We start from the raw sequence: 57,671 nt of genomic DNA, 5'->3' as shown, positions 1-57,671 counted from the left end.
GCACGGGAGCTGGGGGTTAACGTCACCATAGTGATGCCGCACGACGCCCCAGCCGCCAAATTGGCGGCAACGCGCGGTTACGGTGCCAAGGTGGTGATTTATCAGCGCCACAGCGAAGATCGCGCAGCCATTACTCAACGGCTGGCGGCCGAACAGGGTCTGACGATGATCCCCCCTTACGATTACCCGCAGGTGATCGCCGGCCAGGGCACGGCCACCAAAGAACTGATTGAGGAAGTCGGCCCTTTGGATGTATTGCTGGTCTGCACCGGCGGCGGTGGCTTGCTGGCCGGCAGCGCGGTCGCCGCGCACCACTGGTCGCCGGGTTGTAGGGTGTTCGGCGTGGAGCCACAGGCGGGCAACGACGTGCAGCAGGCATTTCGCAGCGGCCTGCCGGTACAGATCCCACTGCCGGAAACCATCGCCGACGGCGCGCAAACTCAACAGGTGGGTGCGCTGACCTTCCCAATCATTCAGCAGTACGTCGAGGATATCCTGACGGTCAGCGACCCGCAGTTATGCCGGCAGATGCGCTTCTTTATGGAGCGGATGAAAATGGTGGTCGAGCCGACCGGTTGCCTGGCTGCCGCGGCGGCGATGAATTCGTTGCTCGATTTGCGCGGCAAAAAGGTCGGGGTGATCGTCAGCGGCGGCAACGTTGACGTCGATAAAATCGCCGGCTATCTCACCATGGCGGCGCAGGAATAACGCCATCAAGAGGTTAAACATACGCCAATAGACCGCCGCATCGCGCTTTTACCTGTGTCAGTTTACTGCCCAGTGGGCTAGTATTACCGGGTAAAGGCGCAGCGTGATTTGTGCCAGGGCGAAATTTAACACATTGATTAAAGATACCTTCATGAGCATCTCCGATAACCGTAACCGTTCTGCTTCTTCTTCATCCTCCCGTTATTCCCTGCCTGAGCGCGCGGGCGATTTGCGCCAGTTGGGGCAACTGACCGGCTCGGCCTGTGCCGTGGAATGCGCCGAGATTGTCGAACGTCACAACGGGCCGGTGATGCTGATCGCCCCGGACATGCAAAATGCCCTGCGTCTGCGCGACGAAATTCAGCAATTTACCGATCAAATGGTCACCACGCTGTCCGACTGGGAAACCCTGCCTTACGACAGCTTCTCGCCGCATCAGGAGATCATCTCCGCCCGGCTGTCGAGCCTGTACCATCTGCCGACCATGGTGCGCGGCGTGATCATTTTGCCGGTCAATACCCTGATGCAGCGCGTTTGCCCACACGAATTCCTGCACGGTCACGCGCTGGTGATGAAAAAAGGCCAGCGTCTGTCGCGCGACAAGCTGCGCGCCCAACTGGAGCAGGCCGGTTACCGCAGCGTCGATCAGGTAATGGAACACGGTGAGTTCGCCACCCGTGGTGCGCTGCTTGATCTGTTCCCGATGGGCAGCGAAGAACCTTACCGCATCGATTTCTTTGATGACGAGATAGACAGCCTGCGCACCTTTGATGTCGACAATCAGCGCACGCTCAGCGAAGTCGATGCCATCAACCTGCTGCCGGCCCATGAGTTTCCAACCGACAAAAATGCCATCGAGCTGTTCCGCAGCCAGTGGCGTGAGCAATTTGAGGTGCGCCGCGACGCCGAACATATTTATCAACAGGTCAGCAAAGGTACCTGGCCGGCCGGTATCGAATACTGGCAGCCGCTGTTTTTCAGCCAACCACTGCCTTCGTTGTTCAGTTATCTGCCGGACAACACGCTGATCGTCAATACCGGTAATCTGGAGAGCGCCGCCGAACGCTTCTGGCAGGACGTCAACCAGCGCTACGAGAGCCGCCGCGTCGATCCTATGCGTCCGCTGCTGGCACCGGACAGCCTGTGGTTACGGGTTGATGCGCTGTTTGGTGAACTGAAAGCCTGGCCGCGCATGGCGCTGAAAACCGAAGAACTGCCTGCCAAAGCCGGTAACACCAATCTGGATTACCGCGCGCTGCCGGATCTGGCGGTACAAGCCCAGCAGAAAGCGCCGCTGGACAATCTGCGCCACTTTATTGAAAGCTTTGACGGCAGCGTCATTTTCTCGGTCGAAAGCGAAGGCCGCCGCGAAACGCTGCAGGACTTGCTCGGCCGCATCAAACTCCGTCCTTCGCTGATCCAGCATCTCGATCAGGCCGAGGCGACGGGCCGCTACATGATGGTCGGTGCCTCCGAGCGCGGTTTCCTCGACGGTATGCGCAACCGGGCCTTGATCTGCGAAAGCGACCTGCTCGGCGAGCGCGTCAGTCGCCGTCGGCAAGATAACCGTCGCACCATCAATACCGATGTTCTGATCCGCAATCTGGCGGAGCTGCACCCCGGCCAGCCGGTGGTGCATCTGGAACACGGCGTTGGCCGTTACGTTGGCCTGACCACGCTGGAAGCCGGTGGCATCAAGGCCGAGTACCTGATCCTGTCCTACGCCGGTGAAGACAAGCTCTACGTGCCGGTCTCTTCGCTGCATCTGATCAGCCGTTATGCCGGTGGGGCGGACGAAAACGCGCCGCTGCACAAACTGGGCGGTGATGCCTGGTCGCGGGCCCGGCAAAAAGCCGCCGAGCGGGTGCGTGACGTGGCGGCGGAACTGCTGGATATCTACGCCCAGCGCGCCGCCAAAACCGGCTTTGCCTTTAAACATGACCGCGAACAGTATCAACTGTTCTGCCAGGCCTTCCCGTTTGAGACCACCCCGGACCAGGAGCAGGCGATTAACGCCGTGCTGAGCGACATGTGCCAGCCACTGGCCATGGACCGTCTGGTATGTGGCGACGTCGGCTTCGGCAAAACCGAAGTAGCGATGCGCGCCGCCTTCCTGGCGGTGGAGAACGGCAAACAGGTCGCGGTACTGGTGCCAACCACCCTGCTGGCACAGCAGCATTTCGACAATTTCCGTGATCGCTTCGCCACCTGGCCGATCCGCATTGAGATGATGTCGCGCTTCCGCAGTGCCAAGGAACAACAACAGGTGATGGACGATGCCGTCGACGGCAAAGTGGATATCATCATCGGCACCCACAAACTGCTGCAGAGCGATCTGCGCTGGAAAGATCTGGGGCTGCTGATCGTCGATGAAGAACACCGATTTGGCGTGCGCCACAAAGAACGCATCAAAGCGATGCGTGCCGATGTGGATATCCTGACGCTGACTGCGACGCCGATCCCGCGAACCCTGAATATGGCCATGAGCGGCATGCGCGACCTGTCGATTATTGCCACCCCACCGGCCCGCCGTCTGGCGGTAAAAACCTTTGTCCGCGAGTACGACAGCCTGGTGGTACGTGAGGCGATCCTGCGTGAAGTGCTGCGTGGCGGCCAGGTTTACTACCTGTACAACGACGTTGAAAACATCGAAAAAGCCGCAGCAAAACTGGCGGAGTTGGTGCCGGAAGCGCGTATTGCCATCGGCCACGGTCAAATGCGCGAACGCGATCTGGAACGGGTGATGAACGACTTCCACCACCAGCGCTTTAACGTACTGGTCTGCACCACCATTATCGAAACCGGCATCGACATTCCCAGCGCCAATACCATTATCATCGAGCGTGCCGATCGCTTCGGGCTGGCGCAGCTACACCAGTTACGTGGCCGCGTCGGACGTTCGCACCATCAGGCCTACGCCTATCTGCTGACGCCGCCCCCGAAAGCCATGAGCACCGACGCGCATAAACGCCTGGAAGCCATAGCATCACTGGAAGATCTGGGTGCCGGCTTTGCCCTGGCCACCCACGATCTGGAGATCCGTGGCGCAGGCGAACTGCTCGGTGAAGATCAGAGTGGCCAGATGACCACCGTCGGTTTCTCGCTGTATATGGAACTGCTGGAAAGCGCGGTGGATGCACTGAAAAACGGACGCGAGCCTTCGCTGGAAGATCTCACCAGCAACCAGACCGAAGTGGAGCTGCGCATGCCGGCCCTGCTGCCGGACGATTACATTCCAGACGTCAATACTCGCCTGTCGTTCTATAAACGCATCGCCAGCGCGAAAAACGACGGTGAACTGGAAGAGTTGAAGGTGGAGCTGATTGACCGCTTTGGCCTGCTGCCGGATCCGGCGCGCAACCTGTTGCAAAGCGCGGCGCTGCGTCAACATGCACAGTTACTTGGCATCAAGCGCATCGAAGGTAATGAACGTGGTGGGTTCATTGAGTTTGGCGAAAAAAACAAGGTCGACCCAGGCTATTTAATTGGGCTGTTGCAAAGCAATCCGCAGATCTATCGCCTGGACGGGCCGAGCAAGCTGAAATTTATGCTGGACCTGACCGATCGCCAGAAACGCCTGAAGTTTACCGAAGAACTGCTGACCGCATTCCGCGAGCATACGCTGGCAGCCTAAGCCAATAACCCCTTCTGAGTTCGTCAGGAGGGGTTATTGTTCCGAAAGCCGGCCCCCAGGGGCGAAAGGGGCATCAATCGGCTGCAAACCACCCGGTTTTTCCCCTCGCGTTTGGCTTGATATAGCGCTTCGTCCGTCATCTCTATCGCTTTATCTACCGCCATGCCCGGCAAATACAGTGAGGCACCGATAGAAACGGTGATCTGGGTCTCGTGTCCTTCATCAAGCAAAAATACCGTTGTCTCCACGCTGCGACGAATGCGTTCCGCCACCCCACCGATAATCTTCGGATCATAGCTGGCGGTAATCACCATAAACTCCTCACCGCCATAACGACCGACAAAATCTTCGCTGCGCACGCTGTTTTGCAACAGCTGTCCCATCTGGGTCAGCAACAGATCCCCGGCCAAATGACCATAGGTATCATTGATACGCTTGAAATTATCCAGATCGAGGATCATCAACCCGCAAGAACGTCGTTCGGCATGTTGCAACATCAGGCGGTAATCCACGCTGGCGCGGTTACTGATATGGGTAAGGCTGTCGGTGGTGGCCTTATCGCGCATCGAGAAATAGGCATGGATATGCCGCTCTTTGAAGTTCAGCGCATGGTAGCAAATCGCCAGGCACAGGGCGGAAATGGCCTGATACAGCAACACATCCAGCCACAAGGTACGCATATCGACCAAAAACCAGACCACGGCAATACGGTATAGCGCAATCAAGCCGATGGTCAGATAGAACACCCGGTTCGACTTTCTCAGCCAGACCCGCGACAGCAGCAACGGAAGGATGATCGAGCCGATAAACAGGTTATCGACGGTCAACCCGCCGCTCACTGCCAACAACATCAGATAACAGGCCATGCCACTGAGTGCGCCGCCAAAAAACACCACCAATATCATTGGGATCATGACGAAGCTGTAATGCACATTATCGATCAGTTCCAGCCGATCCTGATTCAGAAACAGTATCGCCAGCCCGGCCAACAAGCCGAACAGCAGGCGTTTCCATCCTTCGGACTGATAGGAAAAGGGGGCATTTTTGCTAAGAGCAAAATAGCTGACCGACAGTGTGGCGTAAGTAATGCAAGCGTCACCGTATAAGGTGGGAATTGACGCAACGTAAGTCATATATATTCGCTATGCTCCGCGGAAATACAGGGTGATTAAGCAATAAATTTTGAGCACCAATCCCTGTCTCATCCATTCCGGCATGGAACATATTACTCAGATTAATAATAGATTAGCAGTTCTATGATATTTCCAAGGTATCTATCCCACCTGCCCGGTTCAGGATAATCTGTGATTCACCTTGAGAGGAGCGACAACCATGAATATCGATGATGATTTGCAAGCGCTAACCAAACAGGAAGCGACGTTGACCTTCAGTCACTTTGACCATAATACCGCCTGGGAACTGGGATCGGCGCTGAAATCTGCCGCAGAACAAGGCCGCCTTTCCATCGCCATCGAGATCCAGCTTGCGGGACAGACACTGTTTTATTATGCCATGCCCGGCACCACGCCTGATATTGCGGACTGGGTGCGGCGTAAACGTAACGTGGTGAATCACTTCCACAAAAGTTCTTACGCTATCGGCCTGCGTCTGCAACAGCGCCAATCAACGCTGGAAGAACGCTATGGGTTGAGTGTACGTGATTACTCGGCGCACGGCGGTGCCTTTCCGATTCATTTAGCCGGACTGGGTTGCATCGGCACCATCAGCATTTCCGGCTCGCCACAGCTGGAGGATCACAATCTGCTGGTTAGCACCCTGGCCCACTTTCTCGGCTTATCCCTGCCGGCAGTGCATTAAGCGATAAAACCCACGCTATTCTCTTTAGGCTGGTCGCCAAAGTCGCGACCAGCCTGCCGTCTGATATTGATTGCCGTTTTGAAAGAGTCTACTTTCATTTTCCCGCAGCGCATTGATGTATATCTAGGAATCACCGCCACAACTGGCGTATGGTGTCTGTCAGCTATTCGAGACGGACCGCAACCGGCCCGCCATTCCGTTCTCTTTTATAGACTTGGTTTACACTCCAGATGAAAACGCATGAAATTAACGGCATTCGGCCGTTCAGCGCCCTGATTGATGCCTGTTGGCGAGATCCCTATTCCCTGCAACGCCTGCTAAAAGACGCCATCGCCGGCGTTACCGTTGGCATCATTGCCATCCCCCTGGCGATGGCGCTGGCCATTGCCAGCGGCGTTCCTCCTCAATATGGGTTGTACACGTCGGCGGTCGCCGGGATTGTGATCGCCATTAGCGGCGGTTCGCGCTACAGCGTTTCCGGGCCTACCGCCGCCTTCGTAGTGATCCTGTATCCGGTTTCACAGCAGTTTGGCCTCTCGGGCCTGTTGATCGCCACCCTGCTTTCCGGGCTGTTTTTGGTGCTCATGGGGTTGGCACGTTTCGGCCGGTTGATTGAATATATTCCCCTGTCGGTGACGCTGGGCTTTACCTCCGGTATTGCCATTACCATCGCCACCATGCAGGTGAAGGACTTCTTCGGTCTGCAACTGGCAGAGGTGCCGGAGCACTATGTGGGAAAGGTTTACGCCCTGCTGCAGGCGCTGCCAACGCTGGATATCGGCGATACGTTGATCGGCGCGGTGACCCTGTTGATCCTGATATTTTGGCCGAAGCTTGGCCTGCGGGTACCGGGCCATTTACCGGCGTTGCTGGCAGGCACGGCGGTGATGGGCATTCTGGCGCTGTTTGACCACCCGGTGGCCACCATAGGTTCCCGCTTCAGCTACCTGCTGGCCGACGGTACCCAGGGCCAGGGCATTCCTCCCATTTTGCCGCAGTTGATGCTGCCGTGGGATCTGCCGGCCGGTGACGGCAAGCCAATGGCGCTGAGCTGGCAGACAATTTCCGCCCTGCTACCGGCGGCATTCTCCATGGCCATGCTGGGTGCGATTGAATCCCTGCTGTGTGCCGTGGTGTTGGACGGCATGACCGGCAAGAAGCACAATTCCAATACCGAACTTATCGGCCAGGGGGCAGGCAATATCATCGCTCCGTTCTTTGGCGGCATTACCGCCACTGCCGCCATTGCGCGTTCCGCAGCTAACGTGCGTGCCGGTGCCACTTCGCCGGTATCTGCCATTATCCATGCGTTGCTGGTGCTGCTGGCGCTGCTGGTGCTGGCCCCCTGGCTGTCCTGGTTGCCGCTGGCGGCCATGGCGTCGCTGCTGCTGATGGTCGCCTGGAATATGAGTGAAGCCCATAAGGTGGTTTATCTGCTGCGGCGGGCACCGAAGGACGACATTCTGGTGATGCTGCTGTGCCTGTCGTTAACGGTGCTGTTTGATATGGTTATCGCCATTACCGTAGGCATAGTGCTGGCTTCGCTGCTGTTTATGCGCCGCATTGCGCGCATGACACGTTTGAGCGAACTGAGCGCCGAAAATGGCCGCCTGGTGCTGCGGGTGAACGGTCCATTATTCTTCGCCGCCGCCGAACGCATTTTTAACGAGTTGCTGGTGCGCAGTGAAAGTTATGATGTAATTATCTTGCAGTGGGATGCGGTGCCGGTGCTGGACGCCGGTGGCCTGGATGCCCTGCAGCGCTTTATCGAAGCCCTGCCGCCCGGCAAGCAATTGGCGATCACCGATATGCCGTTCCAGCCGTTGAAAACGCTGGCACGAGCGCGGGTGCAGCCGATTGAGGGGAAACTGCATTTCTATGCAACGCTACCCGAAGCCCTGGCCGCGCTAGACGCCTAAAAAACTAAAGCCCGACAAGTCGGGCTTTAGGTTGCTGACAAACCCGCATAAGGGTTGAATCGGTAGGGGTCGAACATGTTCGACCCGATTTAACTCGTTGATTATGCTATAGGGCGCAGCATGCAGCGCCCCTACCATTAAACAACAGAGCTCTTTATCAACCGTCTGCGAGTTTGCGTATCGCACTTAGTTGCTGGTATCTAGCTCTGGGAAGCTCTTCACCAGATCGTCGATGGCTTTCATCTGCACCAGGAACGGCTCCAGCTTGTCCAGCGGCAACGCGGACGGGCCATCACACTTGGCGCTGTTCGGCTCTGGGTGCGCTTCAATAAACAGCCCAGCCAGGCCAACCGCCATACCGGCACGTGCCAGTTCGGCAACCTGTGCACGACGGCCGCCGGATGCGGCACCAAACGGATCACGGGTCTGCAGGGCGTGGGTCACGTCGAAGATCACCGGATGACCACCAGTGGCATTTTTCATCACGTTGATACCCAGCATGTCGACCACCAGGTTATCGTAACCAAAGTTGCTGCCGCGATCGCACAAGATCACCTGATCGTTACCGCCTTCCTTGAACTTGTCGACGATATTGCCCATTTGGCCCGGGCTGACGAACTGGGGTTTCTTAACGTTGATTACCGCACCGGTTTTCGCCATCGCTTCTACCAGATCGGTTTGGCGAGCCAGGAATGCCGGCAGCTGGATCACGTCAACCACTTCGGAAACCGGCTGCGCCTGTGAGGCTTCATGTACGTCGGTGATGGTTTTCACGCCGAAGGTCTTTTTGATTTCTTCGAAGATCTTCATCCCTTCTTCCAGGCCCGGACCACGGTACGAGTGGATGGAAGAACGGTTGGCTTTATCAAAAGAGGCTTTAAAAACGTAAGGGATGCCCAGTTTTTGCGTCACGGTGACGTAGTGTTCGCAAATGCGCATCGCCAAATCGCGCGATTCCAGCACGTTCATACCGCCAAACAGCACAAACGGCAGATCGTTCGCTACGTTGATGTCACCAATGCTAACCACTTTCTGTTTCATGCTTTCGCCTTTGTTGATGTTAAATCAAATGAATTAATGCAGCGTGACCTGTTTCGGTTCAATCGAGTGGATCTGTACTTTGATCACTTCGCTGACCGGATCTTCAGGACACTGTTCGACAAAATAATTGAGATCGGAAATAGCAATATGGTTGCATTCCAATTGGGCGTAAATCAGCCCACGGTCACGGATTTCGTACGGGTCATCCGGATCGAAGCACAGCACCGTTTCGCTGGCGCGCAACGCCATTTCCATCTGTTTTTCTTCCATCAGGGCGGCTTTCAGCGTATCCAACATCTTACGCACCACCATGACGTTTTCTGACTCATCGAGATCGTCATCTTCCAACTCGGCGCCCAGACCCAGGTTGCCCTTGATCCACACCTCCAGTTGATGCTCGTTTAGCGTCTCACCGTTCAACGGGTTGATCAGCCACATCTCTTCATCCAGCCAGTCTGCCCGCAGGATCAACTGGGTGGGGAAAATTACCGGCAGCAGCGGTAAATCCAGATGCGCGGCAATGTGCAGGAAAATGGTGCCGAGTGAAACTGGCGTGCCCTGCCGCCCTTCCAGCACCTTGTCGAGCCAAATCGCGTCGGACAGACGATACACGCCGCCGGCACCGCCAAAACCCCAGGTTTTGAAAAACAGTTCAATGAGTGCGTCCAGTTGCTGTTCCTGGCTGAGATCCTTTGGCATCGCCGCACGTGCGTCGTCCACCAGTTGCTGCAGCTTACGTTCGACTTCGGCGGTAGGGAAATCACGCCGCACGGACTGCGATACCAGGATCACGCCCGCGCTCAGCAGCGCGGTGTTAAATTCAAAATCAGCAATGCTACTCATAAGTATCCCATCAGAAACGGTATTTTCGTCGTGGCAAGTTTAATTATCAGGTACAGACAGCCCAACGCCAGCACAAACGCCAGGGTGCGCAGGTTCTTACTTTTGGTCTTTTTGCCCAATGCGACGTAGCCAAGCAGGATATAGATAATAACGCCAAACAGCTTCTCGGTCAGCCACGAGTCCATACCCAGCAGCGGGTAAAACTTGAACATCACCACCAACGCGATACCACTGGCGAACAGTACCGTATCATTTATGTGCGGCGTTATCTTCACCCAGCGCTTGTTCATCATCGCCGAGTCTCGCCATTTCCAGAAAAATCGCAACACAAACAGGACAATACTGATGGTGACTGTCAACAGGTGCAAATGTTTTAACGCTGAGTAGACTGCCATATTGCTTCCTTTTGTTTATTCGCTGTGTGCTTTGTTTTTGTTAGTTCTCAGTTACTGCTGCGGCCATTGGCCAAAAGTCACGCGATCGTTATCACCGTAGTCACGGCGGGTAGCGATCGAAATAAAACCGGCGGCCTGCAGCAATGCGCGCACGCTCTCGCCCTGTTGCCAACCGTGCTCCAGCAACAGCCAGCCCTGTGGCAGCAGATACTGCGGTGCCTGCTGCACAATAGCGGACAAATCCGCTAACCCGTGCTGCTGCGCGACCAGTGCGCTGCTGGGTTCAAAACGGACGTCGCCCTGCGCCAGATGCGGGTCGGCGGCGTCGATGTACGGAGGATTGCTGGCGATCAGGGCGAAAGTTTGGCCGACCAGCGGCGCAAACCAACTGCCCTGAAGAAATTGAGCGTTGCCAATCGCCAGCTTCTGCGCATTATGCTGCGCCAGCGCTACGGCTTCAGGCTGTAAATCAACGCCGGTCACCGTGCAGTCCGGGCGTTCGCTGGCCAGCGCCAACGCAATGGCACCGGTGCCGGTGCCAAGATCGAGGATATTGCAAGCGGATGACGGCAGGCGCTCCAGAGCCAGTTCCACCAGGCATTCGGTGTCCGGACGCGGGATCAGCGTAGCTGGCGAGACCGACAGCGGCAGCGACCAAAACTCGCGTTCACCAATCAGATAAGCCACAGGTTCGCCACGTTCGCGGCGCACCAGCAGCCTTTCCAACTGTTCTTGCTGTTGCTGCGTCAGCAAAGTTTCGCCAAACGCCATCAGGAAGGTTCTGGCCCGGCCGGTCACGAAACCCAACAGGATTTCCGCGTCACGCCGGGCACTGTCACTCTGCGTCAACCGGGCAACTGCCGCCTTCAGCCAGGATTGATAATCCATTACTCTGGCTCAGCGGACAGCGCGGCGAGCTGGTCAGCCTGATATTCCTGCACAATCGGTTGGATAAGCATGTCCAACTTGCCTTCCATCACTTCATCCAGACGGTACAAAGTCAGGTTGATGCGGTGGTCGGTCACGCGCCCCTGTGGGAAGTTGTAGGTGCGGTTGCGATCGGAACGGTCACCGGTGCCCAACAGATTACGACGGGTTGATGCCTCGGCCTGCTGGCGTTTGGCCATTTCGGCAGCACGGATACGCGCCCCCAGCACCGACATCGCCTTGGCTTTGTTCTTGTGCTGTGAACGTTCGTCCTGACACTCCACCACGATGCCGGTTGGCAAGTGGGTGATACGGATCGCCGAGTCGGTGGTGTTAACGTGCTGGCCACCGGCACCGGAGGAACGGAAAGTATCGATTTTCAGATCGCCGGCATTGATCTCCGGCAGTTCGGCTTCCGGCACCGCCGGCATCACTGCCACGGTACAGGCAGAGGTATGAATACGCCCCTGCGACTCGGTTTCCGGTACGCGCTGCACGCGGTGGCCGCCAGACTCAAACTTCAGTTGGCCGAAAACGCCGTCGCCAGACACCTTGGCAATCACTTCTTTATAGCCGCCGTGTTCGCCTTCGTTGGCACTCATGATCTCGACGCGCCAGCGACGCGTTTCGGCATAGCGGCTGTACATACGGAACAGATCGCCGGCGAAAATCGCCGCTTCGTCACCGCCGGTACCGGCACGCACTTCCAGGAAGCAATCGCGCTCATCATCCGGATCTTTCGGCAACAGCAGCACTTGTAACTGCTGCTCCAGCTCTTCCGTTGCCGCCTTGGCGTCTTTCAACTCTTCCTGCGCCATTTCGCGCATTTCCGGGTCATCCAGCATCATTTCTGCGGTGGCCAGATCGTCTTGCACCTTACGCCATTCAAGGAAACAGCGGCTGACATCGGTCAACTGTGCATATTCGCGCGACAGCGCGCGGAACCGATCCTGCTCGGCAATAACGCCGGCATCACCGAGCAGCGCCTGCACTTCTTCATGGCGCTCTTGTAACGCTTCCAGTTTGGCAACAATAGAAGGCTTCATGCGTGGTATTAAACCCTGTTAATAAAGAGAAAACTAATGCTGATCCAGCCCGAGGCTGTCGCGTAATAATTGCAACCGCTCCACGTCGCCATCGCCGGCGGCCTGCTGGAGGGATTTGGTAGGGGCATGAATAAGGCGGTTGGTCAGCCGATGGGCCAGTTCGTGGATAACCTGCTCCACGTCCGCGCCCTGCGCAATGGCGGCCAGGGCTTTGGCTTCCATTTCCGCACGGATCTGATCGGCCTGCGAACGGTAGTCGCGGATGGTTTCCACTGCACCCTGCGAGCGCAACCAGGCCATAAAGTTGATGCTTTCCTGCTGAACGATCGACTCAGCCTGCACCGCCGCGGCCTTGCGCTGCGCCAGGTTGCTCTGAATGATGGCGTGCAGATCGTCCACGCTGTAGAGATAGGCGTTGGCCAGCTTGCCCACTTCCGGTTCGATATCGCGCGGTACGGCAATATCCACCAGCAGCATCGGCTGGTTGCGGCGCGCTTTCAGCGCTCGCTCCACCATCCCTTTACCGATGATCGGCAGCGGGCTGGCAGTAGAACTGATAATGATGTCGGCGTCCGCCAGGCGTTCGTCGATTTCCGGCAAGGTGATCACTTCTGCGCCGACTTCGTCCGCCAACAGTTGGGCACGCTCGCGGGTACGGTTGGCAATAATCATATGCCGTACTTTATGCTCGCGCAGATGACGCGCCACCAGTTCAATCGTTTCACCGGCCCCCACCAACAGGACATTCAGTTCGGCAAGGGATTCGAATATCTGGCGTGCCAGAGTACAGGCGGCAAAGGCCACCGATACCGCACTGGCACCGATTTCAGTTTCGGTACGTACGCGTTTGGCGACGGAGAAGGATTTTTGGAACAGACGCTCAAGCTCACCAGACAGTGACTGCCCGCGTTGGGATTCGGCAAAGGCTTTCTTCACCTGCCCGAGGATTTGCGGTTCACCCAGCACCAGTGAATCCAACCCGCTGGCCACGCGCATCAGGTGGCTGACGGCTTCGTTGCCGTGATGCCAGTACAGGCTTTTACTCACTTCTTCCGGGCGCAGTTGGTGGTACTCACACAGCCAGGAGACCAGCTGTTCGTGAATATGTTCCTGTTGCTCCACGCTAAGATACAGCTCGGTGCGGTTGCAGGTAGACAACACGACACCGCCCTGCACCAACGGTTGTTGGAGCAAGCTGGTTAGCGCCTGTTCGATAGACTCTGGGGAGAAGGTCACCCTTTCACGCAGAGAAACCGGAGCGGTTTTGTGATTAATACCTAACGCCAGCAGGGTCATTGCTTCGAGTAATACTTCTTTTGGTACGGGTTCTCGTTGAACGGCATTCTACTTGATGCGCGGGCTCAATAAAAGGCACAACCGCATCTTCCGTCCAATCGCTGAAATAGCCAGCATCAATGAGTGATCAGTAATAAATACAGCAAGATAAAGAATAATTTGACGACATAACATACTGAATTTTAGTGCAGTCTGCGATATTCCGCACAGTATTGAGTAAAAGGATAGCCCGAATAGTGCCGCCCAACCGCCAATTCGCTCCCCACCAATACGGCTGACCGGGAGATATTGTTGTGCCCAGAGCAGCACGCTGGAGCGAGTGTGTTAATCTTATCAACGAAGACCGCACCTGGCCCCGTGCCCGAGAGCGGCGATAAAGCCGGCAAGTTTCAACGCGATGCAGCAAAAAATTGACGAACCGGCGTTGCCCCGCTAGCGTAAATACCGCTACCCAGGTCTCGCTGTGCGTGCCCGTAAGGACAAAAGGACAAGAGAAAGTTATGCCAATCCGCAAAGTTAGTTTGCTCCGCCTGATCCCGCTGGCCAGCCTGGTGCTGGCTGCCTGTACTACCACCAAGCCGACCGGCCCGGCCACCAGCCCGACGTCGCCGCAGTGGCGTGCCCACGAACAAGCGGTGCAACAGCTGGACCAGTATCAGACCCGTGGCTCTTTCGCCTACCTGTCAGACCAGAAAAAAGTCTACGCCCGCTTCTTCTGGCAACAGTATTCGCCGGATCGTTATCGCCTGCTGCTGACCAACCCGCTTGGCAGTACCGAGCTTGACCTCAACGTACAGAAAAACGTAGTGCAGTTGACGGACAACCAGGGCAAACGCTATGTCAGCGACAATGCCGAAGAGATGATCCGCAAGCTGACCGGCATGGCTATTCCGCTGGACAACCTGCGTCAGTGGATGCTCGGCCTGCCGGGTGAGGCCAGCGACTTCAAGCTCGATGACCAATATCGCCTGAACTCGCTGACCTACCAACAAGGTGGTCAGACCTGGACCGTGGATTACCAGGACTACAACGACAGCCTCAAGCCACAGTTGCCGAGCCGCCTGGAGCTGAAACAGGGTGACCAGCGCATCAAACTGAAAATGGACAATTGGACGCTTAAATGATCCGTCAGTGGCCATCACCAGCTAAACTCAATTTGTTTTTGTACATTACCGGCCAACGCGAAGACGGTTACCACCTGCTGCAAACGCTGTTCCAGTTTCTGGATTACGGCGATACGCTGACTATCGACGTACGGCAGGATGACAGCATCCATCTGCTGACCCCGGTGGCTGGCGTACCGGACGAGCAAAACCTGATCGTCCGCGCCGCACGGCTGCTGCAACAGCATTGCGATCGTCACGGCTTGAATACCGCCCCGCGCGGTGCCGACATCAGCATCGATAAACGTCTGCCGATGGGCGGAGGACTGGGTGGTGGTTCTTCCAACGCCGCCACGGTATTGGTCGCACTCAATGAACTGTGGCGCTGCGGCCTGAGCGACGACCAATTGGCGGAACTGGGGCTGGCCCTCGGTGCCGATGTTCCGGTGTTCGTTCGTGGCCATGCTGCCTTTGCCGAGGGCATTGGTGAACGTTTGCAACCTGCCAGTCCGCAGGAAAAGTGGTATCTGGTGGCCCATCCGGGTGTCAACATCCCGACCCCGGTTATTTTTGGCGATGCCGATTTAAAAAGAGACACTCCGGTTCGCCCATTAAATGTGCTGTTGCAGGCAACTTACGCAAATGATTGCGAACCAATAGCAAGAAAACGTTTTCGCGAGGTTGAACAGCTTGTTTCTTGGCTGTTAGAATACGCGCCGTCACGCCTGACTGGCACAGGTGCTTGTGTGTTTGCTGAATTCGACACAGAAACCGCCGCCCGTCAGGTGTTAAATCAAGCCCCGGAGTGGATACGTGGTTTTGTAGCGCGTGGCGTTAACGTCTCTCCACTACATCGCATTCGTTCCGGGCAGATTGAACCGTAGTTCTCGTTTCGCTGCGCAGAGTCGCTCACACCTGGCCCTGTCATCCCTGCGCCGCTGCGGTTTCAAATTGTTTTTTTACACACCCGTATGATATTGCGCCGGCGTCGCTAACAGCCCCTTAGTGAGGCCGAATGACAATATCTTCTCTGGACGCATGCCTGAGGTTCTTCTCGTGCCTGATATGAAGCTTTTTGCTGGTAACGCCACCCCGGAACTAGCACAACGTATTGCCAACCGTTTGTACACCAGCCTTGGTGACGCCGCAGTAGGTCGTTTTAGCGACGGCGAAGTGAGCGTGCAAATCAACGAAAATGTACGCGGCGGTGATATTTTCATCATCCAGTCCACCTGTGCCCCTACCAACGATAACCTGATGGAACTGGTTGTTATGGTAGATGCCCTGCGTCGCGCCTCCGCAGGTCGTATTACTGCTGTTATCCCTTATTTCGGTTATGCCCGCCAGGATCGCCGCGTGCGTTCTGCTCGTGTGCCAATCACCGCCAAAGTTGTCGCCGACTTCCTCTCCAGTGTTGGGGTTGACCGCGTCTTGACGGTAGATCTGCACGCTGAACAGATCCAGGGCTTCTTTGATGTTCCGGTAGATAACGTGTTCGGTAGCCCGATCCTGCTCGAAGACATGCTGCAACAGAATCTGGAGAACCCAATCGTGGTTTCCCCGGACATCGGCGGCGTAGTGCGCGCCCGCGCTATCGCCAAACTGTTGAACGATACCGATATGGCTATCATCGATAAACGCCGCCCACGTGCGAACGTTTCCCAGGTGATGCATATCATTGGTGACGTGGCAGGCCGTGACTGCGTGCTGGTTGACGACATGATCGACACCGGCGGTACCTTGTGCAAAGCAGCTGAAGCGTTGAAAGAACGTGGTGCCAAGCGCGTATTTGCTTACGCGACACACCCAATCTTCTCCGGTAATGCTGTGGAAAACATCAGGAACTCGGTGATTGATGAAGTGATCGTGTGCGACACCATTCCGTTGTCTGCAGAGATCAAGGCACTGAAAAACGTGCGTACTCTGACGCTGTCCGGCATGCTGGCTGAAGCCATCCGTCGTATCAGCAATGAAGAGTCAATTTCTGCGATGTTCGAGCATTAATCAGCTTTCTTTTCGGTGCGGCGCCCTGCCGTACCGGATCGATTGATTGCCCGCTGGCAGAAAAAGAAAAACCCGTTGGTGCATCAGCAGCAACGGGTTTTCTACGGGTAGTCGAACATGACCTTAGACCTGAATACGCGGCAGATCTCCTTTGCCGTTACACCTGCTCCCTTTTGTTTTTTTAATCAATGTGACGAGCGATGATTATCGTTTCGGCACCGTTTATCAAAATGTTTTATCCACCAGTAACGATCCGCCACCTGTTCACGCCCGCCGATACGCGCACCGACCAGCCATAGCAACGCACCGACGAAGATACTCATGATGGCGCCATGAGCGAAAAACTGCGGTAAATTAAATTGCGATACTTCAGCAAGAATGTTGTATCCAACGCCGACGACCATCACCACCAGTCCTAGCCCCATAAAAAAGTTACCCATTTTGTGCACGTTTCTACGTTTCATATGCCACCTCCATAGTGCCATTAGCCAACCGGGATAACTCAGTAAATGGTTAACCCACTTTGATAAGTTAAGTATAGACCCTGTCCTGGCAAGGTGATTGCGTAGGCGATCACAAATGGTAAAGAAAGCATGACAAATCTTTACTTTAAGCAATTAATTAGTTAACAAATTGAATGATTCCGCTAATGAATTAGTCGCCGGGCTGATGATATCTGCCCACTAACGCCACACTCGGCATCAGGATTTTGTCATTCGCAGCGCAGGCAGGTAGACTAATGCCCTTTCCATTATCTCGATCATAGCGAATCTCCCAGTGAGCAGTATTAAATTGATAGTTGGCCTGGCGAATCCGGGTGCTGAATATGCCCAGACGCGACACAACGCCGGCGCCTGGTACGTCGATTTACTGGCCCAGCGCCATAACCAGCAGTTGAAAGAAGAGAGCAAATTCTACGGCTACACCGCCCGACTGAATTTGGCCGGTAATGACGTGCGCCTGCTGGTACCCACCACCTTTATGAACCTCAGTGGCAAAGCCGTGCTGGCGATGGCCAATTTCTACCGCATTGAGCCGGACGAAATTCTGGTCGCGCACGACGAGCTGGATATTCCGCCCGGTGTTGCAAAAATCAAACTGGGTGGCGGCAACGGTGGGCACAACGGGCTGAAGGATATTCAGAGCAAGTTCGGCAATAACCCGAACTTCTATCGCTTGCGTATTGGTATTGGTCATCCGGGCGATAAAAACAAGGTGGTGGGTTTCGTGCTCGGCAAGCCACCGGCCAGCGAGCAAAAAATGATTGATGAAGCGATCGATGAAGCCGCGCGTTGTACAGAGGTCTTGCTGACCGACGGTTTGGAAAAAACCGTTCGTCGCCTGCACAGCTTTAAGGCGCAGGCCTGATTGTGATTGCAGCGGGCATCACGCCCGCTGCCGAGTGGCTTAAGTTCGCAGCTTGAAGGTTTCCTCACCGACGTTGGCGTCATCAGTTTCATAGCCTTCTTCCGCCACGTAATATTGCGGATCGTCCAGTTCATGGCTGCAGAACGGGCCTGCCTGCTTTAACAGACGTACGCAGTCGCCGCTCAGGTGGCGCAACCGAATAGTTTTCCCTGCCGCCAGATAACGTGCCGTCAGCTTATCAATCGCTTCCACCCCGCTCGAATCCATCACCCGGGTACCGGCAAAATCCAGCACCACATTTTGCGGATCGTTTTTCGGTTCAAACAGTTCGGCAAAGGCCGCGGTAGAACCAAAGAACAACGGGCCGTCCAACTGATACACCGCAACATCCCCTTCCACCTGATGCTGACGCACCCGAATGCGCGCCTGCTGCCAGGCAAACACCAGCGCCGAGATAATCACCCCGCTGATCACCGCCATCGCCAAATCGGTAAAGATGGTGATCACCGTGACCAGCAGCATCACCAACGCATCCGCCTTCGGCATCCGTCGCAGCCGGCGCAGCGAACTCCATTCAAAGGTGTTGTAACACACCACCAGCATCACCCCGGCCAGCGCCGCTACCGGTAACAGACCGATGTAGCCTGACAGGCTGACCACAAACAGAATAAGCAATATCGCGCCGACGACGCCGGAAATACGCCCGCGCCCACCCGAGGTGAAGTTGATGATCGACTGACCAATCATCGCGCAGCCGGCAAAGCAGCCAAACAGGCCGCAAATGGCATTACCTGCCCCCTGCGCGATGCTCTCGCGGTTACCGTTGCCCTTCTTGCCGCCCATCTCGTCGAGCACCGTCATGGTCAGCAAAGATTCAATCAGTCCTACCAAAGCGATCACCACCGCATACGGCAGCACCACTTTGAGCATTTCCAGGTTGAACGGGGCCATCGGTAGGCTGAAATGCGGCAAGGCGCCGGAGATATCCGCCAAATCGCCAACCCGCAAGGTATGCAGGTTAAAGCCAATCGCCAGCGCGGAAACCACTATCAGCGCCGCTAACGAGGCCGGGATCACCCGGGTCAGACGTGGGAACAGCACCACCACCAGAATGGCCAGTGCCACCAACCCGTACATCAGCAGCCCCTGCCCGGCAATCATATGCAGCTGCGCCAGCATAATGACGATCGCCAGGCCGTTGACGAAACCGTGAATCGCCGGCAGTGGCACCAGACGAATAAATTTACCGAGTCGGAAAACACCGATCAGGATTTGGATAATCCCGGCGAAAATCGTTGCCCACAACACGTAAGCCATGCCGTGCTGCGCCGCCAGGCTCATCAACACCACCACTATCGAACCGGCCGCGCCCGACACCATGCCTGGCTTGCCACCAAACAGTGCCGTTACCAGACCGATAATAAAAGCCGTATGTAGCCCAACGATCGGAGAAAGCCCGGCGACCAAAGAAAAACCGACCGCTTCGGGGATCATCGAAACTGCCACCACAAAGCCTGCCAGCACCTCATTCTTGACGGTCGACAGCCTGAAATTGTTCAGGTTAAACATGGATTATTCACTTCTGACAGATAAAAACATTCCCCGCGAAGCAGGGATCAGAACCGCATGGCGCGGCAAACCTAAGGAGAGGGAATAACTCAGGGTGGACTGGGCAAGAAGTACATCCGACACGTTTCCTGTAGGTTAATCAGAAGTGTCAGTATGTGTAAATGTGATCCAAATCTCAATCAAAAACCGGCTTTGTGGCTGCATTTACCCGCAGCACACAGCCAGATCGAGAAAAACGGCCATTACGTGTATAATGGCGCCATTATTTCGTCCTTTATGCAGTGGGTTAAACCTAACCGGCTGATAGTTAAGATATTTAAGGTGATAACAACATGGGATTCAAATGCGGTATCGTCGGCCTGCCTAACGTAGGCAAATCCACCCTGTTCAACGCGTTGACCAAAGCGGGTATCGAAGCAGCCAACTTCCCGTTCTGCACCATTGAACCTAATACCGGTGTGGTGCCGATGCCCGATTCGCGTCTGGACCAGTTGGCCGAGATCGTTAAACCTCAGCGCATCCTGCCAACCACCATGGAATTCGTCGACATCGCCGGCCTGGTGAAAGGCGCGTCCAAAGGCGAAGGCCTGGGTAACCAGTTCCTGACCAACATCCGTGAAACCGAGGCTATCGGCCACGTGGTGCGCTGCTTCGAGAACGACAACATCATCCACGTGAACAACAAGGTTGACCCGGCTGATGACATCGAAGTGATCAACACCGAGCTGGCTCTGTCTGACCTGGACACCTGCGAACGCGCTATCCACCGCGTACAGAAGAAAGCCAAAGGCGGCGACAAAGACGCAAAAGCCGAACTGGCCGCACTGGAAAAATGCCTGCCACAGCTGGAAAACGCCGGCATGCTGCGTGCACTGGACCTGACCGATGAAGACCGTGCAGCGATCCGCTACCTGAGCTTCCTGACGCTGAAGCCAACCATGTACATCGCCAACGTCAACGAAGACGGCTATGAGAACAACCCGTACCTGGATAAAGTGCGCGAAATCGCTGCGGCCGAAGGCTCTGTCGTGGTTGCCGTGTGCGCTGCGGTTGAATCCGACATCGCCGAGCTGGAAGACGAAGACCGCGCCGAATTTATGGCCGAGCTGGGTCTGGAAGAACCAGGTCTGAACCGCGTGATCCGCGCCGGTTACGAACTGCTGAACCTGCAGACCTACTTCACCGCTGGTGTAAAAGAAGTTCGTGCCTGGACCATTCCGGTTGGCGCTACCGCACCGCAGGCCGCCGGCAAGATCCACACCGACTTCGAGAAAGGCTTTATCCGCGCGCAAACCATCGCTTTTGACGACTTCATCACCTACAAGGGTGAGCAAGGTGCCAAAGAAGCCGGCAAAATGCGTTCAGAAGGTAAAGACTACATCGTCAAAGACGGCGACGTGATGAACTTCTTGTTTAACGTCTAAATAAAATCTGCTGTCTCATGAGGTTTCGCTGAACCTCACAAGAGACTTAAAAAACTATAAAATCCACGCAATTGCGTGGATTTTTCATTTCATAGAGTCTCAACTCATCTCGTAACAACGCTGTCAAAAATGAGTACATGGATGAGTACAACGTTCTTCCATCTTCATTTTAAGTGAGTACAACAACGGTATAATAAATGAACAAGGCCCCGTTATGCTCACCGATACGCAATGCCACACTGCCAAGACGAAAGAAAAACTCTATCGACTTAATGATTTCAATGGTCTCTACCTCGAAGTGAAACCCAATGGCAAAAAGGCCTGGCGCTATCGGTTTAAACTCAACGGTAAATCCAGCATGTTTGCGCTAGGTGAGTACCCGACGGTCAAACTTGCCGAAGCTCGCGAGAAATGCGAGCAAGCGCGAAAGCAGGTCGCGGATGCCCTCTCAAGCTGTCAAAACTCTTAGAACGCTACAAGGATTAACCGGACATCGGCAGCACCTTTTCCCGGGCCGAGATAACCCACGTGGCCCGATGACATCGCACTCGCTGCACCAGCTAATTAAAAGCCTCGGCTGGAGTGGTATTTATAGCCCCCATGCTACCAGAACTACAGGAAGTACGCGTTTAAACGAAATGGGCTATCGACCTGATGCTATTGATGCCCAACTCGCGCACGCTGATACCAACAATATTCGTCACACATACAACCATGCAACTCACCTTGACGAGCGTAAAGTGATGATGCAGGAGTGGGCTGATATGCTGGACAAATGGGTAGCAGGATTCGAGTAGAACTTACTGCACTTAGTGAACCACGAGGATAGAACTCATTCCTCAAGGTCCACTTTGTGCCAAAAGTGGAAGTTCTAACACCGAACTATGGTAATTTTAAAAAAACTGGTTAACGTTTCTGATGCCTATCCTAAAAGGTCATTGGTTTTATAAGTTAAGTCATGAAAAGAACACCAATGCATTTTATAAATCAGTTAGATTTACTGCTTATTATCGGCCACTGATTTGATCGCATTGAATGCCTATGTAGCAAGGAAACTATCGTGCGCGCTGACTACACCAACGAAGAAAATCTTAAAAAGCTCCTCAACTCGATTGAACCCTGGAATGAAAGCCCGACATGGTTGAACAACCTTCATCCATTCCTCATCGAGGTCGGTCAGGCGGATTTAGAAACGCGTTCATCTTATGAGTTTCAGCAGCGGCTGTGGAGGCAGAATCCAATCAGTAATGCTGGGCAGGGAGCAATTGATGTCAGTAAAGCGATTGCGGACAATACCTTTCGCCTTTGGGTAGCAGAAAAATCAATGGAATCTCTGGATGACAAAAGTCCGGATGATTGCGCAACGTGGTTGGATGACTTTTATCACGAACTTCTAAAGAATATTCGCCCGTTCACTACGGCAACTCCTTATTTACTGGTTATGCGAACGCTGGCTGCATTCTGGCCTCGCAAACTAACGAGCGTGAGTAGCTTTACCCCAGCATATGAAATCGCCAGAATATGGTTTGGTAATGTGCAGTTAAACATTGTGAGATTGCAGCTGGAGATGACCAAGCACATGAATGACTTGCTTGGTGAGCCCGGGGAGGACTTAAGGGAAGTTGCAGCGCGAATGACGTTGCCCTGGCTATCGTTGGTAGCCGTTCGTCAGAATGAAGAGAGTGACCAGTCGGAAGCACTGAGTAAAGCCGGTGAGATTATCCTACAGCATCGACCCGCCGAACAACGTCGTAAAGGGCTGACCTCACTTAAAGGTGGCCTGAGCACCATCAAAACTGTGTTGTACTTTCTGGAGATACCTAAATCACGCAGTGATTTAATTGATTTTCTTCAGGAAGAATTCCCTGACTCAAAAAACAGTACCCTGAGTACCATTATCAGCATCCTCAGCAACGAATTCTTTGTGATTGAAAAAGAGGGAGACATATTTAGTCTCTCTTCCCGTGGAGTAGCATTTCTAAGAACGCAGGATCCTCAAGAACTAATCCCGGTAATGATCACGCATATTTTGGGTGTGGACCATGTACTGTGTGCGATGAAAGACGAGAGCCAAAGTTTTACACAGTTGTTGTTTTTACTCCGCAAAGTTCATACAGGTTGGACATCAGAAACAGTACCCCGCTCAATACTGAGCTGGCTTATTCAACTTGGCTTAGTTGAAAAGGACGAAAGGAAAACCTTCAGCCTGACAGATGAAGGCCTTAGGTGGGCTAATCGCATTACGTGGCAGCCCGAATTCTTGCCTCAAGTACCTGTCATCGAAACTGACCTGGACGTGGATGAGGTTTCATCTGAACTCAGTGTTCATTCCCTGAACATAAATGCGATAATCAGCGACGTAATTAAAGATAGTGCATTCCAGACACGACAGGTTGAACAACTTCATTTGGGACTATGGGCACACAAACAGCGGCACTTCGCAATATTGGCCGGCCTTTCGGGATCAGGTAAAACACAACTCGCACTGAGATACGCTCAGGCGCTAAGCACTCATCATCCTGCCCCCGCTTCCGATGAAGATAAAAAAACCTGGTTTGTTCAACCCGTGCTATCCGGTTGGTACGATCCCTCTGCGCTTCTGGGCTATATAAACCCCCTCAGACCAGAAAGTTATACCCGAACCCCGTTACTAAACTTTTTGCTGGAAGCAGCTAATTCACCAGAGATCCCGTTCGTCGTTATACTCGATGAAATGAATCTTTCTCACCCGGAGCATTATTTCGCGCCCTTCCTGTCTGCGATGGAATCTGGAACACAGCTGATGCTTCACAGTGAGGGCGATATGTTTGATGGAGTGCCAGCGCGCCTACGTTATCCTTCCAATGTCGCCTTTATCGGAACACTTAACATGGATGAAACCACGCTTAGCCTGTCTGATAAAGTGCTCGACCGGGCATGGACTATGGAGTTTTGGGAGATTGACCTGAAAAACTTTCCGGGCTGGAACAACTACGGACTCAGTGTTGGAGAACTGGGGCATGTTCGTGATGTTTTAACTTCACTTATGGAGTATTTAAAGCCTGAGCGCTTGCACTTTGGTTGGCGCACCATAGAAGATGTACTCAGCCACATCTCACTTGCGCGACAGCTGACTTCTTTTAACCTTGTAGATGCCCTTGATGACGTCATTTACGCCCGCGTTTTACCTAAGATTCGCGGTTCAGATAGCGCTCGTTTGCGAAAAATGCTTCAGGACTGTCATGCCCTCTGTCTGAAACTTAACCTACCACAGTGTGCTAACAAGTTAATATCCTTATCAAGTGACCTGGAGAATGCTGGCATGATGAGGTTCTGGCGCTGATATGAGACTCAGAGTCTGGGAAGAAGGAAATCGCAGCGCTACCCCCACCGCACTGCTGGATACCGCAAATCAGCCTATAAGGGGGTTTTCGGAACGTTGCAGGTACTTTATCGAATGCCCGAAAGATCTGCAGTCAGCACAGCTATATGTTGATGATGCCTGTCTGCAGAGAATACCGGACTACTGGGTCTGGCAGCCGGGTTTCTACGCAGGAGAAGTAGATCTGGAACTCGTTCTGAGCGATCAGGCCACCATTATAAGTTGGCGTGTCGATGTGAGTAATGACCCAGACAAAAGCGGTAAGCAAGCCTGGCAACAATTTATTCAGGACATTGTTCATTTTGACAGTGCAAGACTGGCAGGGAGTGAACCCGGGCAGCACCAGTTGGGTGGCATTTCGCGCTTTGCTGGGCTCTGGCTACGTTACGCTCGAATAAAGCAGTTCTTTCCGCTCTATGCTCAGGGATTAAAAGCCGTCCTTCTAACCCCGGTACAAGGCTATCAACAACAGACTCAACTGTACACGCTGGGAAGATTGAAAAAGCTCACGCCTTCCGTTGTGCAGCAACTCATCCAGCATGCAGATTTGCTGACCGGGACCAGAGCCAATACCAGCTCTGCCTTCAGAGACGTTCAAAATCTGCAGGTACAGGCGACTTTTATAGATAAGTCCTGGGATACGCCGGCAAATCGCCAGCTCAAATTCCAGTTAAATTTGATAGACCGACGAGTGACACAGATTCTTACTGACCTGAAACGCGATCTGACGACAACGGTTAACGAAGCCTCAGAGACTCGAACCAGCCTGAATGAGAGGCTAATTCGTAGAATTAATTATCTTACAGTAATTAAAAAACACTTGCGGCATGTCACCCAGCAACTGCCTTTTTCATCCACAGATGCCGAAAAATCCTATGGGATGGACTTCGAGTCTGTAGCCGGACATCCTCATTATCAGCTGACGTGGCGCATGGGAGTGAGATTACTTCGTGAGGGCATATCCGGACTATCCAGTGATGAAAGTCATTATCTGATACCTAGCTGGGCCATTTATGAAGTCTGGTGCTTCGTTGCCTTAACAAACGGCCTGAAGCGAAAGTTCCCACATATGAAATGGCAGCTGTCGCAGCATTCAGGCAGGCTCACATTTCGTGCAAAACACGAAGGTTTCAGTATAAGGCTGCACAGTCAGAAATCATTTCGTGCAATACTTCATAGGCCTTCAGCGAATCAAAACGTCCCTCACTCCATCAGTGGGATGCGTCGACCTGATTTGGTACTGGAGGTGGTAAATGCTGGAATGACACAATTTATTTGCCTGGACAGCAAATACACTTCGCGAAGCAAACGTATTCTTGAAGAGATGGCATCAGCTCATATTTATCACGACAGCCTGAGATGGGAGCGAAAACGTCCGGTGCTTTCGTTGCTGCTGGTCCCCTGTAATGACCATCTTGCCGAGCTTGAATCCGAATCGTGGTGGCAGGAACATCAGACTGGTTGCTTTACAATGCAAAATGCCGAGAGTTCCAGCCAATTGCTAGACAGACTATGGGCGCATCTAAAGACAAACTGAATATTTATTGTTGTGCAATCAACCCGAGATTGACCGGCTTACCGCTGTCATTACCGATAGCAAGCCCCTGCGCAAGCATGAGTTCGATATAGCCCGGCTGGGATAACTCGCGATCAAGTTCCAGCTCGAAATCCCAGGCCAGCTTCTGCTGCTGCAGCGCAGCATGTTCTGCTTCATCGCAAAGCAGCAACAGCAGCGGCATGAGATCCCCTTCGTTGTCCTTATAGGCGCTCAGTCTCCGCGATAACCTCTGCTGCTGTAGAACTTCAAGGATATTCCAGTCACGTTCAAATTCAGGTAATCGAATCCCGTGTCTGTCATCCTCCGGTTGTACAATCTGGTTAGCGGAAATGAGGATTAAGGGGGAGTTTCTGTTATCCAACCCATCGATCCACAGGGAGAAACGACGCCCGGTCAATCCGGCCGCCTTTGCCATTTCATATCCCCGAGGAGTTAATTCCATGCGCGCGGGTTCATACCAGCCCAAAGCGGCCAGTCGACTCAAAATTGGCGACAAATGTTCTTCCGTCAGGCCTGTAATACGCTCAATATCCTCCAGCCCGAATCCTTCCCTAGATAGTGCCTTAAGTACAAATTGTGACACTTTTCCCAGCCCCGAAAGCAGTTGATGCTTTAGGATGAATGTGTATTTTCTGAGGGGGAGAAAGACGATCAGATCCGCAGGTAATGCGTTGTTGTCAGGGCATACCGTTGACGCGGCTTCGGTTGTGAAGCATTCAGAGTGGGCATCGTCAGATGTGGTAATTTTGGTACAGGGCTTTATTGTATGGAGCTTTCGGCGGGCATTTCGCCAAAAGATATATTTCTAAAGAGATTGCCAAACATATTCCCTCTTATGCACTTCACAGTTGCATCAATAATTCACCATGACGCTTTTAGTCCATATGTGTCCGTACGCTCTTAATAAAAGAATAACCAAAAACAGGCATGACAGACAACCTAATAGTTAACGCTGATCGGACAACAAACAAATAACACCAGTGCCACGAACAAGGTGTGTATTGGTTTACTAAATTTGGCCAACTGCACTATGTTCAATGCTGATGAGTCTGTCGCGTAACACCATCGCTGTTGGAACATCAAATATTCCAAATACTCCCTCAAAATGCTCATCGGTGAATGGAGGCTGGGCCAGTCGTTCCGGACTCATCGTACCGTTTTCCGTCAACCATTCTATGATAGTGTTGACGAAATGAATCTGCTGACTATCAAAACGAGTCTCATCGAGATAATCGGCAAACGCGGCTTTGGCCGCATGGCGATCAAGCCCAACAAGTTCACGTATAAAAATGCCCAAAGGCTTATCGGGATGAATTGTTTGTTGGTAAGTCTCGGTATTCTCGATACCGCTCGCTTCAAACAGCTTGTGATCCAGTAGTTCAAGATCAAGTTTAGTAATATGTTGCCCACGACGCAGCCTCTGGATAGTGAGGTCATGCTGGTGTTCCCTCACCCAGGATTCAACACGTTTCCTGTACAGCGTTAACGCATCGCCATAGGTAAAGGTGTAGGGTGATTCACTCTCATGCACAGAGAGGAGCTCATCCTGAAAATTGGTGTAGACCACACCCGTGCTATCTTTATCGACAAACCGGAGCAACAAACGCAAACGCAGGCGAGTCTTCTCCAGATCTTCAAGGGAAAGTTCCTGCCAGAAGTGTTTACTCAGCACATACTCGAGCCATTCGATTTGCACTTCAACCAGAGGAATGCTGGCCTTACTTTTCAGCTTCTGGGCAATCTGTAGCAATTTGTCCTGCTGAGTATCGCTAACGCCTCTACGTTCAAGCAAAGCCAGCTGCATCGTCAAAATTAACTGATCGAAACGCAACGCCAACTCTTCTTCCCGCTCCTTTTCATCAAGCGGTTCCGCTGCACTTGGTAGCCGGGATATTTGACTAATCAATTCGCCAAGATGTTCATCCGTCAAATCCTGCCAAATCAAGGCTTTCTGGTACTTCTCAACCAGCTTACGGTTAGGACGGACAATAAAATTATCCAGGCTCATACCAGCAACACGATGGTGAAGCATTGTCAGCAAATATTGCCTGAGGGTCCCGCCATAGTTACCGCTTTCCTCGTGGCCTTTTAGCACCTGAGCCAGCATCAAGCGATTCTCAAATAACGACTGTGACAGCGACTTACCAGCAGAATCTGCGGCTCCCTGCGGATTCATTTCGAAATACTCAAAATTCTGGCAGATGTCGAATACTTTAAATTCTATTTTGTCATCATCCGGGGTCACGGGGCCGAATAATTTCTCGCACAGTCGGGTACCACGCCCCAGCATTTGCATGAACTTCACCTTAGACTTAACAACCTTAAAAAACATCAGATTGGAAACTTCAGGGACATCCACGCCGGTATCAAGCATATCGACAGAAATAGCCAGCGTCATAGGCGTATTGGGATCAACAGGGTCTCGTTCGCCTTTAAATTCTTCAATAAGGCTTTCGGCATATTTTTCTTTATAGGTTACCGTGCGAGCAAATTTCCCTTTAAATTTTGGGAAATTGTCATCGAACACCTCATTGATAAACTGTGCATGACGATTATTTGCTGCAAAAATAATCGTCTTCGCCAATCTGTCGCCGCCTGCAACTTTAATCCCTCTTTCCATTAGTGTTTTGAGGGCCGCAGTAACCGTGGGTTTATTAAATAAGAATTCGTTAATTTCAGAAGGCAGCACCTCATCCCGCTCGGCCAACTCTTCACTGCTTTCCCACTCTTCCTGCTCATCTTTGCTTAATTCACTGTATTTAATCCCCTGTCGTACAAAGCCCAGCTCAACACGGACGTCGCGCGGTGGAACGAGGTAACCATCATCGATGGCTTCCTGTAGTTCATAAGCAAAGGTCGGGTCATCGTCAGGTAACTGAAAGACGTCATAGGTATTTTTATCAAGATCGGCTTTCGGTGTTGCGGTCAGGCCCACTAACAGGGAATCAAAATAGTCGAAGATATAGCCGTATTTCTTATAAACCGAGCGATGAGCTTCATCGACAATCACCAGGTCAAAATGCCCGACGCCGAACAAGCGACTGTCCGCCGGTGCGCTAAGCAAGTTCATCATAGTGGGGTAAGTTGACAGATACAGTCGTCCTTTCAATGTACTGGTTGCCCCACTCAGAATCTCCGGTGAGCATTTCGGCAACAGCTTTGAGAACTCCTTTTTAGCCTGGGTCACCAGTGCATTACGATCAGCGAGAAATAATGCGTTCTTTACCCAACCTGCGCGCATCAAGAGGTCCAGCAGGCCGATAATCGTTCGGGTTTTCCCTGTCCCAGTAGCCATCACTAACAGCGCTTTGCGCCGACGCTGCTGGTCAAATTGTTCACACACAGCCCGAATAGCCTGCTGTTGATAGGGGCGTTTATGACCAGCAATACTCGTGTCGATCTCGACATTATTCAGATTTTGTGCCAACTCGCGACGATCGATCAGACGCTGCATTTCATCTCTGGATAAAAAACCCTGCACTTTACGCGGCACATAGTTCAGATCGTCCCAGAAGAAGATCTCATAGCCATTGGTGAAATAGATTAACGGGCGGCGGCCCTCAAACCGGGAGTCCTGCTGCAGGCAATCAGCATAAAGTTCAGCCTGACGCTTCCCCTGCTGAACGTCCACTGTAGTACGTTTAGCCTCAACAACCGCCAGCGGCTTGCCGTCTTCTCCCCAGAGAACATAATCAACAAAACCATTTCCCTGCGGATTTTGGCTGGAAAGAGGCATTCCTGCGACCGGATATTCGCGATCGCGACTGTCCTCCAGTAGCCACCCCATCTCTTTTAGGTATTGGTCGATAATAAAGTGACGGGTTTCAGCTTCGTTGTAATTATGACTGTCCTTAACTTCAACGTTTTGCAGCTTACGCTCAGCAACTCTCGCTTTAAGTTGTTCCAGCTCCTGGCGTAGGGTGGCATTTTCCCGCTCGCGTTTTTCCTCTTCACGCTCCTGCTGACTATCCCGTTCTTCAAGTTGCTGTTGTAACTCTTTGAGCTTTTGCGCGCTGCGGGTAATCAGTTCGGCATCAACATGAACCGTTTGCGGGACATTTTTAAGATCAAACACATGATTGCTGGCGGGCTGATGGGCGGTATAGGTACGATAGAGCCAGTAAAGAACGTGGTGCAACTCTTTCAGGGTTTGCGTGGCGACAGCGGCACTCACTTTCGCAGAACTGTGCACTGCATTATTACCTGATTTCTGGATCGCTTTAATCTTAGGGAAAACGCTGGTCCCCACCAAATCGCGAAAATCAGGCTGGTTTATTAACGTGTTAAGGCTGGTATCATACTTAGGTTTCAGTAATCCCCTGTCGAATTCATACATCCAGTGAACAGCTCGCTCCAGCGTGTAACGACTGTAAAAACAACAGGTACGGGGATCGCTGTTCAGCATTTTCTCCGCCTGCTGAGCATTTAGCTGAATTTCTGACCACTCACTTAAGAAAGCAAAATTCGACATCGGGTATCCTTACTTATCAGGCCACTTTTTTGAGGTCCAGTTTTCCGGAGAAGGCGCGTTGCATTAGGGCGTTGAACTGTAATTCAAGAGTCAAACTCAGTTCTTTTGTTTCTGCAATTCTGTCCTGAATAGCTTTCGCTTTTAGAACATATTCATCTTGTATTTCTTTTGGAGGAAGCACAACGGCCAGTGATTTTATTGTCCCCAGATTTAACCCATCCATGATAGCCCCCTTATTACTTCTCTTAATTTGCTCTATGACATGAGAATTCCATTTAAGAGTATCAGCTATAAAATGAGGATTAGCCTTATTTTTATCAAGTGTTAAAACCGCCAAGTGCTTGGTGGAAATTGCAAGAGGTATATCAGCAGGAATCACAGCAACCCGGCCAGTTGTCCCCATAATGGTAATGATTACATCATGAGGATGAACAGTATATCTTTTTAATTTCTCATATTTTTGCTTTGTTATGAAACGCCGCTCAACCCAACGAAATTCATTTGAAACTGCATTGTCAATACCGATTACGGCAACACCAGAAGAGACAAATTCTGAATGTTTTAAATCACTGCCAAATGGGCCTGTACGCATGCTGCTTTTGCTTGTATCGCAAAGATCTGAAATGGTGTAACTGCTCCAATTAGAATGTTCTTTTGCAGATATTCCCACATTAGATTCATAGACAGCTTGCGCCAGCGCGTTGAGTTCTGAGCTAATTTGAATAGATTGCTTACGTAAATCCCCGCACTGCATAAGTATTTCAGCTATTCGCTTTTGAATTGAAACGGGTGGTAACGGAATTTCCAGCTCAAGAAATCGTTTACGATCCAAATTTGAAATGTTGGTTGTTTGTTTTCCAAGCAATCGAATATCATGCTGAACCTGCTCTGAATTAATAAATAAATATAAATAATCTGGCAGCACTTTATCCAAAACAGGTCTCAATATAGAAATGAACCCTCCAGCAGTGGACTGGTAATCAAGTTTTGGTACCTGCACGACTTTACCTACTAAGTTCCAACTGTTGGCACTAGATATTAAGATATCACCATGTTTAAGAAAGAGTTCTTCTCTTTTAACAAGAGCCTTTGGAACAGCAATTAAATCTGATTCGTCCAGTTCATCCTGAATGTTTTTCGTCCTCATACAAATAACAGCATCAGGATGAGACGCATCTATCTTTTCTTCAGGCTTGAAAGTGATTCCTCTTATAAATGTAAGGACCTCACCCAACTTCACCATCGACCAATTCACAGCATTTTCTCCAAATCAGCAATCCCTTGTTCCATCGCCTTTTGCAGTTCTTTAATTCGCTGCAAAATCACCGCTGGAGATTCGTACTTAACTTCCTCATACAGCGTCTCTTTATAACGGTTGATGCTGAGATCGTACTCTTTCTCCACGATCTCACTTTTTGGGACAAAGAAGCTTTGATCGGTGCGCTTACGTCCGATCTCTTTATGCGCATTTTGCCAACGCCACAACACATCAGGGATATTGCTCAATTTGTGGTTAGGTAATTCTGAAGGAGCCTGAACACCTTCTGCAGCCTGTTCATCAACGGTATCTGCTTCAGTGGTTAGCGGCTGGTCTTTAATCAGCGGTGTACGTTTATCATCCAGCGAGAAACCGTCGGCTTGCATATCATAAAACCACACATCATCCGTCCCGCCGCTGTTGGTTTTGGTGAAGAACAGAATGGCTGTTGAAACACCTGCGTAAGGTTTAAACACGCCAGAAGGCAGGGAAACAACCGCATCCAGCTTATGCTTTTCCACCAAGGTCTTACGAATTTCACGGTGCGATTTTGTCGAACCAAACAATACACCGTCCGGCACAATTACGGCTGCGCGACCACCTGGCTGCAGCATGCGCAGGATCAGCGCCAGGAACAACAGCTCGGTTTTCTCGGTTGGGTCTTTTTTCTTCTTCTCTTCGCCGTCTTCTGTCTTAACGACTTTCTTTTCGGCTTTTTTCGGCGATTTGCCCAGTGCGGTCAGCAAATCTGGCGACAATTCATCGTAGGCCACGCTGCCCTTAAACGGCGGGTTAGCCAGGATCAGGGTGAATTTGTCTTTGATGTTGTCTTCGCCGTAATCCATCAGGCTATCGCGGTATTCAACTACAGGGTTATCCACGCCATGCTGCATCATGTTCATGGCGCCAATGCGCAGCATCGACTGATCAAAATCGTAAGCATTGAACATCACATTATGGAAATGAGCGCTGTTTTCTGGCTTCATTAACGCGGTTTTATGGTGTGTGCGCACATATTCTTCCGCGGCCATCAGGAAGCCACAGGTGCCGGAAGCCGGGTCACAAATCACATCGCTGCTGTCGCCACCAAGTTTTGGCTCGGTCATATTCACCATCATTTTGATGATATGACGCGGGGTACGGAACTGGCCGTTGGTCCCTGCTGATCCCAACTTGCTCAACATGTATTCGTAGAGATCGCCTTTTGTATCACGATCGTCCATTTCCAGCTTGTCGATCAAGTTAACCACTTTATCCAGCATTGGGGCGCTGGGGATCATGAAGATGGCGTCTTTCATGTGGCGAGCGAATGCGCTTTGCTGACCGTGGATAGTCTTGATAAACGGGAAAACTTTGTCCTTTACAAGCTCAAACATTTCCTCAGGGTCAATGTTCTTGAATTTGTTCCAGCGGTAGTGCTGTTTGTCAGGCGGAAAGAGCGCGTTTTGCAGACAGCTGCTACGCAACAACGCCTGATTCTCACGCTGCATCTCAAGCTCATCCAGACGGCGGATAAACAGCAGATAGGTGAATTGTTCGATAACCGAAGTGGGATTAGCGATTCCGCCGGTCCAGAAGGAGGTCCAGATCTCATCGACCTGGTTGCGTAGCTTACCTGTTAACATATGATTCCTGATAACTTTTACGTCTCTGATATGGCGATCAGAGATGACAAATGGAGTTTGGCCGAAGCCAGAGACAAGTTGTCCTATTGTACCAATGAAAAATGCCTCTTTGACGCTTTTTTCACGTTAGAGCATCAGGAAAGATGAAGAAGTGAGCTAATCACGTACTACAAGACTTCATTACACGTATTCGTAAAATAGTTCAGGGTACCAATGATGCATCACATCAAATGAGTACAGTCGTGAGTATATGGCTATATTAAATTAATATTAACTATATATATCATCGACTTAAACAAGTAAGTATGGTTTAACGTCTAAACCTCGTCTTCTGCAGCAAACTCTGAAATCCCCGCCCATTACTGGGGAATCCCCAGTAATGGGCGGGTGAAAAAAGACAGGCATAGAGTTTTGTGATCTACTGATTGTTCCAACAATTCAATGAGATCACCTCTATGCCTGCTCGCCAAGTATCTCAGAAGTTCTTCCGTGAAGCTTTAGCCCCGCTCCATAAATTCTGACATTAGCGGAGAATGTCCTTCGACATTCTCCGCTAATTTTATATCGAATGGCGCTGAGCACCATTCTGAAGCATCTCGCCAAAACCTACCGAAATATGGTGTTGGTTTATTAGCGCTGATTTATGGGGATCCCTCAGCGCCAAGGCGTGGATTTTTTGTTTTAACGCGTGTTGTTGATTTTGCTGCCCTCCAGGACAATAATTTTACAGCTTATAAATAAGGAACCTTCAATGGTCACGATACACGTTTTTATCGCTACCAGTCTGGATGGTTATATCGCGCGGCGAGATGGCGACATCGAGTGGCTATTGCAACGCGATGATCCAAGCGAAGACCATGGTTTCGACGCCTTTATCGCTGATAAAGACATGATCGTGATGGGCCGAGGGACTTATGAAAAAGTTCTCAGCTTTGACTCCTGGCCTTATGACCTGCCCGTCGTGGTACTGTCCAAACAGCTGGTCAATGAGCCAGTTCCCCTGCCCCTGAAGGGTAAAGTACAATTCTCCGACCTCACACCAAAGCACCTGATTGAACAATTGGATGAACAGAGCATCCGTCGGGTCTATCTCGATGGCGGGCAACTGATACAGTCTTTCCTGCGTGAAAACCTGGTCACCGATATGGTAATCACCACGGTGCCAGTGCTATTGGGTTCAGGAAGAACGTTGTTCGGTGCGATGCCTCAAGATGCCGATTTCAAATTACTGTCCAGCCGAAGCTTCCCTTCCGGCCTGGTACAGTCCCACTATCTGTTGACCCAATAAATCCCCCGTGCGGACGCCCGACCCTGATGCGCAAGTTTATCGGAGGAATGAGAGTGGCGCTTATCCGAGCCGCCATTTAAAACCCCTCAGCGGGCGCCGAGGGGCGAGCTTTATCGATAATGGATTACAAGGGGGTGCAACTCAGATCGCCAGCGAGATTCTTTTTGCCATCCTGCGCTTCCAGCTCGATTCTGGCTAACGGCGTGTCCTCGTCATAACGGGCCTGCGCATCCAGGGTCTTCGAGTATCGGTTGTACTTCCACCAGGCATAACCGAGGAAGATCACCAGGCCGCCAACGTTATAAAACACAATGGTCATAATGCTGGCACCGGTCGGAAAGGTTGAGGCGACAAAACCCACGGCAAAAATAACGATCAGCGTGCTGACAATCGCGATGCCCTGCAGCCGGGAGCCCATCTTGAAGTCACGCTGTACCCGGTCGTACTTCAAACGCAGGTTCAGGTAGGCCAGCATGATGAACAGCGGCGGCAGCATCGAGGCGGCGGCGGTCATATTAATCAGCGTATTCATCAAATCCTGCACGCTATCAGAGCCCAGCGTCGGGATCAGCATCAGTGGGATGACGATAAAGAACTGTAACCAGGCCGCGCGGGTGGGCACGCCGTGCTTGTTCAGGCGGATGGTTTTCTCGCCAAAGATGCCTTTGGGGATCTCGGTGAAGAAGATTTTTACTGGTGCGGCGGTCCACATCAGCAATGAGCCAAACATGGCGGTAAAGGAAATCAGGCCAACGAAACGGTTCATCAGCACCGCCGGTAGGCCAAAGTGCGCCGACAGCCCTTCAAACACCTGTACCGTCCCACCGGTAAAGTGCAAATCGGCGCGGCTTACGAACACGTTGAGCAGCAAAGAAGACACCGAATACAGCACGCCGATCACCAGCCCGGAAAGGATGATCACTTTCACAAACGAGCGGCTGCCGCCCTTCACGTCATTGACATACACTGCCACCGACTCGGCCCCGCCCGCCGCCTGGAAAATCCATGCGGTGATACCGAGGAAGGCCCAGTTAAAGTTGGGGGTGATGGCTTCCACCGTAATTGGGTTGGCCGGTTCGATACCGCCAATCACCGCCGCACCGGCCAGGATGATGTAGGAGAACGTCAGCAACAGCATCAACGAAGAAGTGACCGAGGTCATTGGGCCCAACAACTTGGCACCGCTGTTGGAGATATAGGTCGAGAAGGCGAACAGGAAGATACTGATGATCGCGGTGGTTAACGGTGTAAAGACGTAGTCATAGCCCAAAAACGCGTAGGAAGCGTAAGCGATGACCCTCGGCAACAGCGCGGTAAAGAAGAACAGGTTCACGAACCAATAGGTATAGGCGGTCATAAACGCCCAACGGCCGCCCAGGGCGCTTTTTACCCAGGCGTATACCCCGGCCTCGGAGTTTTTATTTAACGAAACGAACTCGGCAATGATCAGGCAAAACGGAATAAAATAGATAATGGTCGCCACCAGGAATACCGGGGCGGAGGCAATGCCAAGCTGAATATTATTGTTTATTACGTTGTTAAAACTGAACACTGCCGCGAACGTCATCGCCAGCAGGCCGAACTTGCCGATAGTATTTCTATTCGACACAGCCATAGACACTCTCCGAAATTTTGTAGGGTATACCCGTCATACTTGAAGCTGCACCGGTGTTGGTTGTGGTTGATCACCATAATCACCTTGTAGGGGGCGAATAAATTCGCCCCGATGAATGCGGGCGCAGCATGCAGCGCCCCTACGATGTTGCAACTCCAATTATTTAGGGGGTCTTTATATTGGAATTAAAAACTTCCGCTATTTATTAAGGAAATAGCTGTCTTCTACCGTCACTTTTAAAATGACTTTTTTTACCTGGTGACTTTCTTTAAAACGATACGCCTGGTGATTCTCAAAAATAACCACGTTGCCTTGCTCCACCCGGTGTGGCTCGCCCTGCCCGCTGAAAAACTCGCGGTCGGTTTCATCCTGATAGGCCACCACCGGGGTCAGGTCACGCTTGTCGGCAATCTCAATAGTTTCCTGGCCAGCAAGGTAATAGTGCAGATCAAAATAGCGGCGATTCCCCTCCAGCCAACCGTGCTGTTGGCCCGGGCCGGATGCCAGCCGATAAACCAGCGAGTCGCCAACCGAATAAAAAACATCGGGCTCGATGCGTTCAATATTATTGATGGCTTCCATACAGCGTTGCCATTTTTTCCCGGCGCGGTAAATAAGCTGAAACTCCGCTAATGACTCGACAATAATCATGAGTTCGCCTCTTCTGACTGAGCGTTATTATTGGCCGGTGCAAAACGATAGCCGGCGAGCCTGGCCCCCTCGGTTTCCTGCCGATTAAACGGCACCAGCGTAAAGCCGTAACTGAACGGCGACAGATAAACCCGATAGGAGTCCAATACTTCCGAACCCCAGGAGTTGGAACCCAGCCCCAAAATTTGATCGTCGAGGTTTAAGGTCAGGTAGTCGCTTTCTTGCAGCTCGTTAATATGCTGCGCCTGATGCAACATCTCGGCACTGTAAGGCCACAGGCTGAAGTTGATCGGGCGCCGCGGCTGGATAAAGAGCCCGTGGCCATTGGCGTCTTGCAGACTCAACCAACGCACCTCTTGCCGGTTACCGTTATCCTGCGGGAACGGATAGTGCTCAAACAGCTCGCCAACCCGCTGCCGATAGTGGCCGATAAGGTTGGCCTGGCAGCTATCCTGATAGTTTTCTCCCGGCCCGCGGCCGTAGTATTCCACCTGTTCAAAGCGGCGGCTGAGGCCGAAATCCAGGCCAATCTTCGGAATGACCTGCTGGAAATCGCCGTAAGGCGCGCCAGACAGATCCAGGCTGACGTGGCCCTGCGGCGATATTTGCCAGCGGTAACGGCAACGCATGCCAAAATCAAATACCGGCGGGGCAATCAGGGTGCAGACTTCAATCACCACGTCATCCCCCTGCCGTTCCCAGTGCAGGCTGCGGAAATGCTGCTGCATGATCTGCAGATGGTTCGGCAACCAAATGCCCTCATACTCCTGCTTATGGTTGTCGATCACCGGTTTGAAGAAGGTCAGGTGCGGTGCACGGCCCACCACCTCATCCCCAGCCACTTTCCACGACTGCAGTTCACCACTCAGGCGCGAGAAGGTCAGGCTGAAGTTATCGCCGCTGACAATCATTTGATGATTTTCATCAGCGCATTGCAGCGCAGATACACGCTCGCAGGCCGGTGGTGGAGTCAGTAACGCGGTGGCGGGCTGTAACAGATGTTGATACTGCCCCAGCAGATCTCCGCTTTCGCTGTAACGGGTGGCGCTGTCTTTATACACCTCGACATCGATAAAGGTTTCTTCCGCGCCCAACGCCAATGCCGGCAGATGAACCTCTTCAGACTCGCCCGGTTGCAGGTGCGGTAGCTTGATGTCATAAGCGGCCAGCTGCCGACCGGCAGCCTTAACACTGATCTTCAGCGTAATATCGGCCAGCGAGCTAAACCAATAGCGGTTTTTGACCAACAATACCGGCTGCTTCTCAGCCGCGCCGCTCACCTCGACCGGACACAGCACCTGTTTGTATTCACGCAGGCCAGGGCCAGGACGCTGATCCGGATAGATCAGGCCATCCATGCAGAAGTTATAGTTATTCGGGTAATCGCCGTAATCGCCGCCGTACTGATAACGTTCACGCCCCTGCGGGTCATGGCTGAGCAAACCGTGATCGCACCATTCCCAAATGTAATGTCCCTGCAGGCTGGCATGGCGGTTAAACACCGATTGATATTCGAACAGCCCGCCCGGCCCGTTCCCCATCGCATGAGCGTATTCACACAGAATGCGGGGTTTGGGGTGAGGATATTCACCGAACGCATTCATCATCGCCACGCGGGAATACATGGTGCTGATCACATCGACCACTTCCGCATCCCGGTCTTCTTCGTAATGCACCAGTCGGGTGGCATCGAGCGCCTTACAGCGTTTGGCCATGGCGCGAATGTTGCAGCCATAACCGGACTCGTTGCCCAGTGACCAGATGATGATTGAGGGGTGGTTTTTCTGCGCCTTCACGTGGCGCTCAATGCGTTCGACGTAGGCGTTTTCCCAGCGCGGATCATCGGTGATACGGCTGATATCCCCGACGTTGGCAAACCCGTGACTTTCCAGATCGGTTTCCGCCATCACAAACAGGCCGTAGATATCGCACAGCTCGTAAAAACGCGGATCGTTCGGGTAATGGGCAGTACGTACCGAGTTGATGTTGTGCTGTTTCATCAGCACGATGTCACGCTCAACCCGCGCCATGTCAACCGCCCGACCTTTGCGGTGGTCGTGGTCATGACGATTAACGCCGTGCAGTTTCAGGTAGCGCCCATTAACGTAGAATAAGCCGTCGCGCACGCTGATTTCACGGAACCCGACCCGTTGCGGCACTACCGACAACAGGTTGCCATCAGCGTCGTGCAGGCTGAGTAACAATTGATACAGATAGGGATTTTCCGCATTCCACTGCCTGGGCTGGCTGACCGGGATCTCAAACCGGCAGGTGGCACCCGCTCCAATGCTGAGTTCGTTCGCCCACTGCTCACCGACGCAGGCTTCACCGTCAAAGAGCTGCGCCTGCAGACGATAACCGCCAGCCACGCCTTGCCCCAGATGCTGTAACCCGACTTCTATCGCCAGCAACGCATCGCAATACTGCTCGTCGAAGGTGGTTATCACAGTGAGGTCATGAATATGCGTCCGCTGCTGCCCAATCAGATAAACATCGCGGAAAATACCGGCCATCCACCACATGTCCTGATCTTCGATATAGGTGGAATCGGCCCACTGCATCACGCGAACCGACAGCAGGTTATCCCCCACTTGCAGATAATCGCTGAGATCAAACTCGGCAGCCAGTCGGCTGCCTTTACTGAAGCCGACGTAATGGCCGTTGAGGTAAACCTCGAAATAGGTTTCCACGCCGTCGAACTTGATGATGACCTGTTGGCCTGCCCATTCATCACCGAGGGTGAAATGGCGTTGATAGGCTCCGGTAGGATTGTTGGTCGGCACATAAGGCACGTCAATCGGGAAGGGATAGCCTTCGTCGGTATATTGCAGTTGACCGTGCCCTTCCATCTGCCACATGCCCGGCACGGTGATTTCGCCCCATTCTGCCATCGGCTGGCTGTAGAAGGCCGAAGGGACCAGGTCCGGGTGTTCGAAGTAGCGAAATTGCCAGCGCCCGCTGAGCAACTGGAAGCCCAGGCTGGCGTTGCGATCAAAACTCAGCGCCTGCCTGGCATCCGCGTAGCTGAAGAAACTCGCCCGCGCCGGTAAGCGATTCTCCGACTGCTTTTCTATGTTTTCCCAATTATTCACGTCACGTCTCCCGACATCCTTCAATGGGAGAACGATAGTAAACTTTTAGTAAAAATTACAGATCATATTTACCCAATGCCGACGGGATCACAAAAAATATTAAATATCTCTTTTAATCATGACGTTAATTTTTACTCTGGCGGGCGTCCCTGTGCCGCAGCCATCGGCGTGCCGCACAGGGAAAATTAATCAGGCGAGCGTGGTGTCGCGCAACTGGAGCGAACTGGGGACGAAGATTGATAAAGGAATGGTTCGCTCGTCACGAATGCGTTCCATCAACAGGTTGACGGCCTGGGCACCCATGGTTTCGGAAGGAATGCGAATCGTTGATAAGGCAGGGAAAATAAAGCGTGCGGTGGGAATGTCGTTCACGCTGATCAGCGCAATCTGCCCAGGGACCTGGATGCCCTTTTCGTGCAAGGCACGCAATACGCCGATGGCAATAGAGTCGGTCGCCACCAACAGCGCCGGAGGATAATCGGCGGCACGCTCGAGCATTTGTCTGGCACACTGGTAACCCGCCTGGCTGCTGAAATCACCGGTGTAAATATCCTGGGGCTGTACCACGTTTTTCAGCCGACCATACTCGACAAAGGCCTGCTCGCGCTGGTCAGCAAAGGCTGGATCGTCACGCCCGCCGATAAACCCAATACGCGAATAACCCCGGCCAATGAAATAGTCGATCACCTTCTGGCTGATCTTGTACAAATCAACATTGACGCAGTCGAACTGCGGGTCTTCAACCACACCGTCAAGGAATACCACCGGCACTTTTTGTTGGCTCAGCTGCTGGTGCAACCCCGGCTGTGGTCGACCGATAACCAGCAGACCCTCCGCCGCAGGCAACGTTTTTTCACCGTTGAAGTCATAGCAGGCCACCAGCGAAATACCCAGCTTTTCACATTGGGTTTCAATGCCATAGCGCATCGCCAGATAGTAAGGATCGTTAATTTCGATGCCCTGCTTGTAGGTGAATAGCGCGGCAAACGTCAGCCGATGCCCGCTGTGACGTTTTGAAGGCTGGACTTTGTATTCGAGACGCTCCGCAGCTTCCAGAATTTTCTGCCGGGTTTGCGCCTTCACGCTCAGAGTGGGGTCGTCATTCAGCACTCGCGAAACGGTAGCGACAGACACGTTCGCAGCTTCTGCGATTTCCTTCAGTGTGGCCATAGAGTCTCAATGGATAGACAAAACACTAGCTTACCGGGACAGCTCAGCAAGGTATACGCCCAGATTCGCCATCCCCCCTTTTTACCCGTCAGAAACATCCTTATCGCGCCCTGCGCGGCGGTTTCAGACTCTTCGCACTGCATAGTGGCGAAGATACCGATTTCACCCTTTGTGATCAAGTTAACGATTTACTGATTTTGCGATATTTTTTACTAAATATTTTACTAATATAACTGCCGCTTTACCGTTCTACTTTAGACGGTTTTTTACCTCCTCCCAGGGAAACGGGGTCGACCCACTTGGTGTTAATGGATTGAATTGGCCGGTGTTATGCCGTGCTAATCATCCACTAGCCCAAAACAGATGCGTGTCCAAATGAAAATAATAGCAAATAATAAATTTTTACCCGCTTTACTGCTGATTTTACCGTTGAAACTGTCGGCACAGGAGTCCGTGGTGCCGGCGGAACATAACGTACTGCCGCCCCCCGAACTGACAACCTCCGCCGCTACCGCCCTGCGCTTTTACGGTGAGCTGGGCATAGGTGGCAGCGTCTATCTCAACGGTGAACACCAACACAAATACAGCGACGGTACCTACATCGAAGGCGGGCTGGAGATCAAACATGGCCACTGGTTCGGCCTGATCTACGGCGAAGGCTGGACGGTGCAGGCGGATAGCCAGGGCAATGCCTGGGTGCCAGACCACAGTTGGGGTGGATTTGAAGGTGGCATCAACCGTTTTTACGGCGGCTATCGCACCGATGACGGCACCGAAATGATGCTCAGCGTGCGTAATGACTCCTCGCTGGACGATCTGCAATGGTGGGCCGACTTTACCCCGGAATATGGCTATGTGATCCCCAACACCCGGGATCTCTCCTATGCCGCCAAGCTGCAGAATCTGACCGGGAAGTTCCGCTACAGCGTCACCGCCGCACCGGAAAGCCGCATCGACGAGAGCAAGGCGTTACTGCACTTCGGCAAATATGACCGCTACTCGGACAAGTACACTTACCGCGCCATGGTCAACGGCTATACCCAATACGATCTGCAACCCGAGCTGACGTTATTAAACGGCCTGGAAATCACCGACGGCATGGGTCAACTGTATCTGTTGGGGCTAAAAGGCAAAAATCTGGCCGGCCGCGTCTGGCACCACACCGGTAAAGGAGACGGCAGACACCCGGGCACCGAGTCGGGCCTGATGTTAAGCGCCATGGTTGAAGCCACCAAAGGGCTGTACTTCTCGACCGCCTACAGCTACGCCCGCCACCGGCTGGACAATGCGCCGGACACCGCCACGTCTTACGCGCAGGCCGGTATCTGGTACGAGTATGCCGGCGGCAAATTCGCCACCGCGCTGGACAGTAAATTCTATATGACCAACGACAGCACCGATGCCAGCAATTCGGTGTTTCTGATGCAGTATTTTTATTGGTAACGAATAAGGCAAACATAATGAATATGATGAATAAACTGCCGCCTCTGGCCGTGGCTATCACTCTGGCACTATCAGGCTGCGCTTCTCATCCGGCGAATGAGAACGCCCTGCGGGCCGACGCCTATAAAAACGTGATCGATCGCAGCGGCGCACCACACTACATGCTCGATTACGATTTTGATGAACACCAGCGTTTTAACCCGTTCTTTGATCTGGGTGCCTGGCATGGCCACTTGCTGCCGGACGGCCCGGAAGGTATCGGCGGCTTCCCCGGCCCGGCACTGCTCACCGAAGAATACATCAATTTTATGGCCGATAACTTTGACCGGCTGAGCCTGTATAAAAACGGCGAGAAAGTAAACTTCAGTATGACGGCCTACAGCATTCCGGGGGCGCTTATCCAGCAACTCAGCGCACCGGGGATCCAGGTCAAACTGACGCTGCGTTTCGCTAGCGCGCGCACCTCGCTGCTGGAAACCCAAATCGTCACCGATACCCCACTGGATCTGGTGTGGGATGGCGCATTGCTGGAGAAATACTACGCCAAAGAACAAAAGCCCCAGTCACCTCAGACCATCGAGCAGGCGTTCCCAGGTTATACGCGGCAGATTTTGCCGACCACGGACGGCCTGCGGGTCACCTTTGGTAAAGTGCGCGCGGCCTCGCAACTGATGACCTCCGGCCAGTCCGAATATCAAATTCATAAGTCGCTGCCGCAGCAAACTACAGTGAACGGCCATCAGTTCACCGCCAAAGCCCATGTTTCTGGCTCGACCACCTTCTACACCACCTACTCTCACCTGCTCACCGCTGCTGAAGTGCAGCAGGAACAGACCAAGATTGCCGCTATCCTTGCCAACCCGCAGCAGTATATGACCGCTTCCGAACAGCGTTGGGAAAACTACCTCAGCAAAGGACTTAGCAACCCACATGCCACCCAGGCACAGGAACGCGTGGCAATGAAGGCGATAGAAACCCTCAATGGCAACTGGCGCGGCGCGGCTGGGGCGATGAAGTTTGACTCGGTAACGCCTTCGGTGACCGGGCGCTGGTTCTCCGGCAACCAGACCTGGCCCTGGGATACCTGGAAACAGGCTTACGCCATGGCGCATTTTAATCCTGACGTCGCCAAGGATAATATCCGCGCGGTGTTCGCCTTCCAAATCCAGCCGGATGACCCCCTGCGCCCCTGGGATGCCGGCTTTATCCCCGATTTGATCGCCTACAACCCCAGCCCGGAGCGCGGCGGTGACGGCAGCAACTGGAATGAACGCAATACCAAACCCAGCCTGGCGGCCTGGGCGGTGATGGAGGTGTATAACACCACCGGCGATAAGCAGTGGCTGGCCGAAATGTACCCTAAATTGGTCGCTTATCACAACTGGTGGCTGCGTAACCGTGACCATAACGGCAACGGCGTACCGGAATATGGCGCGACACGGGATAAGGCGCACAATACGCCGGATGGCCGGATGTTATTCACCGTGAAGCGCGGGCAGCAGGAGAAAACGCTCGCCGGGCTAAACAACTATGATCGGGTGGTCGCTGCCGGGCGCTACGACAGCATCGAAATTCCAGCCCAGGTTGCCGCTTCGTGGGAGTCAGGCCGTGATGATGCCGCCGCCTTTGGTTTTATCGACCCGGATCAACTGGCTCGCTACCTGGCAAAGGGCGGCAAACGCCAGGACTGGCAGGTGAAGTTCGCTGAAAACCGCGCGCCGGACGGCACCTTGCTCGGCTATTCCCTGCTGCAAGAATCGGTGGACCAGGCCAGTTACATGTACAGCGACAATAAATATCTGGCCGAAATGGCCGATATTCTGGGGCACAACGCCGATGCCGCGGCGTTCCGTGACAAAGCCGGTAAACTGGCGGATTACATCAATACCTGCATGTTCGACCAAGCCAGTGGCTTCTTCTATGACATTCGCATTGAAGATAAACCGCTGCCCAACGGCTGTGCCGGCAAGCCTATCGTCGAGCGTGGCAAAGGGCCGGAAGGCTGGTCACCGCTGTTTAATGGTGCCGCCAGCCAGCAACATGCCGATGCAGTGGTGAAGGTGATGAAAGATACCCATGAGTTCAATACCTACGTCCCACTCGGCACGGCCGCGCTCACCAATCCGGCGTTTGGTGCGGATATTTACTGGCGCGGGCGGGTATGGGTAGATCAGTTGTATTTCGGGCTGAAAGGAATGGAAAGTTACGGCTATCGTGCCGATGCTGTCGCCATGGCACAGGCCTTCTTCAACCATGCCGACGGTCTGGTCACCGACGGGCCGATCCGCGAAAACTATAACCCGCTGACCGGTATGCAACAGGGCGCACCGAATTTCTCCTGGAGCGCGGCGCATCTCTACATGCTGTATAACGATTTCTTCACTCAGTAATCTCGCCGTTACCCTGCCAGGCCGTTCAACTGGCAGGGTTGCGCCCCCATCAGGATTTAATCGGGATCACCAGCACGTCAACATTCAACTGGTTAATCGCATGCTGGGTTGAAGAAAACAGCTTGTTCCACAGATCGTGGTGGTGGCCGAAGATCACCAGATCGATGCTTTTATCCACCACCGCATTTTGCAATTGCTCGGTGAAATCACCGCGCCCAATAATCACCTCGCTGATCGGATAATTCACGTTTTGGGTCAGCGGCTCCAGCTCTTTTTTGATCTTGTCTTCAAAAGAACCCCCATCGTAACTCTTCTCCGAGAAACCAATCGCGGCATGATAAGTATCGTAGTAAATATCCACGTAGATCAGGGAAAGTTTAGCCTGCAGCGCAGCGGCCAGGCGCGCGCCTTTTTCCACCAGCCGTTTACCGTCATCACTCAGGTCGGTGGCGATCACAATATGTTGGTAACACATAGCGCCTCCTGTCATCGATTCAGTAGAGACCCCTGCTTCCGCTATAACATTAGCGTTATATCGTTACCCTTAATTTTAGTTCAGAAACGAGGGGGCCGGACGGGGATATCAGGCTGGAATAGCCCCGTTACCGGGGCCAGATGAAAAGAGATTGTTCTTATTGTGCATTCTGCCGATACGGGGTATAGACTCCGTTCAGGCTTTCGAGGAAGGCGACAATATCATCGACATCCTGCTGTGGCAGTTCGTTACCCACCTGATAGCGCAGCATCAGTTTGACCGCCTGATCCAGCGTAGCGACATCACCACGATGAAAATAAGGCGCGGTTTGAGCCACATTGCGCAACCCTGGCACCTTCTGGCGCAGCCTGTCACGCCCTTCGCTGGTGACATTCATACGCCCTATATCTGCTGCGGTGATTTCGCCAAAATTAAAATCACGCTTCAGCCCCAAAGGCTCAAAGGAGCGCCCGCCCAAAATGATCCCGGCATGGCAAGTGGCGCACTTATTGTTCTTAAACAATTGATAGCCACGCTTTTGCTGCATCGTCATGGCATTATCATCACCGCGCAGCCAGTTATCGAATGGGGCATTTGGGGTGATTAAGGTTTTTTCAAATTCGGCAATGGCATCGGTAATATTTTCACCGCTAAACCCTTGTGGATAGACCGCAGCAAAATCGCGAGTCAACAGCGGATCTTTGTCGAGTTTATCGATAATGTCATCCCAGGATTTGGAAGCCATTTCGATCGAATTTAATGGCGGGCCACCCGCCTGGGCCTGTAGCGTCGGCGCTCGACCATCCCAGAATTGTTCGCTATTGAACACCGAGTTAAACACCGTTGGTGCGTTAATCGGCCCCACCGCGCCGCCAACTCCGATGGAGGTTTTTCTTCCATCTACCCCACCTGTATTCAACGAATGACAATGAGCACAGGAAATAGTGTTATCCCCGGAAAGGCGAGGATCGTGATAAAGCCGAAAACCCAATGCCACCTTTCGCCCATCAACCGGCAATGTTTTGGGGATCGGTTGAACGGGCTCATTACGATGTGGCTCTGCGGTATCGGCACTGGCGTAATAACGCGCACGTTGCTGCGCTATCCAGGCAAGTAGAATTTTCCTTTCATCGGGATTGATCTGCCCAGCCCAGTGCAAAGCCACATAGCGGGTGGGTGGCATGGTTTGGTGTTGCATTACCCACTCAATTTTATTCAGGTCGCTTTGCGCCTGCGGCCTATCTTTAATCAGGGCGCTGCGCACGGGTTCCAGATTGAAGGAGGAGTAACCCAGACGAATATCGTATTCCATCAACTGTTTGGCGATGGGAAAAGAGGCGTAGAACGGAAGCGAAGCCGACGGGGTATGGCAATAGTCGCAGCCCTTTTCCCTCAGCAACCCAAGCACCTGATTGTTCTGTTCCACGGTGGAACGCAGTACCGAGCCATTCTGAATACGCTGGGTATCGAGATGCCAGACATAGCCGGCCAAGCCGAAATAAACCAACGCAACAGCTGCAATGGAAATCGCCGCAATACGGGTGACCTTTTTCATTTCACTTTCCTTATGAGACATTGCCGACCGAATAACCGTCGTAAAATAATATTAAACAGGGGGTAGATAATATTTTTGACGGCAATCAATAATTCCCACAGCCATTGCCTATAGCTGTAATAGCATTGGTCTATCAATTAAAGCGTGCAAGCTTCCAGATAAATAACCGATTAGATTAAATCAGCAACAATTAAACCTTCAGACATTCACTGAATTAATGAGTATTTGAATTATTATTGAAAATTAAAACGAGCAGAAGAAAATAAAAATGTTATTTGCACGGCGAGATTACTGCAGGCAGCGCTCGCGTGCAATAGCGAGCGCCACCGGGATATCAACGCACGCGTTGCGCTTCAAACCAAACGTTACATACCGACAGGATCAGCGTGTTGGCGTCTTTGAGTAATACGTTGTCTCCCGGTACGCCGTCGGTGCCCTGATCGGTAATGTCTTTGATCTGCGTATCGGCATGCTGGATCATCACCCGTTCTACCGCTGGTGTGCTGATGCCCAGCATCGGGAAGTCGATATAAGAACTGCTGCCGGAGTTGTCCTCGACAAACTCCTGCGCTTCTACCGTACTGATCGTCGCGCCTTCATTTTTCAACTCGGTGCCATTCCAGCTGAAACCATCGGCCTTGTAACTGATTTTTCCGCCGATCAGGCCTTTGGCCTGTTGCTCGTCCCAGCAACCGACGGTTTGCGTCGGCAAGATCTTGCTGACATGCCAGTTACCCAGCAGCGTTTTAGGAATAGGCTCCACCACCGTATCCGCCGCCTGCACCTGAGTCGCAGCTACGCAAGTCAAAACCACCAATGGCAGCAGCGTCTTGCGCCAGATGTTAAATTGCATTTTCTTTTCCTTTGGCTGTTCGCGCCCCTGTCGGGCTTTGCGCCATCATAATAAGCAGGCGGATCCTGCGTCAAAACAAACTGAATACCAGGGCACAAACAGGGCAAATCCTGCCGTACCGACAACCCCATGCCTTCCCCCTCGTCTGCTCATAGCAAATCGCTATTAATCATAGTTAATCAGTATTTTATTTTATCCAGAGGATTATCTATAGTCACAGCCACTATTGAGCCTGCAATAACCAGCAGGCTATTTTGACAAGGACTCTGGGAAATGACATTTACACTGAAAAAACTCGCCGCCACGCTGGCCGTGACCGGCACCCTGCTGTTGACCGCCTGCGGCCCGACCGCGCAAGACAACCACCACATCAAAGTCGGTATCAGTGCCGGTATCGATCAGTCTTTGTGGGCGGTGGTGCAAAAAGTTGCCAAACAAAAATACGATTTGGATGTGGAAGTGGTGACATTCACTGATTACGTACTGCCCAACGAAGCGCTGAATAACGGCGATCTGGATATCAATGCCTTCCAGCACAAGCCTTATCTGGACAAGCAGATTCAGGAGCGTGGCTACAAACTGGTGGCGGTGGGCAACACCTTTGTTTACCCGATTGCCGGTTACTCGAAAAAGATCTCTTCCCTCAGCCAATTGCCCGACGGCGCACAGGTCGCGGTACCGAACGATCCAACCAACCTTGGCCGTTCACTGCTGCTGTTGCAAAAACAGGGACTGATCGGGCTGAAGGACGGCGTCGGGCTGCTGCCGACCTCATTGGATATCGTCAGCAACCCGAAGAAGTTGAAAATCGTTGAGATTGAGGCACCACAGTTACCGCGTGCGCTGGATGACAAACAAATCGCCCTGGCGATTATCAACACCAACTACTCCAGCCAAATTGGGCTGACACCAGGCAGAGACGGATTGTTTGTCGAAGACAAGCACTCGCCGTATGTCAATATTTTCGCCAGTCGGGTGGATAACCAAAACAACGCGAACGTGAAAAACCTGGTCAAGGCCTACCAGACCGATGAGGTCGCCGCCAGCGCCGCTGAAATCTACAAGGGCGACGCGGTTAAAGGCTGGTAATTCGTGCTTCACCCCGTGGCAACCGTCACGGGGTTCTTCCCTCCGCTCTTCATGCCCCCTCGATATTTTCGCTCGCTTTTCACCCACTCAGATCACAAATCAAGCAATGCACGCTAGGTGAAAAAAGCTGCAATGTTGTATACAAGTTTGCGTAAATGTTTTCTATTTGTTTCAAAAACCTTTGGTGAAAATAATGAAAAATAGAAAAATCAAACTGTTACTTGCTGTAGCTGCAATGGTTGCTGTCGTTGCATTAGCCATCGCCGGTAAGGTGGAAAATGCCAACAAAACTTTCCTCTCGGTGGCTACCGCCTCCACCGGCGGAACCTACTACCCGATGGGCGTTGGACTGGCTAACGTCTGGAGCAACCGGCTGAAACAAGAGGGTATCCAGGTCAGTGGGCAATCGTCCGCCGGATCGATCGAAAATATCGACCTGCTGCAAAAGAACGAGGCGCAACTGGCGATCCTGCAAAGCCTGATCGCCGTCGAAGCCTATGAAGGCGTCCGTAATTTTGAAGGCCGTGCCTACAGCCACCTGCGTTCGATCTCCATGTTGTGGCCCAACGTAGAGCACTTTGTGATGCTGGAAAATAAGGTGAAAGACGGCACGCTGAACGATATCGCCGGTACCCGCTTCTCGGTGGGGCCGCAGGCCAGCGGCACCGAACAGTCGACGCTGATTATTTTGCAGGGGGTTAACCTGAGCAAGAAATCACTGACGGCGGAATACCTGGGCTACGGCGATACCGTTTCCGCCATGCGCGACGGTCGGCTCGACGGCGGTGCCTTGCCCGCCGGGGTGCCGGCAGCGGCAGTTACCGATATGTATGCCAGCGGCATACCCTCTCGCATTCTCGATGTCACCGATGAACAACTGGCCAGTATCAACGCCATTGCCAACTCCTGGTTCCGTTTTGATATCAAGGCCGACACCTATCCACGGCAGAGCAAAGCGGTCGCCACCATCGCCCAACCCAATATTCTGGTGGCGCTCAATAACCTGGATGAAAAACTGGTGTATGACCTGACCAAAACGATGTTTGAAAACCTGCCGGAAGTGCATCAGGTACACAGTGCCGCCAAATACATCTCCCTGGAGAACGCGCTGAAAGGCGTTTCGGTGCCGCTGCACATCGGCGCCTACAAGTATTATCTGGAGGCCGGCGTCAACGTGCCCGATTATCTGATCCCACCGGAAGCGGCAACGCTGACCGCCAAGCGCTAAGGAGGCCGTATGAGTACCAATAACCTGTCACCGCAAGCTGCCGTCGATCTGGATAAGGAAGCCGGAGCCGGTAGTCGCCCATTGAGCGGCATTTATTTACAGTTGGCCACCGTGCTGGCGATCGCGATTTCCGTCTATGCCATTTACGCCAACGCGCTGTCGAATACTCAGGAGTTTTATCGTAATACCACCTTCCTCAGCGGTATCTTGATCCTGGGCTTTATTTTATTTCCATTTTCACGCCGTTACGCCACCAGCAAGTTCAACCGCTGGGACTACCTGTTTATCATCCTGACGCTGGTCAGCTACGGCTATTTCTACGCCAGCTATCTGGACCTGCACGTGGTGCGCAAGAGCATTCCCAATACCACCGACTACGTGATGGCGGTGATTGGCATCGGCGTGCTGTTTGAGGCCGCACGCCGCACCACCGGTTATTTCATTCCCGGTCTGGCGACCTTCGCGATGGTTTATGCCCTGTTCGGGCAATACTTTATGGGTATCTTCGGCCACGGCGGCTTTTCGTTCGAGCGCCTGCTGTACCGGCTGTTTATGACCAGCGAAGGGATCTTCGGCATCACTCTTTCCACCGCGTCCACCGCCATCGTGGTGTTTATCCTGTTTGGCGCATTTCTCAGCGTCAGCGGCGCCACCGCGCTGTTTAACGATCTGGCACTGGCTATCGCCGGTCGCCGTCGTGGTGGCCCGGCGCAGGTCGCGGTGATCTCTTCGGCGCTGACCGGCTCCCTGAGCGGCAGTGCGGTGGCCAACGTTGCCACCACCGGCACCTTTACCATTCCGCTGATGAAAAGTATCGGCCTGTCGGCACGCTTTGCCGGTGCGGTCGAAGCCACTGCCTCCACCGGCGGGATGATCATGCCGCCGATTATGGGTGCGGCAGCCTTTATCATGGCCGGTTTCCTTGGCATTTCTTACACCACCATCGTGATGGCCGCCATTATCCCGGCCCTGCTGTATTACGCGGCGCTGATTATCGCCATCGATCTGGAGGCCAAAAAACAGGGTCTGAAAGGCATCAGCAAAGAAAACATCCCCAAAGTGAAGGCGGTGCTAAAAGCGCGTGGGCTGCTGTTGCTGCCGCTGATCATTGTTATCGGTACCCTGCTGCTGGGTAAAACGCCGATCTACGCCGGGTTCCTCGGCATTATTTCGATCATCGTCGCCAGTTGGTTAGCCCCAGATACTTCGGTGCGCATGACGCCGAAGAAAATCGCCGAGGCACTGAATGAAGCCGCACGCGGTTCTATCCAGGTCACGGTAGCCTGCGCCGCCATCGGGGTGATCATCTGCGTGGTGACCATGACCGGCATTGGCTCAACGCTGGCCTTCAATATTGTCGCCATGACCAACAACACCCTGTGGATGATCCTGCTGGTGGTGATGCTGGTGTGTATCGTGCTGAGCATGGGCCTGCCCTCGACCGCGCTGTATATCGTGGTGGCCGTCACCGTTTCACCGATTCTGATCAAGGCCGGCGTGATGCCACTGGCGGCACACTTCTTCGTGTTCTGGTTCGGTGCCCTGTCCAACATCACCCCGCCGGTCGCGTTGGCCAGCTACACCGCCGCCAGCATAGCCCGCGCCGATCCGATGCAAACCTCCTGGGACGCGGTACGGCTGGCACTGCCGGGCTTTATCATCCCGTTTATTCTGGTCTACAACCCGATGCTGTTGATGCAGGGTGACGACCTCAACACACTGTCGGTGATCCATATGGTGATCAGCGCGCTGGTCGGCATTTATGCCCTGTCAATCGCCAGCGCCAATTTCTGGATGATGAAAACCCACTGGCTGGAGCGCGTGTTATTTACCCTGGCGGCAATCCTGCTGATTAAACCGGGCCTGCTGACCGATCTGGCAGGCGCCGCCTTGATCATCAGCGCGGCAACGGTACATCTATTACGCTTCAGGCGGAGTACTGCGCAGGGGGCGCTGAATGGTCAATAAAGTTACCCGCCAGAAGGCATCGCATCAGGTACTGGCGCAGTTAAAAGCCGGTATCAACGATGGCACCTTTCCGGTCGGGGAGAAATTGCCGTCGGAAAACACGCTGGCGGAAGCCTTTGGCGTCAGTCGGGTGCCGGTACGTGAGGCACTCGGCATACTTGAAGTCAGCGGGATTATCTCTTCGCGTCAGGGTGGCGGACACCGGGTGGAACAACACTCACTGCTTAGCCAATACCAGCCGTTGGTAATGGAAATTGCTGCCCCCAACGAAGTGGAGGCATTGCTGGAAATGCGCGAGGTGATTGAGCAACAGGCGGCCTGTATGGCCGCCGAACGCCACACCACCGAGGATTTGCTGGCGATTGAGCAGGCGTTTAATGATTTCAAACGCTGTACTCTTGATGACGGCCTGATTGGCCACCGGCAGGATTACCTGTTCCACCGGGCCATCATGCAGGCCTCGCACAACCCGTTTTTCGTGCAAATTCTCGATAACATGCACGAGCTGTATCTGGGCGTGCTGGTGTATTCACTCAGCAAAAATCTGGGGCGGCAGGCCGAACGCCAGCGGGTGACTGACGAGCACGAACAGGTGTTTCTGGCCATCAAAGCCCGCGACCCGGCGGCTGCCACGGCCGCCATGCAAAATCATCTCAGCAACGTTCGCGGCAAATTGCGCCGCCTGGATCATGAGGAGTTAGGATAACCATGCATGACGTGATCATTATCGGCGCCGGTCTGGTGGGCCTTGGCATCGCCAATGCACTGCAGGAGAGCAACCCGGCGCTGCGCATCCTGATACTGGAAAAAGAGAGTGGCCCGGCGGCGCATCAAAGCGGCCATAACAGCAACGTAGTCCATTCCGGTATTTACTACGCTCCCGGCAGCCTGAAGGCGCGGCTGGCGAAACTGGGCAACCAAAGCATGTTCGCCTTTTGCCGCGAACACGACCTCTACCACGACCAGTGCGGCAAAGTGATTGTGGCGACCCAGTTGAAGGAACTGGCGCTACTGGAAAATATCTATCAGCGCGGGCTGCAAAATGGGCTGGCCGTCAACCGCTTGTCGCAGGCACAACTCAGGGAGCGCGAGCCGCACGTCAATGGGCTGGAGGCGTTGCTGGTGCCGGACGCCGGTATCGTCAATTACAGCCAGGTGGCGGCAAAGCTGGCAGAGATTATTGAGCAACGCGGCGCTGAGATCCATTACGGACAGCAGGTCGAGGGCATCAGCGAAAGCAGCGATGTCGTCAGCATTCGCACGCAGCACACGCAGTATCAGGCCAAATGGTTGGTTAACTGCGCCGGTCTGTTCAGTGACCGCATCGCCGCCCTGGCCGGCTATCAGACCGGCATGAAGATCGTGCCGTTCCGTGGGGAATATTACGTACTGAACGACGATAAAAACTATTTGGTGAATCACCTGGTCTACCCGGTGCCCAACCCGAACTTTCCGTTCCTCGGCGTGCATTTTACTCGCATGTATAACGGCAAGCGCGACGTCGGCCCCAATGCGGTGCTGGCCTTCAAACGTGAAGGCTACCGCAAATGTGATTTCAGTCTGCGGGATCTGGGCGAGGTACTGGCTTATCGCGGGTTCTGGAAAATTGCCGGCAATTATTTGGGAGAAGGATTGGCAGAAGTCCGGCGTTCCCTGTCGCGGCAGTGCTTTACCGAAAATGCGCGCCAACTGATCCCCGAGCTGCAACCGGAAGATATTCAGCCCGGCCCGGCCGGCGTCCGCGCTCAGGCACTAACCGCCGACGGCAAGCTGGTGGACGACTTCCATTTTGTGAAGGGCCGCCGCTCGTTGCACGTTTGCAACGCGCCCTCCCCGGCGGCAACCGCCTCGCTGGAGATTGGCCGTGAGATTGTGCGGCAGCATCTTTCTGCGCTGTGAGGGCAATAATTTTTTACCAGGCGGAGGAAAAATGGCGCTGCATGCAGCGCCTGATAGTTTAAGTTCCGCTATTGCAACGCGTGGTTAACTGTAGCGCTGGCAGGGTTATCGTACCTGCCGTCGGGTTAGTCAGCGTAAAGGTCACCGTACCGGCCTCAGTGACACACACCGAACTTTTCACTCGCTTTGGATTCTGGTTGAACTTAACCCCGTTAGCGACAAATGTCGGCAACACCGCCGCCAATTGTGCGTCAATATCCAGGCTCGCCCCCGGCGCCAGCGTTACATCCTGAGACGTTGACTTAACGATTAAATCGACAAAGTCGCCGCTCACCCACTCGGGGTTACCCCCCCCTATTACACAGCTATATTTACGCGCCTCCCCCGGCACAGCCCTAAAGTTATATACCTCGTCCCCTGCCCGAGCATCGATGTCTGTCGGCATTTGGCTGTCATAACGGAATTCCCGGCGACCATAGGCGCAAGCATCCATCTGGATCCGACGAATACTGGTGGCACCAATTTCAAACTTGGTTACCGGCACAAAGGCAGTATCAAACACGTTTTTGCCGATAACTGTGTTTGGGCCATAGTCAGTACCAATAAAATACAATCCGGCAAAAGAAGACTTAAGTTGCACAATGTTATCGGCAAACACAAAGCTACCGGGGTTCGACAGGCGAATATGGCCCTGATTGGTGTCCGTGACTCGGTTACCGACAAAACTGCCGCCGGTGCCTAGTTTGATGTAATTACTGCCGGAACCGGAGCTAGTGAACGTAGAACCCTCGAAAAAGTTACCGCTGGTCACGCAATCACTCGCGGAAAGCCCGATCTTGCAGTTCAATACCCGGTTGCCGGTAATGGTCGCACGGGTGGCGGAAATGCCAGGGTACTCGGCCGCTGGGCTGGTACCACAGGTATCCACCTGGTTGTTGGCTATCAACGCAGACTCAACATTAATCTCACCCAGCGTAGTGAAACTGATGCCGTTTTGGACTGTGTTGCGCACCGTATTACCTACACATTTACTACGCCTGATCGGATTCTTTTGCGGGTTATTACTCAGCTCGCTGTCGACAATAATGCCAAAACGATCGATAACGTCGACAAAGTTATCCGCCACCTCCCAGTCCTCAATATTGGTGAAAGCAATACCGTAGGAGAGGTTGGTGAGCGAATTACCCTGTACCAGCAAATTTTGGAAGAAGGTCGTTGACCCACCATTTTCATCGTTGAGGGTAATCCCACCACCACGGTGGCCTTGGGCAGTATTTGGTGAACCAATAGCATCGTACAAACGGTTATTGAGGATTTTGCCGTCAAAACTGGGGGTTGAAGAGGTTTTCAACAAAATCCCATCACCATTATGGTGATAGATTTCGTTGTCCCGCAGTACCCAGCGGCGACTGCCACGCACTGCAATGCCCTCTTCACCCAGTTCATGGCACTTATTGCGATAAACTTCAAAGCTTTCCGACTGCCTGATACTGATGGCATCCGTGTGCATAAACAAATCGAGATCGTGCAAACGGAAACGCTGCCCACCATCAATAAATAACGCGGTAGCCTGCTTAGACCACAGACGTGTCGGATCACTGCCCTTGCGGCTGATTGTCAGGCCGCTGAACACAAAATCGGTTTTATTAACAAACTGCACTATCGTCAGCGTCGACTTATCACTGTCCAGATAGAGTTGTCCACCGCCACTAATGATACTGAAGCCAGGTACATCAAGCGGAGCAAAGGGGGTGTCGGCATCAATATCCGCCAGACGATAACGACCTTCGAGCACCATTTTTTGCGGTGTCTGTGCGGTAGCGATAGCACCCGCGTAACGGAAGAGATTTTTAAGCGCCGGGTAATCGTTAGCAATACCATCGCCCACTGCGCCGAACATCTCCGGATTTAATACAGAATCCGCATCCAGTACCCGCATCCAGCAATAGGGTGAACTGGCAGGCTGAGAAACATAGACATGTCCATCAATAGCAACCCCGCTGGCAGAGATTGACACGAAGGTCCCGCCCCCCAGCGTACTGCGAATTTGTTTACTTAATCGCGAAGCATCAAAGGCGGTCACCGTCATCAGGGTGCCGGTAGGGGCCGTTTGCTGAGCCAGAGCAGCAATATCTATGCAGGTATCGGTCATGGTACATCTCCTCGTAACGGCATGATTGCCGCCAGGAAACTGTATATAAACACAGTCAGCCATAAAACCTGCCAGCCGATGGCACAACAAAAAACCAAAAAAAAGCGCTGCCTAAGCAGCGCCATTACTAAGCGGGAAAACCCTGGCTATTTCGCCGCGTACTTTTGCATATTGGCCGGGGTCACCAGTTCAAACGGGATCCAGTGGTAAGGATCCAGCTTTTCGCCTTTGATCATCCGCTGCGCCACGTCAACCGAAGCTTTGCCCTGACCCACCGCGTCCTGGAATACCGTCACCTGCATCTTGCCGGAAGATAACGCCTTCAGGCCGTCCGGCGTGGCGTCGATGCCGCCGACCAGCACCTTGCTGCCCTGCTTGCCGGCCTGCTGCAGCGCCATGATCGCACCAATCGCCATTTCGTCGTTATTGGCGGCGACGATATCGATAGACTCACCGTTGGTGATCCAATTCATCATCAAATCCATCCCCTCGCTACGCGAGTAGTTGGCGCTCTGTTTCTGTACCACCTTCATTTTCGGGTACTTCGCCACCACCTGTTCCACATCCTTGGTGCGTTGCAGCGCACCGGCATCGGTCAGGTTACCGATCATCACCGCCACGTTGCCCTGATAGTTGGCCAGCCGCGCCAGCTCTTCCATCTGCAAGGTGCCGGACTGCTTCTCGTCGGAGCCGACAAACACCACGCCAGGGGGCAGTTGGCTGTCGCCCGGCGTGCGGTTCACATACACCAGCGGAATGCCCGCTTTAGTCACCATTTTGGTGATGGCAGGCGTCCCCGCCGAGTTGACCGGATCGACAATAATCGCATCCACCCCGGCGCTGATAAAGTTTTGCACCTGATCGGTCTGGCGACCTACATCGCCGCGTGCGTCTTCGAACTGCACGCTGATGCCGCGCGCCTTGGCTTCCTTGTCGATCGAATGGCGAATGATGGTCAGGAAGTTTTGGTCAAAATAGGCCATCGATACGCCGATGGTTTCCGCCAGCACCGAAGTGGAACAGCCGAGCGCCGCGACCAGCACGATTCTTTTTAAATATTTCATGATGATTCCCCAGGGTAAAAAAAACCGCCGGGCAAAATGCACCGGCGGAAATTCACGGCAATCAATGTTTTTTACGGTTACGGTGCATGTCGATAGACACAGCGGCGACGATGATCACGCCTTTGATGATGTCCTGAATATAGGAGTCCACACCAATAAAGGTGAAGCCGCTTTTAATCAGCCCAAGGATCACCGCGCCGATCAGCGTGCCGGTAATGCGCCCAACGCCGCCCATCAGGCTGCTGCCGCCGATAACCGCTGCGGCGATGGCGTCCAGTTCGTAAGACATCCCCATGCTCGACTGGCCGCTGCTGACGCGCGCCGCCAGAACCACGCCCGCCAGACCAGCCAGGCCACCGGCAATGGTATAG

At 53.1% G+C, this 57,671-nt stretch carries 42 protein-coding genes and 1 pseudogene (2 of these 43 running past the window's edge); 20 read left to right on the top strand and 23 right to left on the bottom strand.

All coding sequences use genetic code 11. The features are described from left to right. Nucleotides 1-708, top strand: the 3' portion of a protein-coding gene (locus E5C26_RS10105) for a threo-3-hydroxy-L-aspartate ammonia-lyase (protein ID WP_135316172.1). The gene continues 276 nt to the left of window position 1, outside the view; only the last 708 of its 984 coding nucleotides appear in the window; its start codon lies beyond the left edge, outside the window; the stop codon is at nt 706-708. Between the two features lie 151 nt (nt 709-859). Beyond that, entirely contained in the window at nt 860-4,342 is a 3,483-nt protein-coding gene (gene mfd, locus E5C26_RS10100) for a transcription-repair coupling factor (RefSeq protein WP_135316171.1), read from the top strand. A gap of 23 nt (nt 4,343-4,365) precedes the next feature. On the opposite strand, the gene E5C26_RS10095 is transcribed toward mfd, so the two are convergent. After that, the gene (locus E5C26_RS10095) at nt 4,366-5,475 is read right to left on the bottom strand and encodes a GGDEF domain-containing protein (protein WP_135316170.1); all 1,110 of its coding nucleotides are present in this window, start codon (nt 5,473-5,475) and stop codon (nt 4,366-4,368) included. Nucleotides 5,476-5,674: 199 nt separating this feature from the next. Here E5C26_RS10095 and E5C26_RS10090 point away from each other — a divergent pair, with 199 nt between their 5' ends. Then, nucleotides 5,675-6,160 carry a heme-degrading domain-containing protein gene (locus E5C26_RS10090; protein WP_135316169.1) on the top strand — a complete coding sequence of 162 codons (486 nt, stop codon included), beginning with the start codon at nt 5,675-5,677 and terminating at the stop codon, nt 6,158-6,160. A gap of 230 nt (nt 6,161-6,390) precedes the next feature. After that, complete coding sequence (gene dauA, locus E5C26_RS10085; protein ID WP_135316168.1) at nt 6,391-8,079, top strand: C4-dicarboxylic acid transporter DauA; 1,689 nt, start codon at nt 6,391-6,393, stop codon at nt 8,077-8,079. A 186-nt stretch (nt 8,080-8,265) separates the two neighbouring features. On the opposite strand, the gene kdsA is transcribed toward dauA, so the two are convergent. From kdsA to hemA, 6 genes are read right to left on the bottom strand one after another with little or no spacing between them, the layout of a single operon-like run. Continuing rightward, the gene (gene kdsA / locus E5C26_RS10080) at nt 8,266-9,120 is read right to left on the bottom strand and encodes a 3-deoxy-8-phosphooctulonate synthase (RefSeq protein ID WP_012006418.1); all 855 of its coding nucleotides are present in this window, start codon (nt 9,118-9,120) and stop codon (nt 8,266-8,268) included. A gap of 33 nt (nt 9,121-9,153) precedes the next feature. Next, nucleotides 9,154-9,963, bottom strand: a complete 810-nt coding sequence (gene sirB1, locus E5C26_RS10075) for an invasion regulator SirB1 (protein ID WP_085116314.1) — start codon at nt 9,961-9,963, stop codon at nt 9,154-9,156. Continuing rightward, a complete protein-coding gene (locus E5C26_RS10070; RefSeq protein ID WP_135316167.1) occupies nt 9,960-10,358 on the bottom strand; it encodes a SirB2 family protein in 399 nt (132 codons plus the stop codon). Before E5C26_RS10070 ends, sirB1 begins: the two co-directional genes overlap by 4 nt. Before the next feature lie 51 nt (nt 10,359-10,409). Then, nucleotides 10,410-11,246 carry a peptide chain release factor N(5)-glutamine methyltransferase gene (gene prmC, locus E5C26_RS10065; protein WP_135316166.1) on the bottom strand — a complete coding sequence of 279 codons (837 nt, stop codon included), beginning with the start codon at nt 11,244-11,246 and terminating at the stop codon, nt 10,410-10,412. Beyond that, nucleotides 11,246-12,331 (bottom strand): peptide chain release factor 1, encoded by a 1,086-nt coding sequence (gene prfA / locus E5C26_RS10060; RefSeq protein ID WP_012006414.1) that lies wholly within the window; start codon nt 12,329-12,331, stop codon nt 11,246-11,248. The genes prmC and prfA overlap by 1 nt, the downstream gene beginning before the upstream one ends. A 33-nt stretch (nt 12,332-12,364) precedes the next feature. Continuing rightward, entirely contained in the window at nt 12,365-13,627 is a 1,263-nt protein-coding gene (hemA, locus tag E5C26_RS10055; RefSeq protein WP_135316165.1) for a glutamyl-tRNA reductase, read from the bottom strand. Nucleotides 13,628-14,127: 500 nt separating this feature from the next. On the opposite strand from hemA, the gene lolB reads away from it, so the two are divergent. The 3 genes from lolB (at nt 14,128) to prs (ending at nt 16,734) form a co-directional block, all read left to right on the top strand. Next, entirely contained in the window at nt 14,128-14,751 is a 624-nt protein-coding gene (gene lolB / locus E5C26_RS10050; protein ID WP_135316164.1) for a lipoprotein insertase outer membrane protein LolB, read from the top strand. Beyond that, nucleotides 14,748-15,614, top strand: a complete 867-nt coding sequence (gene ispE, locus E5C26_RS10045; RefSeq protein ID WP_135316163.1) for a 4-(cytidine 5'-diphospho)-2-C-methyl-D-erythritol kinase — start codon at nt 14,748-14,750, stop codon at nt 15,612-15,614. The genes lolB and ispE overlap by 4 nt, the downstream gene beginning before the upstream one ends. Before the next feature lie 172 nt (nt 15,615-15,786). Then, a complete protein-coding gene (gene prs / locus E5C26_RS10040) occupies nt 15,787-16,734 on the top strand; it encodes a ribose-phosphate diphosphokinase (RefSeq protein WP_012006410.1) in 948 nt (315 codons plus the stop codon). Nucleotides 16,735-16,919: 185 nt separating this feature from the next. Here prs and ychH read toward each other — a convergent pair whose 3' ends face one another. Continuing rightward, complete coding sequence (gene ychH, locus E5C26_RS10035; protein ID WP_135316162.1) at nt 16,920-17,198, bottom strand: stress-induced protein YchH; 279 nt, start codon at nt 17,196-17,198, stop codon at nt 16,920-16,922. 313 nt (nt 17,199-17,511) lie between these two features. Here ychH and pth point away from each other — a divergent pair, with 313 nt between their 5' ends. Beyond that, the gene (gene pth, locus E5C26_RS10030) at nt 17,512-18,102 is read left to right on the top strand and encodes an aminoacyl-tRNA hydrolase (protein WP_112348087.1); all 591 of its coding nucleotides are present in this window, start codon (nt 17,512-17,514) and stop codon (nt 18,100-18,102) included. A gap of 39 nt (nt 18,103-18,141) precedes the next feature. On the opposite strand, the gene E5C26_RS10025 is transcribed toward pth, so the two are convergent. Further along, nucleotides 18,142-19,671: a SulP family inorganic anion transporter gene (locus E5C26_RS10025; RefSeq protein WP_135316161.1), complete on the bottom strand. Its 1,530-nt coding sequence runs from the start codon at nt 19,669-19,671 to the stop codon at nt 18,142-18,144. A 332-nt stretch (nt 19,672-20,003) separates the two neighbouring features. On the opposite strand from E5C26_RS10025, the gene ychF reads away from it, so the two are divergent. From ychF to E5C26_RS10005, 4 genes and pseudogenes are all read left to right on the top strand, one after another. Next, nucleotides 20,004-21,095, top strand: coding sequence for a redox-regulated ATPase YchF (gene ychF / locus E5C26_RS10020; protein ID WP_135316160.1), 1,092 nt, complete (start codon nt 20,004-20,006; stop codon nt 21,093-21,095). Between the two features lie 214 nt (nt 21,096-21,309). After that, nucleotides 21,310-21,892, top strand: a pseudogene (locus tag E5C26_RS10015) (integrase arm-type DNA-binding domain-containing protein). A gap of 263 nt (nt 21,893-22,155) precedes the next feature. Continuing rightward, entirely contained in the window at nt 22,156-24,417 is a 2,262-nt protein-coding gene (locus E5C26_RS10010; RefSeq protein WP_135316159.1) for an McrB family protein, read from the top strand. Between the two features lies 1 nt (nt 24,418). Then, on the top strand, nt 24,419-25,993 hold the full coding sequence (locus E5C26_RS10005; RefSeq protein ID WP_135316158.1) for a DUF2357 domain-containing protein: 1,575 nt from the start codon (nt 24,419-24,421) through the stop codon (nt 25,991-25,993). 4 nt (nt 25,994-25,997) lie between these two features. On the opposite strand, the gene E5C26_RS10000 is transcribed toward E5C26_RS10005, so the two are convergent. The 4 genes from E5C26_RS10000 to E5C26_RS09985 all read right to left on the bottom strand — a co-directional run bounded on the left by E5C26_RS10000 (nt 25,998) and on the right by E5C26_RS09985 (nt 33,368). Then, a complete protein-coding gene (locus tag E5C26_RS10000) occupies nt 25,998-26,597 on the bottom strand; it encodes a hypothetical protein (protein ID WP_135316157.1) in 600 nt (199 codons plus the stop codon). 426 nt (nt 26,598-27,023) lie between these two features. After that, nucleotides 27,024-30,485 (bottom strand): DEAD/DEAH box helicase family protein, encoded by a 3,462-nt coding sequence (locus tag E5C26_RS09995; RefSeq protein ID WP_135316156.1) that lies wholly within the window; start codon nt 30,483-30,485, stop codon nt 27,024-27,026. A 16-nt stretch (nt 30,486-30,501) separates the two neighbouring features. Continuing rightward, nucleotides 30,502-31,740, bottom strand: coding sequence for a restriction endonuclease subunit S (locus tag E5C26_RS09990; protein ID WP_135316155.1), 1,239 nt, complete (start codon nt 31,738-31,740; stop codon nt 30,502-30,504). Continuing rightward, a complete protein-coding gene (locus tag E5C26_RS09985; protein ID WP_135316154.1) occupies nt 31,737-33,368 on the bottom strand; it encodes a type I restriction-modification system subunit M in 1,632 nt (543 codons plus the stop codon). The genes E5C26_RS09990 and E5C26_RS09985 overlap by 4 nt, the downstream gene beginning before the upstream one ends. Nucleotides 33,369-34,119: 751 nt before the next feature. Between E5C26_RS09985 and E5C26_RS09980 the strand changes: the two genes are divergently transcribed. Next, nucleotides 34,120-34,656 (top strand): dihydrofolate reductase family protein, encoded by a 537-nt coding sequence (locus E5C26_RS09980; RefSeq protein ID WP_135316153.1) that lies wholly within the window; start codon nt 34,120-34,122, stop codon nt 34,654-34,656. A 124-nt stretch (nt 34,657-34,780) separates the two neighbouring features. Here E5C26_RS09980 and E5C26_RS09975 read toward each other — a convergent pair whose 3' ends face one another. The 4 genes from E5C26_RS09975 to ebgR all read right to left on the bottom strand — a co-directional run bounded on the left by E5C26_RS09975 (nt 34,781) and on the right by ebgR (nt 41,184). Beyond that, the gene (locus E5C26_RS09975) at nt 34,781-36,271 is read right to left on the bottom strand and encodes an amino acid permease (protein WP_135316152.1); all 1,491 of its coding nucleotides are present in this window, start codon (nt 36,269-36,271) and stop codon (nt 34,781-34,783) included. A gap of 198 nt (nt 36,272-36,469) precedes the next feature. Next, nucleotides 36,470-36,922, bottom strand: a complete 453-nt coding sequence (locus E5C26_RS09970; protein WP_135316151.1) for a beta-galactosidase subunit beta — start codon at nt 36,920-36,922, stop codon at nt 36,470-36,472. Continuing rightward, nucleotides 36,919-40,014 carry a beta-galactosidase subunit alpha gene (gene ebgA / locus E5C26_RS09965; protein ID WP_135316150.1) on the bottom strand — a complete coding sequence of 1,032 codons (3,096 nt, stop codon included), beginning with the start codon at nt 40,012-40,014 and terminating at the stop codon, nt 36,919-36,921. The genes E5C26_RS09970 and ebgA overlap by 4 nt, the downstream gene beginning before the upstream one ends. Before the next feature lie 189 nt (nt 40,015-40,203). Further along, nucleotides 40,204-41,184, bottom strand: coding sequence for a transcriptional regulator EbgR (ebgR, locus tag E5C26_RS09960; RefSeq protein WP_135316149.1), 981 nt, complete (start codon nt 41,182-41,184; stop codon nt 40,204-40,206). A 375-nt stretch (nt 41,185-41,559) separates the two neighbouring features. Here ebgR and ygjJ point away from each other — a divergent pair, with 375 nt between their 5' ends. Continuing rightward, nucleotides 41,560-42,627: a protein YgjJ gene (ygjJ, locus tag E5C26_RS09955; RefSeq protein WP_135316148.1), complete on the top strand. Its 1,068-nt coding sequence runs from the start codon at nt 41,560-41,562 to the stop codon at nt 42,625-42,627. Nucleotides 42,628-42,644: 17 nt separating this feature from the next. Next, complete coding sequence (ygjK, locus tag E5C26_RS09950) at nt 42,645-45,017, top strand: alpha-glucosidase (RefSeq protein WP_135316147.1); 2,373 nt, start codon at nt 42,645-42,647, stop codon at nt 45,015-45,017. 49 nt (nt 45,018-45,066) lie between these two features. On the opposite strand, the gene E5C26_RS09945 is transcribed toward ygjK, so the two are convergent. The 3 genes from E5C26_RS09945 to E5C26_RS09935 all read right to left on the bottom strand — a co-directional run bounded on the left by E5C26_RS09945 (nt 45,067) and on the right by E5C26_RS09935 (nt 47,900). Next, entirely contained in the window at nt 45,067-45,492 is a 426-nt protein-coding gene (locus E5C26_RS09945) for a universal stress protein (protein ID WP_135316146.1), read from the bottom strand. A gap of 157 nt (nt 45,493-45,649) precedes the next feature. Next, nucleotides 45,650-47,047 (bottom strand): cytochrome-c peroxidase, encoded by a 1,398-nt coding sequence (locus tag E5C26_RS09940; RefSeq protein WP_135316145.1) that lies wholly within the window; start codon nt 47,045-47,047, stop codon nt 45,650-45,652. Nucleotides 47,048-47,381: 334 nt separating this feature from the next. Continuing rightward, nucleotides 47,382-47,900: a hypothetical protein gene (locus E5C26_RS09935; protein WP_135316144.1), complete on the bottom strand. Its 519-nt coding sequence runs from the start codon at nt 47,898-47,900 to the stop codon at nt 47,382-47,384. Nucleotides 47,901-48,173: 273 nt separating this feature from the next. Between E5C26_RS09935 and E5C26_RS09930 the strand changes: the two genes are divergently transcribed. From E5C26_RS09930 to lhgO, 5 genes are all read left to right on the top strand, one after another. Beyond that, the gene (locus E5C26_RS09930) at nt 48,174-48,989 is read left to right on the top strand and encodes a MetQ/NlpA family lipoprotein (RefSeq protein WP_135316143.1); all 816 of its coding nucleotides are present in this window, start codon (nt 48,174-48,176) and stop codon (nt 48,987-48,989) included. A 193-nt stretch (nt 48,990-49,182) separates the two neighbouring features. After that, a complete protein-coding gene (locus E5C26_RS09925) occupies nt 49,183-50,217 on the top strand; it encodes a TAXI family TRAP transporter solute-binding subunit (protein ID WP_135316142.1) in 1,035 nt (344 codons plus the stop codon). A gap of 9 nt (nt 50,218-50,226) precedes the next feature. Beyond that, on the top strand, nt 50,227-52,185 hold the full coding sequence (locus E5C26_RS09920) for a TRAP transporter permease (RefSeq protein ID WP_135316141.1): 1,959 nt from the start codon (nt 50,227-50,229) through the stop codon (nt 52,183-52,185). Then, nucleotides 52,175-52,891 carry a FadR/GntR family transcriptional regulator gene (locus tag E5C26_RS09915; RefSeq protein ID WP_135316140.1) on the top strand — a complete coding sequence of 239 codons (717 nt, stop codon included), beginning with the start codon at nt 52,175-52,177 and terminating at the stop codon, nt 52,889-52,891. The genes E5C26_RS09920 and E5C26_RS09915 overlap by 11 nt, the downstream gene beginning before the upstream one ends. Nucleotides 52,892-52,893: 2 nt before the next feature. After that, the gene (lhgO, locus tag E5C26_RS09910; protein WP_135316139.1) at nt 52,894-54,084 is read left to right on the top strand and encodes an L-2-hydroxyglutarate oxidase; all 1,191 of its coding nucleotides are present in this window, start codon (nt 52,894-52,896) and stop codon (nt 54,082-54,084) included. A 58-nt stretch (nt 54,085-54,142) separates the two neighbouring features. On the opposite strand, the gene E5C26_RS09905 is transcribed toward lhgO, so the two are convergent. From E5C26_RS09905 to E5C26_RS09895, 3 genes are all read right to left on the bottom strand, one after another. Further along, nucleotides 54,143-56,236 (bottom strand): right-handed parallel beta-helix repeat-containing protein, encoded by a 2,094-nt coding sequence (locus tag E5C26_RS09905; RefSeq protein ID WP_135316138.1) that lies wholly within the window; start codon nt 56,234-56,236, stop codon nt 54,143-54,145. A gap of 146 nt (nt 56,237-56,382) precedes the next feature. Beyond that, entirely contained in the window at nt 56,383-57,300 is a 918-nt protein-coding gene (locus E5C26_RS09900; RefSeq protein ID WP_135316137.1) for a sugar ABC transporter substrate-binding protein, read from the bottom strand. A 61-nt stretch (nt 57,301-57,361) separates the two neighbouring features. Next, a protein-coding gene (locus E5C26_RS09895; RefSeq protein WP_135316136.1) for an ABC transporter permease crosses the window boundary here: on the bottom strand, nt 57,362-57,671 show its final stretch. Its footprint extends 719 nt past the window's final position; the window shows 310 of its 1,029 coding nt (coding positions 720-1,029); its start codon lies beyond the right edge, outside the window; its stop codon occupies nt 57,362-57,364.

This window comes from Serratia proteamaculans, assembly GCF_004684015.1.
In the GTDB taxonomy this organism is placed as follows: domain Bacteria; phylum Pseudomonadota; class Gammaproteobacteria; order Enterobacterales; family Enterobacteriaceae; genus Serratia; species Serratia proteamaculans_F.
Note: the sequence above shows the minus strand (reverse complement) of the source record. Positions and strands in the feature narration are given on the sequence as shown.

Bases quoted from the DNA above. Each gene is read 5' to 3' on its own strand.
- ychH (WP_135316162.1), bottom strand. From the start codon at position 17,198: ATGAAACGTAGAAACGTGCACAAAATGGGTAACTTTTTTATGGGGCTA.
- ebgR (WP_135316149.1), bottom strand. From the start codon at position 41,184: ATGGCCACACTGAAGGAAATCGCAGAAGCTGCGAACGTGTCTGTCGCT.
- prfA (WP_012006414.1), bottom strand. From the start codon at position 12,331: ATGAAGCCTTCTATTGTTGCCAAACTGGAAGCGTTACAAGAGCGCCAT.
- E5C26_RS09905 (WP_135316138.1), bottom strand. From the start codon at position 56,236: ATGACCGATACCTGCATAGATATTGCTGCTCTGGCTCAGCAAACGGCC.
- ispE (WP_135316163.1), top strand. From the start codon at position 14,748: ATGATCCGTCAGTGGCCATCACCAGCTAAACTCAATTTGTTTTTGTAC.
- E5C26_RS10025 (WP_135316161.1), bottom strand. From the start codon at position 19,671: ATGTTTAACCTGAACAATTTCAGGCTGTCGACCGTCAAGAATGAGGTG.
- E5C26_RS10070 (WP_135316167.1), bottom strand. From the start codon at position 10,358: ATGGCAGTCTACTCAGCGTTAAAACATTTGCACCTGTTGACAGTCACC.
- E5C26_RS09975 (WP_135316152.1), bottom strand. From the start codon at position 36,271: ATGGCTGTGTCGAATAGAAATACTATCGGCAAGTTCGGCCTGCTGGCG.
- ychF (WP_135316160.1), top strand. From the start codon at position 20,004: ATGGGATTCAAATGCGGTATCGTCGGCCTGCCTAACGTAGGCAAATCC.
- lhgO (WP_135316139.1), top strand. From the start codon at position 52,894: ATGCATGACGTGATCATTATCGGCGCCGGTCTGGTGGGCCTTGGCATC.
- E5C26_RS09970 (WP_135316151.1), bottom strand. From the start codon at position 36,922: ATGATTATTGTCGAGTCATTAGCGGAGTTTCAGCTTATTTACCGCGCC.
- E5C26_RS09995 (WP_135316156.1), bottom strand. From the start codon at position 30,485: ATGTCGAATTTTGCTTTCTTAAGTGAGTGGTCAGAAATTCAGCTAAAT.
- E5C26_RS09940 (WP_135316145.1), bottom strand. From the start codon at position 47,047: ATGAAAAAGGTCACCCGTATTGCGGCGATTTCCATTGCAGCTGTTGCG.
- hemA (WP_135316165.1), bottom strand. From the start codon at position 13,627: ATGACCCTGCTGGCGTTAGGTATTAATCACAAAACCGCTCCGGTTTCT.
- E5C26_RS10095 (WP_135316170.1), bottom strand. From the start codon at position 5,475: ATGACTTACGTTGCGTCAATTCCCACCTTATACGGTGACGCTTGCATT.
- dauA (WP_135316168.1), top strand. From the start codon at position 6,391: ATGAAAACGCATGAAATTAACGGCATTCGGCCGTTCAGCGCCCTGATT.
- mfd (WP_135316171.1), top strand. From the start codon at position 860: ATGAGCATCTCCGATAACCGTAACCGTTCTGCTTCTTCTTCATCCTCC.
- E5C26_RS09925 (WP_135316142.1), top strand. From the start codon at position 49,183: ATGAAAAATAGAAAAATCAAACTGTTACTTGCTGTAGCTGCAATGGTT.
- E5C26_RS09985 (WP_135316154.1), bottom strand. From the start codon at position 33,368: ATGTTAACAGGTAAGCTACGCAACCAGGTCGATGAGATCTGGACCTCC.
- E5C26_RS09980 (WP_135316153.1), top strand. From the start codon at position 34,120: ATGGTCACGATACACGTTTTTATCGCTACCAGTCTGGATGGTTATATC.
- ygjJ (WP_135316148.1), top strand. From the start codon at position 41,560: ATGAAAATAATAGCAAATAATAAATTTTTACCCGCTTTACTGCTGATT.
- E5C26_RS10090 (WP_135316169.1), top strand. From the start codon at position 5,675: ATGAATATCGATGATGATTTGCAAGCGCTAACCAAACAGGAAGCGACG.
- sirB1 (WP_085116314.1), bottom strand. From the start codon at position 9,963: ATGAGTAGCATTGCTGATTTTGAATTTAACACCGCGCTGCTGAGCGCG.
- ygjK (WP_135316147.1), top strand. From the start codon at position 42,645: ATGAATATGATGAATAAACTGCCGCCTCTGGCCGTGGCTATCACTCTG.
- lolB (WP_135316164.1), top strand. From the start codon at position 14,128: ATGCCAATCCGCAAAGTTAGTTTGCTCCGCCTGATCCCGCTGGCCAGC.
- E5C26_RS10005 (WP_135316158.1), top strand. From the start codon at position 24,419: ATGAGACTCAGAGTCTGGGAAGAAGGAAATCGCAGCGCTACCCCCACC.
- E5C26_RS09930 (WP_135316143.1), top strand. From the start codon at position 48,174: ATGACATTTACACTGAAAAAACTCGCCGCCACGCTGGCCGTGACCGGC.
- E5C26_RS09935 (WP_135316144.1), bottom strand. From the start codon at position 47,900: ATGCAATTTAACATCTGGCGCAAGACGCTGCTGCCATTGGTGGTTTTG.
- E5C26_RS09915 (WP_135316140.1), top strand. From the start codon at position 52,175: ATGGTCAATAAAGTTACCCGCCAGAAGGCATCGCATCAGGTACTGGCG.
- E5C26_RS09920 (WP_135316141.1), top strand. From the start codon at position 50,227: ATGAGTACCAATAACCTGTCACCGCAAGCTGCCGTCGATCTGGATAAG.
- E5C26_RS09900 (WP_135316137.1), bottom strand. From the start codon at position 57,300: ATGAAATATTTAAAAAGAATCGTGCTGGTCGCGGCGCTCGGCTGTTCC.
- kdsA (WP_012006418.1), bottom strand. From the start codon at position 9,120: ATGAAACAGAAAGTGGTTAGCATTGGTGACATCAACGTAGCGAACGAT.
- E5C26_RS09945 (WP_135316146.1), bottom strand. From the start codon at position 45,492: ATGTGTTACCAACATATTGTGATCGCCACCGACCTGAGTGATGACGGT.
- prmC (WP_135316166.1), bottom strand. From the start codon at position 11,246: ATGGATTATCAATCCTGGCTGAAGGCGGCAGTTGCCCGGTTGACGCAG.